The organism is Halomonas citrativorans (genome assembly GCF_014898005.1).
Classification (GTDB): Bacteria; Pseudomonadota; Gammaproteobacteria; order Pseudomonadales; family Halomonadaceae; genus Vreelandella; species Vreelandella citrativorans.
Genome location: NZ_JABUYX010000009.1, coordinates 1 through 57,671 on the forward strand (window position 1 = coordinate 1; position 57,671 = coordinate 57,671).

Here is a 57,671-nt window from a genome sequence, read left to right on the forward strand (position 1 = left end):
TGCTTGATGGATTGGTTAGGTTCTTGAAATCATAGCACTTTCAGCCGCTTTCTTTTATACCCTGTGAGAAATCCGGGTTAGCGTAACATTGCACTAGCACCAACAACGTCATTTTTATCAAAATTGCAATAGCATTAGGATATGGCATGCCCTCTTCAAGGACTCTGAAACTTACTCCCTGGCTGCCACTAGCGACCATTGGCCTTAGTCTAGGCTATGCCGCTACCGTGTTAACTCGCCTGCCCTGGTGGGCTCTCTTTCTCATCGCCGCTGGTTGGATCGGCACGGGGTTGAAGCTGAGCTGGGGTCGCCCAGCAAATGCTCGCTACCGAAAAGTATGGCCCTGGTCATTAGTGCCGCTAAGCTTGATGGGCGTGTACGTTTATTTAGCTGACAGCTTCGGCAATGTCGATTTAGGCGCTGTGTTTTTTCATTTACAGGCCGGTATCGCGGAGCACGGCGGTGCCAGCAAAATGGTGGTCGCGGTACTTTATACGCTGACTATGCTGGGCATTTTATGCTCCATTACGTGGCTTTCACGCCATGATCAGCGCTGGCGACTAGCCGAGCGCTATTTTGCGATTATTTTGCTGGCGACCAACCCGTTACTTTATGGTTTGGGTCAACGCAGCGTTGCCGTCGTGGCTGACGATAGAGAGTGGTTAAATCGACGTTATATGCCGCCCATGACCAACGAGCAGTCGCATACCCCTAATCTGTTAATCATGTACCTGGAGAGCCTTGAGCGTACCTATAGCAACGAGATTTTTGATGACGCTTATGCCGACTTGAATTCGCTGGGCGAACAGGGTCTGGTTTTCGAAGGTATCCGACAAATGGAAAACACCGGCTGGACCATGGCGGGAATGATCGCCAGTCAGTGTGGTGTTCCGCTAATGCCTGCCGGGCTTTTACACGATACACAGTTTGAGCCATTGAAAAAGGTGGTGCCAGGCGTTGACTGCCTGGGTGATATTTTAGCTGCTCAAGGGTATCAATTAAGCTATCTGGGGGGCGCTAGTACGCAGTTCGCGGGTAAAGGCCTTTTCTATCGCGGTCATCAGTTTAATAGCGTAAAGGGGAAAGAAGAGTTTTTACCCGACATGGAAGATCCAGAGTATTTAAATAGCTGGGGGCTTCATGACGACACGCTTTATAATTTTACCGCTGATGAAATACGCCGGTTAAATGAAGAGGATAGCGGCCCCTGGGCAGTGGTGAACCTTAACCTGGCAGCCCATGCGCCGAGCGGGTTTCCGTCCCAAACCTGCCAGGACCGCCAGGGCACATTTGATGGCCAGGATATTCTGTACTCAGTGGAGTGCTCGGCTCATGAAGCACGGGTATTTATTGAGCAGTTACAGCGCGAAGGGCTTTTGGATAATACGTTGGTAGTTGTACTCAGCGATCACCTCACCATGCGAGTCTCCGTATGGGATCAACTGACAGCCCTGGACCGCGATAACACGCTGATTATGCTCGGCGACTATATTGAGCCCCAGCGTATTCGCCGCGATGCCACAATGCTGGATGTGTTTCCAACGATATTAGAAGCGCTCGGCTTTACCTTGAACGATCACCGCGCAGGGCTGGGTGCTTCACTACTCAGTGAAAAACCCACGCTGGCTGAGGTGCATGGTATCGAAACACTCAACGAGCGCTTGCGTGAGGAAACCGCCCTGCAGCACCGCTTATGGGAAGGGCTAACGCCCCAACGCCGCGAAGCAGAAGATACCTCGGCAGATCAAGTGACAGAAACGCCAGCGGATCAGGCCGACGAAGTAAACATCACCCATTAATGATCAAGCCGCTGGCACGCTGCGGGTCGGCTTGCATCGCCTGATAGACCTGCTCTACCGCTAACTGATTAAGGCAGTTGGTATGTCCCAACGGGCAAACACGCTTAAAGCAGGGCGAGCAGTAGAGCCCCAAATAATGAGCGACAGCGTTGTTGGTCAAGGGCGGCGTATAGGCCGGTGACGAAGAGCCGTAAAGCGCATGAATGCGCACGCCGACGGCAGCGGCCACATGCATGAGACCTGAGTCGTTGGTTACCACTTGCCGACAGTCGGCCAACAGGTCTACCGCATCGGCTAACTGCGTTTTGCCGCATAAATTATGCGCATGGGGCAACCCTTTCACGATGCTCTCGCCTGCCGAATGATCTTTTGGCCCACCCAGCACCCGAATTTCAAAACCGTCGCTGATAAGTTGCGCGGCCAGGTTGTGAAAATAGGCCAGTGGCCACTGCTTGGCAGGCCCATATTCTGCGCCGGGCATCATGCCAATGGCGGGCCGCGATGACAGCGCATGAGCCAGGCGCAAATTAACCAGATTATCCCGGTCGATCATTAAACGCGGCCTGGGGATCGGAAAATCCCCGTTTAGCGCTTCATCACGAGGCAAACCCAGCGATACAAACCGCTTTACGGTCTGGTCCAGAACCTGCTTATCTAGCTTGCGGCGCTCTTTTAAAAGCCCATAGCGATGCTCGCCCAAAAAGCCCACCCGCTCAGGAATGCGAGCCATGAAGGGAACGAGGGCGGCTTTCCAGGAGCGTGGCAGCACAATGGCACGATCAAAGCGCCCTTTTAGCTGGCTGGCGAGTTCACGGCGATTAGCCAAACCAAACTCGCCGTGACCAACAGCCAAGGGGAGCACTTCGTCTACCTCCGGCATACGCTCTAAAATGGGTTGTGACCACGCGGGCGCAACCACCCCAATGGTCGCATCAGGCTGACGCGCTTTAAGCGTCATAAAGAGGCTTTGCGCCATGACCATATCGCCCACCCATGACGGGCCAACCACCAGCAGACGCTTGGCGGAATTAGCCATTTAGCCACTCCAGGTAAGCGCCAACCCCTTGGGCCACGGTTTTGAACTCAACATCGCAGCCGGCTTCACGCAAATGACTGATGTCAGCACGCGTGTAGCTTTGATAACGGCCTTTCAACTCCTCAGGAAAATCGATGTAATTGATCTCGCCTTTGCCATAGAAGTCGATGACTGCTTCGCCAATCGCTTTAAAGGGCTCTGCTCGGCCAGTTCCCAGGTTAAAAATGCCAGACGCTTGAGGGTTATCCAAAAACCATAGATTGACGTCGACGACATCGCCCACGTACACAAAATCCCGGCTCTGCATGCCAGCCTCATAACCACCATAGGCGCCAAACAGTTTCAGGGTTTCGCCGTTACGGATTTGAAGATGGTTATGGTAGGCGACACTTGCCATCTTGCCTTTATGCTGTTCACGAGGGCCGTAGACGTTGAAGTAACGGAAACCAACGACCTGGGTAGTCAGCGACTCCCAGCGTGAGCGCACATGTTGATCAAACAGCAGCTTGGAGTAACCGTAGACATTAAGCGGTTTTTCGTACTCGGGCGCCTCTTTAAAGACGTCACTGCCGCCATAGGTCGCTGCGGATGATGCGTAGAGGAAAGGGATACCGAATTTCTCACAATAATTCAGCAGTACCTTCGAGTACTCGAAGTTATTTTTCATCATGTACTGGCCGTCCCACTCAGTGGTATCGGAACACGCCCCTTCATGAAAAATCGCCTCGATGTTTGGCAAGTCGGTGATCTCACCGCGCAACGCGGCCTCTATCTTGGCAAGAAAGTCATCTTTATCCAGGTAATCGGCCAGCGTACAGTCGGCTAAATTGACAAATTTAGTGCCGTCGCGCAGGTCATCCACCACCATGACATCATTACGGCCGCGCGCATTCAGTGCTTTCACGATGTTTGCGCCAATAAAACCGGCACCGCCTGTTACAACGATCATTTTGCTCTCCTTAACCAAAAGCGGTTCTGTTGGCTTATGTGCCTATAACCCATCTGCCTAGGATTGTATACTTGACGGCTTATGAATTCATGGCCAACGGTGCTTTCTGCGATGAGTGTCTCGACAAACCAATCGACACCTGATGTGTCGACCTTCCAAGGCTTGATCCTTGCTCTGCAACAGTACTGGGCAGAACAGGGCTGCGTCATTCTCCAACCTCTTGATATGGAAGTTGGCGCGGGCACCTTTCATCCCGCTACTTTCCTGCGCTCAATCGGCCCGGAAAGCTGGAACGCGGCCTACGTTCAGCCTTCTCGCCGCCCAACCGATGGCCGCTATGGCGAAAACCCCAATCGCCTGCAGCACTACTACCAGTTTCAGGTCGTCATGAAGCCATCGCCAAGTAATCTGCAGGACCTTTATCTTGGCTCACTAAAGCGTTTAGGCCTGGACCCACTGATCCACGATGTGCGCTTTGTTGAGGATAACTGGGAATCGCCAACGCTGGGCGCTTGGGGCCTGGGTTGGGAAGTATGGCTCAATGGGATGGAAGTTACCCAGTTCACCTATTTCCAGCAAGCGGGCGGTATTGAGTGCTACCCCGTTACCGGTGAGCTGACCTATGGTCTTGAGCGGATTGCCATGTATCTGCAAAACGTTGACAGCGTTTACGACCTGGTATGGGCGATTGCCCCGGACGGTAGCCAAGTCACCTATGGCGATGTGTATCTACAGAACGAGCGTGAGCAATCGACCTATAACTTCGAGCATGCCGACGTCGATCAACTGTTTGCCTCCTTCGATCACCAGGAGCGTGAGTGTACCAAGCTGCTGACCGCCAACCTGCCCTTACCTGCTTATGAGCAGGTACTCAAGGCATCACACACCTTTAACCTTCTGGATGCCCGTCACGCTATTTCGGTAACCGAGCGTCAGCGCTTTATTCTGCGCGTACGCACCATGGCGCGGGATGTTGCCCATACCTACTTTGAGTCGCGTAAAGCAGCAGGTTTCCCCATGGCTCCAGAAGCGCTTCGCCGCGAACTACTTGCCGATCAGGGAGATGCATAATGGCTGTTGATACGCTTTTATTAGAACTGGGCGCCGAAGAGCTGCCACCCGCGGCGCTGGATGCACTCTCTGACGCATTTGCCGCGGGGATTGAAAAAGGCCTGCAAGAGGCCGAGATTCCTTTCCAGCACGTGACCGCTTACGCCACGCCTCGCCGTTTAGCCGTCAAGGTCAGCGAGCTTGCCGATAAACAGCCTGACCGCGAAGTAGAGCGTCGTGGGCCGGCGCTGGCCGCCGCCTTTAAAGACGGTGTTGCAAGCAAAGCAGCCGAAGGCTTCGCTCGTTCCTGTGGTGTTAGCGTCGATGAGCTAATTCACTTGGAAACAGACAAAGGCACCTGGCTTGGCTACCGCGAACAGCAGCAGGGTGAGAGCCTTCAAGCACTTCTGCCCGAGATTCTGCGTAAAGCCATTCAGGGCCTGCCTGTACCTAAAAATATGCGCTGGGGGGCATCACGTATTGAGTTCTCCCGCCCGGTACACTGGTTGGTCGCACTTTACGGCAGCGATGTCATTGCCGCAGAAGTGCTGGGATTACAGGCTAGCCGCACCACCTATGGCCACCGCTTCCACGCCCCCAATGCGATTCAGCTTGAGCACGCCGATGATTATCTGGCCACGCTCGAAAACGCTTACGTATTGGCGGACCGCAAGCTGCGTCGCGAACGCATTCGCGAGCAAGTACTAGCCGAAGCGGAAGTACAGGACGCCAATGCCGTTATCGACGAAACCCTGCTCGTTGAGGTCAGTGGTTTGGTGGAGTGGCCGGTCGCACTTACCGGCAGTTTCGATGAGCGCTTTTTGGAGGTCCCGGCGGAGTGTTTGATCTCCTCCATGAAGGCCAATCAAAAGTACTTCCACCTGCTGGATGACCAGGGCAAGCTCAAACCGCTGTTTATCACTATCTCCAATATCGATAGCGCTGATCCACAACAGGTAATTTCGGGTAACGAAAAAGTCATTCGTCCGCGCCTGGCGGATGCCGCCTTCTTCTACGATACCGACCGTAAGCAGAGCCTGGCTTCGCGCATTCCGCAACTTGAAAGCGTAGTGTTTCAGCAGCAGTTGGGAACACTGGCCGACAAAGCACGTCGTACCACCGCTATTGCCACTTTCATTGCTGAGAAGATCAACGGTGACGTTGCCAATGCACAGCGTGCTGTGGCACTTGCCAAGTGTGACCTTGTCACCGAAATGGTGCTCGAGTTCCCTGAGTTACAGGGCATTATGGGTCGCTACTACGCCGAGCAGGACGGCGAGCCTGCGGATGTTGCTCAAGCGATTGAAGAGCAGTACCTGCCACGCTTTGCCAGCGATGCTATTCCGCAAAGCCTGACCGGGCAAACGCTGGCCTTGGCGGATCGCCTGGACACCCTGGTAGGTATCTTTGGTATTGGTCAGCGTCCAACCGGCGCAAAAGATCCCTTCGCCCTGCGCCGCGCCTCAATTGGCGTGTTGAATATCCTGATCAAGGGCGAGCTGAATCTTGATCTGCGCGAGCTTTTAGATGCCGCCGCTCAGCAGCATCAGGGGCTGCCCAAGGCTGAGGGGCTGGTAGAGGACGTGCTGACCTATATGCTGGATCGCTTCCGCGCCTGGGGTCAGGAAGAAGGCATTAGCGCCGAGATGTACCTGGCGGTGCGTGCACGCCCGGTCACCAACCCGCTCGATTTCGCTCGCCGGCTGCGCGCGGTGAAAGCCTTTGCTCAACGTGAAGAGGCAGCTGCGTTAGCCACCGCTAACAAGCGCGTGACCAATATTCTGAGCAAGCAGGATCACAACGGCAACCTTCAGGTTGACCCGAGCCTGCTGCAAGAGGAAGCCGAGCAGGTACTATTCAAGGCAGTCACCAGCCGCCAGGAGCAGGTAGCCCCGCTGTTTGGTACCGGTGATTATCAGCAAGCGCTGGATGTACTGGCGACGCTTCGTGAACCCGTTGATGCATTTTTTGATCAGGTGATGGTCATGGCGGATGATGAAGCAGTGCGCAATAACCGTCTTGCTCTTTTGGCGAGCCTTCAGGCACTGTTCCTGGAAGTTGCTGATATTTCGCTGCTCCCCCAATAACGCTCTCTCGACCGTCTGCCGGTCGCTTTTATGCCACCGGCAGCACGCTTATCACTCCTTCCCCTACCTGCCTTTTAGCGCGCTCATTTCTGGCTGTGACGTATAATCGTGATGCTCCTCTTTGAAGGTCTCTTCACGCGCTGCTGGTTTGTTTCACGTGAAACACCGTGAAAAAATAATCGATTTTTACTAAAATAAAGTTTTCCTGATGCGTTAATTCCCCTTTATAGACGTAATGCGTGTTATTGCTTGGGTGCATAAGCACTCTGGAGTTGCCCTGTGTACGATCTCTTTCTACTGGACTCATTTCCCCAGCAACAGGCTAGCATGGCTTCCCATACGCTGAATGGCCAAAAGGTGTGGTTAAACCGTGCCGCCAAACGGAACTCGCAGCTTGCCTATGCGCCGCTCAAGTTATTGGCTGCATGGTTTAATATTGAAGCGTTAAAGCCGGTCCCCAACCTGGGCGGCGAGCAAAGTATTTTCACCGAGGCCCAACGGATTAGAGCCTTAAGTGAAGCAGGTATCTCCGTTCCCGTCATCCTGGCCGAAAATCCTCAAGCCCTTCTTTTAGCGGATGCAGGGTCGCCTGAACAACCCGCGGTGACACTGCTGGAAAAGCTCAAAAAGGCGAGCAGTGTTGAGGAAGTGGATAAAGCGCTTAGTCAAAGCATTCAGGCACTCAACGCGGTTCATGAGCGCAATTGCTACCTGAGTGAAGCGTTCGCACGCAATATCCTTATCACCCACGACCAAACTGTCTTTATCGATTTTGAAACGGATCCAGGTAAAGTACATACCCCAATCAACTGCATGGTGCGCGATTGGTACTGCTTTATCTTTTCACTCTATGGCAAACTCTCTAAATCACCGATGCAAATCGAACGTTTAACCCCTGCGCTGATTGATGGATTGCACAGCGCCCGGCAGGAAGTTCGAGAGCAGTTTAAAAAAACGCTGCCCAAACTACTCCGCTTGCAAAAAATCCCATTTAAATACCTGGGTAGTGATGGCCGCAAAATTAGCGTCACGTTGCAGGCGTTGGCGATGCTTAATCAGCGTCTTTAATGGAACGCGCAATGCCTATCTCCCCCGAGCAGCTGGTTATTCTTGATCGTGACGGCGTCATTAATCAGGATTCTGACGCCTATATAAAGTCACTCGAAGAGTGGCTGCCCTACCCTTCTTCCATCCATGCTATCGCTAAATTATCCCAAGCCGGTTACACCGTTGCGATAGCCACGAATCAGTCGGGCATTGGCCGCGGTTATTACGATGCAGGCGTTCTCGGTCAAATGCATGACCGTCTCAATGCGTTGGTCAATGCCGCAGGAGGAACCATTGCGCATATCGCTTATTGCCCGCATGGTCCCGCCGATGACTGCGAGTGCCGCAAACCCTTACCGGGCTTGCTGCACGATATTCAGCGTGCACTAAGTTTATCGAGCTTATCCGGCAGTTGGATGGTGGGTGATAGCCTGCGCGACCTGCAAGCGGGCGAAGCATGTGGCTGTCAGTCGGTATTAGTAAAAACTGGCAAAGGCGAGAAAACACTGGCCAAGGGCGTAGGCCTGGAAAATGCCCACGTTTATACAGATTTAGCCGAGTTTGTCGATTGGCTGTTATCCCGTTCATCCGGCTGAATTTTATAGCTCAAAAAAATGCCGCTGGCTTTAAGCCAGCGGCATTTTTCATTTCAAACAATGTTTCACGTGAAACATGTTATGCGAGCTTCGCTCGGTGCCTTATACGTCCAGATTAGCGACCAAGGCATTGCTTTCGATAAAGTTACGCCGTGGCTCTACATCATCACCCATCAAGGTGTTAAACATCATATCGGCGGCGACGGCGTCTTCAACCGTAACACGCAGCATACGGCGGCTATCCGGGTCCATGGTGGTTTCCCAAAGCTGATCTGGGTTCATTTCGCCCAGCCCTTTATAGCGCTGTACCGAAAGGCCACGCTGACCTTCCTGCATTAGCCACTGCAACACCTCGGAGAAGTGAGCCACAGGCTTCTGACGCTCGCCACGGGAAATAAAGGCGCCCTCTTCAAGCAGCCCATTAAGGGTATCACCCAGCGCTGAAATAGCCCGATAATCCGCACTTTCAAAGAAGTCCAGGCCCCAGTCGTACTCGGTAGTCACGCCATGCGCAATAAGCGACACGGTAGGCAATAACAAGCCACGCTCCTCATCTTCTTTCAGATAGAAGGTGTAACGCGGCCCGCCTTCATAGGCCACCATGTCATCCATGACTTTTTGCAGTTCAGCAATCCAGTTTTCCATGGTGACACGATCTTTAAGACTCGCCTCGCCCTGCAATCCTGTGACATGGATGATCTGCTTCAATACTTCAATCGGGTAAACGCGCGCCAGGCGATCGATACGCTTCATCACGTTGCGATACTGGTTTACCAGGGCTTCCAGCTGCGAACCGGAGATACCCGGCGCGTCCGCATTCACATATAGGCCTGCGCCATCCAGCGCTGTCGTGGTCAAGTAATCGACCATGGCCTGCTCATCTTTAAGATAGAGCTCTTGCTTGCCTCGCTTGATCTTATAGAGCGGCGGCTGGGCAATAAAAATATGGCCGCGCTCAATCAGCTCCGGCATTTGCCGGAAGAAGAAGGTCAGTAGCAAGGTACGAATATGCGAACCGTCGACATCCGCATCGGTCATGATGATGATGGAGTGATAACGGAGTTTATCGGGGTTAAACTCTTCGCGGCCGATACCACAGCCTAGCGCGGTGATGAGCGTACCCACTTCAGCTGACGAAAGCATTTTGTCAAAACGCGCTTTTTCGACGTTCAGGATTTTACCTTTAAGCGGCAAAATGGCCTGAGTGCGGCGGTCACGCCCCTGCTTGGCACTGCCACCGGCCGAGTCGCCCTCCACCAGGTAGAGTTCTGACTGGCTGGGGTCTTTCTCCTGGCAATCAGCAAGTTTGCCCGGCAGACCTGCAATATCCAGCGCGCCTTTACGCCGCGTCATGTCCCGGGCCTTACGTGCCGCTTCACGCGCACGCGCCGCATCCAGCATTTTATTAACGATTGCTTTGGCTTCGTTAGGCTTTTCAATCAGGTAGTCAGAAAACAGGCGACCCATTTCCTGCTCAACGGCTGTTTTCACTTCACTGGACACCAGCTTGTCCTTGGTTTGTGAAGAGAATTTCGGGTCAGGCACTTTGACAGAAACAATCGCCGTTAAGCCTTCACGAGCATCATCACCCGCCGTACTTACCTTGGCTTTTTTGAGCAGGCCTTCCGCTTCGATGTAGTTATTCATCGTGCGCGTCAGTGCTGCCCGGAAGCCGGCCAAGTGAGTGCCGCCATCACGCTGAGGGATATTATTGGTATAGCAGAAGATGCTTTCCGTAAAGACGTCGCTCCACTGCATTGCCACTTCGACTTCAACACCGTCCTCCCGCGAGGCGGTAAAGTGGAAAACAGGGTTCAGAACCGTTTTATTGGAGTTGAGGTGATCAACAAAGGCTTTCAAGCCGCCTTCGTAATGAAACAGCTCTTCCTTACCGCTGCGATCATCCATTAGCCGAATGGCAACGCCAGAGTTCAGAAACGACAGCTCACGCAGGCGTTTGGCCAAAATATCGTAATGGAATTCAATATTAGCAAAGGTGTTCTGGGAAGGGCGGAAATGAACACGTGATCCGGTTTTTTCCGTTTTACCCACCACGCTAAGCGGTGCCTGAGGCACGCCATGGTGATAAATCTGCTCAAACACTTCGCCCTGGCGCCAGATGGTTAAGCGTAGCTCTTCAGAAAGCGCATTAACCACGGAAACACCCACACCGTGAAGACCGCCAGATACTTTATAAGAGTTATCGTCAAACTTACCGCCCGCGTGCAACACGGTCATGATGACTTCTGCGGCAGAGACGCCCTCCTCTTCGTGCAGCTCGGTAGGAATACCGCGACCATTATCGCTAACGGTTACCGACTCATCGGCATGAATAACCACGCGAATTTCACTACAATGGCCCGCCAAAGCCTCATCGATGGAGTTATCCACCAACTCGAAGACCATGTGGTGCAACCCGGTGCCGTCGTCGGTATCACCGATGTACATACCAGGACGTTTGCGTACTGCATCCAGTCCTTTGAGCACCTTGATGCTTGATGAATCGTAAGCCTGTTCGCTCATTGACCACTCCGTCGTGAAGTCTGTCTTGTCCCGTATCGTCTACCCATCTTGTACCAACTGGCCAAGCCCTTGCGGGTCATGTTTCACGTGAAACATGCTAACCAGGGTTTTAGATTGCCACATAGGTTGTAATGCGGCGGGGTCGACGCTGGTAATAAATGCCTGACACTGCATCTCTTCAAGCAACTGACAGAAACGCTGTTGGTGTTGCACATCCAGCTCTGCTGGCAAATCATCAATTAAATAAATGCAGTGACGCTGTGCCGTTCTTTCCAGAAACCGCCCCTGGGCAAGCTTGAGTGCGCTTACCACTAGCTTTTGCTGGCCTCTGGAAAGTACTTCAACAGCAGGCTGTTTATTAAGCCTGATACGCAAATCGGCACGCTGAGGGCCTTGTTGGGTAAACCCCATTTGCTGATCGGTGACTCGGTTATCCTGAAGCACATCAGCAAGCGTTTTCTGTTTGTCCCATCCTCGAGCGTAGTTAAGTTTTAAGCCAGGTAACGGAAGAAGTACATTCAGAGTTTCTTCAAAGACAGGGAGAAACTCACTAAACCATTCAAACCGCAACCTATCGACTACCTCGCCCCATAGCGCCAATTCTTGCTCCCAGGCCGCCATTTCCTGTGGGTCTATTCTACCACGCCTGAGTAATGCGTTCCGATGTTTCACTGCTCGGCGTGTACGCTTCCATGCTTCCAGAAAGTGATGTTTCACGTGAAACACTCCCCAGTCAAGAAACTCGCGCCGTCCGGCTGGGGACCCTTCAAGAAGCCTAAAAGCGTCAGGATTGATTAGTTGCAAAGGCATCGCCTCGACCAGCTCGGCCAAGCGTACCCCCTTATCCCCACGCAAACGCAGCTCTAGTTCACGCTGAGCCCGTAACCGGCGCACCCCTATGGAAATCTCTGGTTCCCCTTCCAGGCGCCCGTAGAGCGTCATATGTGCCACATCAGATTGGATGGCATGCTTTAGCTGACGGGTACGAAACGAGCGCCCCATCCCCAAAACATGAATGCCTTCCAGCAGGCTGGTTTTGCCACTTCCGTTCAGCCCAGTGATGATATTGATCCCCCGAGAAGGATGCATATCCAGCGGCGCTAAATTCCGTAACCCTTGGAAGTTAAGCTGACTCAAGCTCATGTAAACACTCGGGTAAAAGGCGTAACCAACCCTCAAGAGAAAGCGGCGCCCCTGCTACCAGAAGCGCCGCCCCGTTTGGCATTTATGAAACGCTATATTACAACCGCATGGGCATAACAACATACAGCGCATCGCCACCACCCGGCTCTTCAAGCAGCGCACTGCTATTAGGGTCGGCCAGCGTTATTTGCACTCTGTCTTCATTTAGTACGCTAAGCACGTCAACCAAATAGCCCACGTTGAAGCCGACTTCCATCGCAGAGCCGTTATATTCGACGGCCACGTTCTCTTCGGCTTCTTCCTGTTCAGGGTTATTCGCCATGACCTTAAGGTTGCCCTCTTCCAGGTATAAGCGCACACCTCGATACTTCTCATTGGAGAGAATCGCCGTACGTGACAGCACCTGACGCAACTCGGCGCGTTCAGCAATGAGCACCTTATCGCCATTGCGTGGTACGACGCGCTCATAGTCAGGGAACTTCCCGTCAATCAGCTTGGACGTAAAGGTGAAGTCACCGGTATGAGCACGCACATGGGTTGAACCCAACGTCAGGCTTACCGGCTCATCGCTATCATCCAACAGGCGCGAAAGCTCAAGAATACCCTTACGAGGTACAATCAGCTTCTGCGGCTGGCTAACCGCGACATCAACAGGACGTGAACACATCGCCAAGCGGTGGCCGTCTGTCGCCACCGTGCGTAGCAAGTTACTTTGAATTTCCAACAGCATGCCATTGAGATAGTAGCGAACATCCTGCTGCGCCATGGCAAATGATGTGGTTTCAATAAGATGCTTTAACGTGCCCCGTGGAACGCTTAACTCCTGACTGCTATCGGCATCTTCAATATTGGGGAATTCAGCCACCGGTAATGTCGAGAGCGTAAAGCGTGAACGACCGCTGCGCAGCACCGCTCGGCCATCTTCAACGGTCAGTTGGATATCGGACTGATCAGGCAGCGATTTACAAATATCCATCAGCTTACGAGCAGGCACGGTTGCCGCCCCTGGCTGGTCAACCTGGCTTGCGACAGTACGCCCGATGAGTTCAACCTCAAGGTCCGTACCGGTTAGTGCGACCTGGTCACCTTCGACCTGAATCAGCACATTAGACAGTACAGGTAGCGTTTGGCGCCGTTCTACCACGCCTGCCACCAGAGTCAGCGGACGCAGCAATGCCTCTCGGGAAATGGAAAATTTCATCAACACTCCGGTTTATATCCTGAAAACCTGCAGACGGCAGGCCAATCCCATGGATGATTTAGCTGGTTAAAAGGCGCAACAGATTTTTGTAATCTTCGCGAATATCCGCGCTCTCCTCTTGCAAGGCTTTCACCTTGCGGCAAGCGTGAAGTACCGTTGTATGATCACGGCCACCAAACGCATCGCCAATTTCCGGCAAACTATGATTGGTCAATTCCTTGGCTAGCGCCATGGCCACCTGCCGGGGGCGAGCGACTGAGCGCGAGCGTCGCTTGGATAATAAATCTGCCACCTTGATTTTGTAATACTCGGCGACTGTGCGCTGGATATTATCTACACCCACCTGCTTATCTTGTAGCGCGAGTAAATCTTTTAGCGACTCACGAATAAAGTCCTGGGTAATCGGCTTACCCATAAAGTGTGAGTCAGCAATCACTTTTTTCAGTGCCCCTTCCAATTCACGTACGTTCGAGCGAATTTTTTGAGCAATAAAGAAGGCCGCATCATGAGGTAAATCAACTTTGGCCTGGTCGGCTTTTTTCATCAAGATGGCTACGCGGGTTTCAAGTTCGGGCGGCTCAATAGCCACCGTCAAGCCCCATCCAAAGCGCGATTTCAGGCGCTCCTCAACACCACTGATCTCCTTTGGATAACGATCAGAGGTGAGAATCATTTGCTGGCCGCCTTCCAAAAGCGCATTAAAGGTATGGAAAAACTCCTCTTGGGAGCGCTCCTTGCCAGCAAAAAATTGAATATCATCAATGAGTAACGCATCAACACTGCGATAAAAGCGTTTGAAGTCGTTGATCGCATTAAGCTGAAGTGCCTTGACCATATCGGCAACAAAACGCTCAGAATGCAGATACACCACCCGGGCATTTTCCCGGCGGCCAGCCAGCGCATTGCCTACGGCGTGCATCAAGTGCGTTTTACCCAGACCTACCCCACCGTATAGAAATAGTGGGTTATAGGCACCACCCGGATTTTCTGAAACCTGCCGAGACGCCGCACGCGCCAGTTGGTTGGATTTACCTTCCACGAAGGTATCAAACGTAAAATTGGGGTTCAGCCCACTGCCGTGCTTAAGACTACCTTCGACCTGGACCTGACGCTCGTTAGTCCGCCGGCGCGGCGTTTCTTCACGCTCACGCAGCTGATCAATTTCACGCTCATCGGCAATATCACCGCGCGGGGGCGTATGCACTGAAGGCGCCGAGGTTGAAGCGGAAACAGGATTACCCAAATCACGCGGCTGGGGGACTGCCGCTACTGGACGACGGCTACCTACGGTCAGGCTTACTTTGGGTGGTTTAGACGGCGCAAGCTCGCGGATCAGCTCACTGATTCGCTTGGCATACTTGTCACTCACCCAATCGCGCACAAAGCGATTAGGCGCCAGTAAGCGCAACTCATTGGACTCTCCTTCTTCTGCCTGCAAGGGACGTATCCAGGTATTGAATTGCTGAGAATTCAATTCGTCCTGCAGGTAGTCCAGGCACTGTTGCCAAAGCGCGAGTGACACTCATCTCACCATCAGTTGAAAACGGCCGACCATTGTAGCGCTCTAAAGCTTGGTTATCCACACGGGTTTGGCTAACAATTATGCCTGTGGACAACTTATCGTAAGCACGTGGGACAACCCGCTGATGGAGTGGGGACAGATCCGTTTTTAGCGTTTTCCCACATCTCTACACACATCAAAACAACAGTTTATAGACCGCTTATACGACACTTATGCACATTGTTTTTATGATTTTATCATATTGATTAACCTATTTATTATTCACTTATCCACAAATAGTATCCCTACTATTAATAACAACAAGATTTAAAAACCTTATTAGTAATAATAGCTGTTTTGATTTTCGCGTAAAAAAGCCGGCAGGCCCCATGCCCACTGCCTTTTTGTTGGTTTTTATGCAAGGAAAAATTGCACCCGGCGCGGGAAGCCTCTACAATTTCCGGTCTTGAATTGAAACTCCCCGGCTAGTTTCCTCACTGGGCCGGGTCTTTTGGATTCACATCCGTCCTAAACCACGTGGGAATTACGAGTTATGAAACGCACTTTTCAACCCAGCGTTCTCAAACGCAAGCGCATGCATGGCTTCCGTGCTCGCATGGCAACCAAAAACGGCCGTGCCGTTATCTCTCGCCGCCGTGCGAAAGGCCGCAAGCGTCTGAGCGCCTGATCTCGGATTGCGTGTGCCGCCTCAAGGCTTTCCCCGGCGTTTGCGTCTTTTAAACGCTGGGGATTTTAGTCACGTGTTTGAACAAGCTGACCTTAAAGTTCATGGCAAAGGTATGATGGCGTTAGCGCGCATGACTACCCGAGGGCATCCTCGCATTGGACTAATTGTCAGCAAGAAAAATGCAAAGCGCGCTGTAGATCGCAACCGCTTTAAGCGTCTAGTCCGAGAGTCCGCCAGGCTTCGCCAGGATCACCTTCCCTCCATGGATATTGTGATATTAGCCAAGCGCGGTGTGCAGGATATCGACAATGAAACGCTTAGTCGGCAGTTGCATGGTATGTGGAAACGCCTTCAGCGTGACGCGCAAACGCTATCAATTGCACCACCGCTTGATGGCGTAACACGTGACACTTGACGACACACCTCGCCGCTCGACCTCGGCCTGCCGCTTGGCAGGCTTTCGTGTGTCATGGGTCGAGTAAATGACACTGCGCCATTAGCATGTTCATCACCCAGCGGGCAGAACCCTCATGGACGTAAAACGACTTCTCTTACTGATTCCAATGGCAGTACTTGCCTATCTACTGGTGATCCAGTGGAATCAGGATTATGGGCCGACAGATTACGACTCGACGCCTGAAATTACGCAAAGCAGTAGTGACGCCCCCTCAGCCAATGCTGAAAGCAGTAACGACCTGACGGTTCCGTCAACGTCGGCACCCAACAGTGCGGTAGACGACGGGCTGGCAAGCAATACTGAAAGCGAAACATCTAGCCGTGACTTTATTGCAGTGGCTACCGATGTTCTCGACGTGCGCATTGACCCGCACGGCGGCGACATTATTTATGCTGCGTTACCTCAGCATAAAATGACGCTGGATACTGAACGCAACTATGTGTTGCTCTCGGATAATTCAACGCGTAGCTATGTTGCACGTTCCGGCCTACAGCTGGATGGGCAAGCAAGTCGTATTGAATTTACCCCGGAAAGCAATGCCTATCGTCTGGCAGATGATGATGACCAGCTGGTCGTTGATTTACGGGCAGACGTTAACGGCGTTGATATTATCAAGCGTCTTACATTCGAACGTGGAAATTACGCGGTCAATGTTGATTACTATATTGCCAATAATACCGATGCGCCGGTAAGTGCTCGTTTTATTGGCCAATTAGCGCGTGATAACAGCCCTGACCCGTCAAGCGGCGTTGCCATGGGTATGAACTCCTATATTGGGGCAGCGTACTCAACGCCAGACGAACGTTATGAAAAGATCGATTTTGAAGACATTCAAAACCGTAACTTTGAAAATCGTGAAGCCCAGGGCGGCTGGATTGCGCTTATCCAGCACTACTTTGTTTCTGCCTGGGCACCGCCCCAAGACCAACAAAACCTTTACTACGTCACCACTGACTCAAGTGACCGTAACGTGGTGGCGTTTGCAGGCCCCACCAGCAACATTGCGGCGGAAGGTGAAGCGACACTGGGCGCCACGCTCTACATGGGTCCCAAGGTTCAGGATCACCTTGAGCAAGTGGCACCCAACCTGCGCCTGACCGTTGACTATGGCTGGTTATGGTTTATTGCCAACCCGCTGTTCTGGTTGCTGGATAAGATCCACGACATCGTGGGCAACTGGGGCTGGTCAATTGTTCTGCTGACGGTTGTGGTTAAGCTGGTGCTCTTCCCGCTGTCTGCCAAGGCTTATAAGTCAATGGCACGCATGCGGAAACTGGGCCCGGAAATGCAGCGTCTTAAAGAGACCTATGGCGATGATCGTCAGAAAATGTCTCAAGAGATGATGAAATTCTACCAAAAGGAGAAGATCAATCCTTTAGGTGGCTGCTTACCCATCGTCATACAGATGCCGGTGTTTATCGCGCTTTACTGGATGTTGCTGGAGTCGGTAGAGCTGCGCCATGCGCCGTTTATCTTCTGGATTCACGATCTATCGGTGAAGGATCCTTACTTCATCCTGCCAATACTGATGGGTATATCCATGTATGTTCAGCAGCTGCTGAACCCAACACCTCCGGACCCCATGCAGGCGAAGATCATGAAGATGCTGCCGATTATCTTCACCTTCTTCTTCCTGTGGTTCCCGGCGGGTCTGGTCATCTACTGGGTAACCAACAACATCATTTCGGTCGCGCAACAGTACTTTATTACGCGTAGTATCGAAAAAGACCCCAGTGTGGGTAAAGGAATGCGAACCAAGTAATCCTTGTTAACCACGCTCCCAGACCCCCGCCCTCGTGCGGGGGTCTGGCGTTTTAGAGACGACAAATTCACAATGTACGCATCCATTAATGAGGCGCGCCATGGCTGAACGACTTTATACCCAGGATACGATTACTGCTCTGGCGACACCGCCTGGGCGTGGCGGCGTAGGGATTATTCGCGTCTCAGGGCCTGCCTGTCGCGATATTGCAGCGTCCATACTCGGCCACTGCCCGGCGCCTCGGCATGCCTATCACGGCCCCTTTAAGGGCGCTGATAGCATTATTGACGAAGGCATCGCCCTGCTGTTCAACGGCCCTCACTCCTTTACTGGCGAAGATGTGCTGGAGCTACAGGGGCACGGTGGCCCCATTATCATGGACATGCTGCTTGAGCGTTGTGTGGCCTTGGGCGCGCGGTTGGCGCGGCCTGGTGAGTTCTCCGAGCGGGCCTTTCTCAATGACAAGCTCGACCTTGCCCAAGCCGAAGCGATTGCCGACTTGATTGATGCCACCTCGCGTTCAGCGGCGGAAAATGCCGTGCGCTCACTGCAGGGCGAGTTTTCTACCCGCGTCTCCCATCTGGTTGAGCGGCTTATCGAGCTGCGTGTCTATGTAGAAGCCGCCATCGACTTCCCTGAAGAGGAGATCGACTTCCTGGCGGATGGTCATGTCGCCCAGCGTTTGGAAAGTGTTCAGCAAGCACTCAGCGACGTGCGCAAAGCCGCCGGCCAAGGGGCGCTGTTACGCGAAGGCATGAACGTGGTCATTGCCGGTCGCCCCAATGCGGGTAAGTCCAGCCTGCTTAACGCGTTGACCGAACAAGAGACCGCCATTGTGACCGATATTGCAGGCACCACGCGGGACGTGCTGCGTGAGCACATCCATATTGATGGCATGCCGCTGCACATTATTGATACAGCGGGCTTGCGTGATACCCCGGACGCCGTTGAAAAAATCGGTGTCGCCCGCGCCTGGGCCGAGATTGAGAAAGCCGACCGGGTACTGCTGTTGGTGGACGCCTCTACCACCGAGGCGACCGACCCCATGATGATCTGGCCCGAGTTTGTTGCCCGCCTTCCCGATCAAAGCCGTTTAACGTTGGTACGTAACAAAATCGATACCAGCGCTGAGCAGGCTGGAATTGATTTATCCACAGCCACGCCCACGCTTCGCCTTTCGGCCAAAACCGGTGCGGGTGTGGATAACCTAAAAAACCATTTGAAAACCGTGATGGGCTTTGCGGCGACCACCGAAGGACGCTTCTCCGCACGTCGGCGTCACCTGGATGCCCTCGACCGGGCAATGGCAGCGCTTGATACCGGCCGTGCCCAATTGGATGGCTACGGCGCTGGAGAACTGCTGGCCGAAGACCTTCGCGACGCGCAGCAAGCGCTGAGTGAAATTACCGGCGAGTTTAGCGCTGATGACTTGCTGGGCGAGATTTTTGGCAGTTTCTGCATCGGCAAGTAATACGCTCACTTTATGGATCAGCGGGGCGGCGCTGTTGTGCCACCGTAATCCTAACGTCAAATGGTTTAGAATAGTGGTGGTACTGGAGCGTGTTAAAACCACGCTAGAGATCATCTAGCGAGCGGCTTTCACTCAACGTTTTTGTGCCTGGCTACTCCTCAACCCACCACTGCGCCTCAACGCGGCTTTCACTTCCAAGGCAACGGGTTACCTCTGCCATTGCGGTCTTCAGGCGCTCATCAAGCCCCCAGGGCGGGTTAACGACCAACATACCGCTACCGTACATACCGTGCGTTTGCTCACCCGGCGCACGCAGCAAAAGCTCGCTGCGCCATATTTTGCGAATACCGCTTGCCTTTAGCCCGTCCAATAACGCGTGATGATGCCCGGCGGGTAGCAGGGGGTACCAAATCAGTAGTATGGCGTGGCGCGCCTTTTCAAGCGTGTATATTGCCGTATCAACCACTTCCTGGTACTCCGCTTTACGCTCAAAACTAGGGTCAATCAGTACACAGAGCCGCGGGGTAGACACCGGCAGCATGGCCGTTAAACCCGCTAAACCATCGCCATAAATACGTTTTGCCTGAGGAGGAAGCGACTGCGTGTTCAAGTGCTCATGCTCACCCGGATGAAGCTCAAAAAGGCGCAGCTTATCGTGCTCGCGCAATGATTGGCTTAGCCACCACGGGGAGCCGGGATAGTGCGTTAACGCACGAGTACTGGGCTGAACGCTGGTGACAGCATTTAACCAATCACAGAGTAACGGGTCGGTGAGTACCTCGCGTTCGTGCCATAGCGGCCAAATGCCCTCACGGTACTCCTGAAGCCGCTGCGTCTCTTTGGTGGCTAACGGATATAGCCCTCTTCCCGCATGCGTATCTATATATGTAACAGGTGTTTTTTTACGTAATAAATAATCAACGACGGTGTAGAGCGTCAAGTGTTTGTGTACATCGGCAAAATTACCGGCGTGATAGGCGTGTTGATAAGACAGCATGGTAACTCGCAGATAAGTGAACGAAAAAAGCCCGCTATGGGATCATAGCGGGCTTTAAACGGTAATGCGCGGGGGAGTTATGTCTTACTTAACCCTGGCCGTTACCGATTGGCGTCAGGGTGATTTCAACCCGGCGGTTTTGCGCCCGGCCCTGCTCGGTATCGTTGCTGGCAACCGGCTGGTTAGCGCCGTATCCCATGGTGTTAAGACGCGAGGAGGATACCCCGTTTTGACTTAAGTAGTTGCCCACTGACTGAGCTCGGCGCTCTGAGAGACGCTGGTTGTAGCTGGCATCCCCGGTGCTGTCGGTGAAGCCGGCAATATTAACCCGCGTATCGGTATACTGCTTGAGCACGTTAGCCACTTCATTAAGCGCACTGCGCGCATCGCCGGTTAGATCTGAGGAGTCAAACCCGAACGTCACGCTGCTGGGCATATTCAGTACGATGTCGTCGCCGCGACGGTCGATTTCAATGCGCGAGCCCTCCAGGTTCTGGCGAAGCTGCTGTTCCTGACGGTCCATGTAAGCGCCAATACCGGCACCCGCAGCAGCGCCCACGGCAGCACCAATCAAGGCACGGTCACGACGGCTGGTACTTCCGCTACCCGAAAGTGCACCCGCAGCAGCGCCTACCGCCGCGCCAATCCCTGTTCCCATGCCAGTCGATGAACGTTGTGTCTGGCCACCATAAGGGTCAGAGGTGGCACAGCCCGCCACTAAGATCGCAGCAGCCAACGGGGTCAGTAGTCGAGAAATACGCATCACTCACTCCTTGTATATTTTTGCGCTTGAATTATTCGTCGCTGATAAAGGCCAGCAACTCATTCAAGAATAATAGACCTTGAGGCGATGCACGCAGCTTTTCGGGCATTTCCATCAAAAGTCCTTTTTTGGCGGCCGTGTGTAAACGTGCCAGCAGTGCTTCCTGCGGCTGGCCGGTATGCGCCGACCAGGCATGCATGGCAACCCCTTCGGTTAAGCGAAGCGCATTCATGGAAAACTCAAGCGGCAGCTCGTCCGCCGCGATAGGCTGCTTGCCCGCCACAAAACCGCGTGGGTCATTATCACGCCGTAAGTAAGCATCCGGCTGGCGCGTTTTCCAGCGCCGTTCAATATGCCACTGCCCTTGCGGGTCAATCGTCGTCAGTTTGCCGTGTGCCCCGGCGCCAATGCCCAGATAGTCGCCAAACTGCCAATAGTTGAGATTATGCCGGCTCTGCTTACCAGGTTTTGCATAGGCTGAAATTTCGTAGCGTTCAAAGCCCGCCTGCTCCAATCGCTGATGGCCAAGCTCCTGAATATCCCAAAGCGCCTCCTCTTCAGGCAGAACAGGTGGCTGTGAATGAAACGCGGTATTCGGCTCAAGGGTTAGCTGATACCAGGAGAGATGATCCGGTGACAGCGCAAGCGCCTGGTCAATATCATCAAGCGCCAGGGAGGGCGTCTGGCCAGGCAAGCCATGCATCAGGTCGATATTAATATTATCAAACCCCGCCGCACGCGCCTGGCCTACCGCAGTAATAGCCTCTTCACCGCCGTGAATACGCCCCAAAGCCTTCAACTGAGCGGGCTGAAAGCTTTGAATACCCAACGAGAGACGATTGATGCCCGCCTCGCGGTAGCCCGTAAAGCGTGCCTGCTCGGTGGTACCAGGATTCGCCTCCATGGTGATTTCTATATTGGGCGCGAAGGGTAAGCGTTGGCGTATTCCATTAAACAGCCGTTCAAAGAACGCGGGTGACATCAGGCTTGGCGTACCGCCACCAATAAAGATGGTCTGAATCTGACGCTCAGCGGCTAACGCCAGGTCGCCATCCAGATCATGAAGCAGTGCTTTTAAATAAGCCGCTTCGGGTAAATCACCGTTAGGTTCATGAGAGTTGAAGTCACAATAAGGGCACTTGCGTACGCACCAGGGCGTATGAATATAGAGCGATAACGGAGGTAATGGCTTAGCCATGTGCCACCTTAAGTATATCAACCAACCCTTGAAGCGCCCGCCCACGGTGGCTTAGCCGATTTTTTAAGTCACTGGGTAATTCCGCCACGCTCATGCCCTGGTCGGGTAGCCAGAACAGCGGGTCATAGCCAAAGCCACCCTCTCCGCGTGGATAAGCAAGTAACTCCCCTTCCCAGCTGTGCTGAACAATAACCGGTACCGGATCAGCAGGATGGCGCAAATACACCAGCACGCACCAGTAGCGCCCGGTGCGCTGACCTTCTGCACAGTCATTAAGCGCTGCCAATAGTTTTTCATTGTTACGCTGATCGCTTTTCGGCTCACCAGCGTAGCGTGCGGAGTAAATCCCCGGCGCCCCTGAAAGCGCATCAACCTCAAGGCCGGAGTCATCAGCAAGCGCCGGTAAGCCGCTAACCCGGCTCGCCTCACGCGCTTTTAAAAGGGCATTTTCAACAAAGGTTAACCCCGTTTCTTCGACATCATATACGCCAAAATCTGCCTGTGGGCGAACATCCAGCCCCAGTGGGGCCAGCAGTTGATTGAATTCTTTAAGTTTTCCCGCATTGCCGCTTGCTAGAACAAGGGTATTTACCGTGACCATCACATTTTCTCCAAACGTCAGTCTGTAAGTGTACGCCTAACAAAATCATACTATGGCTAGCAAAATGTTACCAAATGTACATAATGATTTGATTAACAAACAACGTCGCTTTATTTATTACATCATTAAAAACATATATTTATATTAAATCCACCGTTTTACACCTTAAAGGGGGCGAGTTGTTTTAAAAAAATACTAGTAACAAAACTTTACGAAACTACACTTATAGACAACACTTATTTCGTCGTTAGCTCACTCCTCCTTACCAAAGGGCTTAACATGAAAAGGGAACCGTCCTCCGACTTGGTGTATATCCTGACCGAGCAGAGTCCTCAATCTCAGCTTTTTGCTGAATACTTAAATAAACGCACCGGCTATCAGGTGAGCATTTACTCGCGTCATTCGGCCCTGTCTGCGGATACATCAGGAAAGCTACTGCTTCTCATCGATAGCGATCACATCACTAGTGATGCACTACCTGAATGGCAGGACCAGCTACCTGAAGCGCTATCAAAAGCGACGCTTGCCGCGTTCAATATTCGCAACATGAACCATGCGTTAGAGGCACTTTCCTGTGCTCATTTAAAAGGCGTTTTTTATCGTGAACAGAGCCTGGAGATTATCTGCAAAGGCGTTCACGCCTTGCTCGATGGTGAGCTATGGATGTCGCGTGAATTAATGGCTCGGCTAATTCTTTTTTATCGTAAATCACAGAACAACGCGTTTAGACCTACTTGCGGACTAACAAACCGAGAAATTGAAATTATTTCGTTACTAAAAGCAGGCTCTTCTAATCAACAAATTGCTGATCGACTATTTGTTAGTGAGCATACGGTTAAGTCACATCTTTATAACATCTTTCGCAAGATAAATGTGCATAACCGTATACAGGCTTTGAACTGGATTCATCAAAATCTGGGCCCTATTCTTCCGGCTATTGATAAACCCCGTGGGCTCAAAAACTAATAGTACAACTAGCTTGAGGTTATATCGTGATGTTATTTCGTCGTTGTTTAACACCACTCTGCGTACTTCTACTGTTTTCTTTATCGCCACTAATGGCCAGTGAAACACTCTCCCAGGAAGAGGTTGAGCGATTAAACGAGCAAAAAGAAATTGATTCTATTAATCAATTATCGAGTCCCGATGGGCCTGAAATAGAAAGTGTTAAAAACGCCAGCAGCGAGCTGACCGGGGTGATGGTAGACCGCACGATTACCATGGCAGGGAAGACATTTTACCGAGCCTTTAGCCAGCGCGCTATGGACAACCTGATTATTGGCAATGCCACCATCACAATCCAGGAACGACCTGATGCTCGCTGGGGCAGCCAAATATGGGTGATGGATGGAAATCGTATGTATTTTCGCACACAGCTTTCTCCAAGAATCAATGAAGCGGGTCGCGCCGCAGGAGAAGCCGTACAAATCGTCGAAGAAGCGCTGCTACGCCAATAAATAGCGTCAGCGTTAACTTCCGACAAAGACCTGGGAAGAGAGGAGATACGTTAATGAACGCTATAAAAACCACCCAACACACGTTGCTGGCCATCGCGCTGGGCACGCTGATAGCGTCAGCGGCCTCTGCAGGTGAATTGGTTTATCGCCCCCTGAACCCCTCTTTTGGTGGTGACCCCTTTATGGGCAGCTATCTATTGAGTAAAGCTCAATCGCAAGATACCAATAAAGACCCGGACTCAAGAAGCATAGAACCCATTTCCTCCACCGAACGGCTTATTCAAAACCTGGAGAGTCGTTTGATCTCTCAACTTATTTCAGATGTTGGCGCCGGCGATGTCGGTGAAGGATCTTTTGACAGCGGTGAATTTAGTGTGGTTGTACGCGATGAAGGCGGGCAATTGATTGTACGCGTGATTGATAAAGTGACCGGTGATGTGACGAATATCAGTGTTGGTGGCTTGTTTAACCCTTAACCATTGAGCCTGCCCCCGTCACGAAACTTAATAACCAAAAACCAATAAGGCCTTAAAAGCCTCTCCCATATCCTAGATGCTGTCAGGGGAACATCATGAAATTCATTGCTTCACTTATAATGCTTGCGCTGCTCAGCGGATGTGCGGGCATGGTCGCAAACTCTGAAAATTTAGAAGGCGCTGAGGCTACGCTTACGCCCCGAGGGGTAACCTATCAGGATCTCATTTCCTTGCCACCACCTGCCGGCAAAATTTTTGTATCGGTGTATGATTTTAGAGATCAAACCGGGCAATATCGGCCTGCCCCAGCCAGCACGTTTTCAACAGCGGTTACCCAAGGTGCAGCGGCAATGCTAACCGGTGCGCTGGCCGACTCGGGCTGGTTTATCCCCCTTGAGCGGGTGGGATTACAAAACCTGCTTACTGAGCGGCGCATCATTCGTGCAGAATTTGAGCGCTTTGGCCAACCCGATTCGCTTCCTTCACTACGCGCGGCCTCGGTAATGCTGGAAGGCGGCATTATTGCGTATGAATCCAACGTGCGAACAGGGGGAGCTGGCGCTGAGTACTTTGGTATCGGTGCCTCAGGACAGTATCAGGTTGACCAGGTAACGGTTAACTTGCGAGCCGTCGAGATATCGACAGGTGAAGTACTCGCTAACGTCACTACAACAAAAACCATCTACTCCAAAGAGTTAAGAGCGGGTATCTATCGATTTATTGATTTCCGACGCTTATTAGAAGCTGAAGCAGGCATTACCACAAATGAACCTGTTCAATTAGCGGTCATGTCGGCCATTGAATCTGCCGTTATTCATTTAGTAGCTCGTGGCGTTGAGAATAGCCTTTGGAACCTCTCAAACGGCGTAAACTTCCGGGAAACTATTTTATCTGACTACTTAACTGCGCCGACTCCAGCACTATAAAAAACGTTCTCCATAAAGGCTATCCCCGTAAAAACGGTCTCCATAAAGACTGTCTCCTATGACTGGAAGGTTCAGCGCAATCGGCTTAGCTTACGCTAAGCCGATTTTTTTATAGCTAAAACAACCTGCTATTTAAACGTATGAGAAAGTTAATCAATAATGCATAGAAAAGCACTAACAAACACATCGCTTAAATAACAAAAAGATGGATGGCAGAAAATTTAAAAAAGCCCAAACTCAATGTACCAGGATAAAATCATACCAACATTGAGAGCTTAAAAAAATGATCCGCACACTAACTAGCATTCATTATCTCTCAGCGTTACTTCAAAAAGTAAACGTTAATACTGTTTTGTTAATGACGGTACTTTTATTCGTTACAGGGCATGCTAGTGCGGACACAAACCGTATTGAGCAATATTTTAATCAGGTTGACCCACACGCCTACCAGGGTAACTACAGCATTATTTCTCAGATAGGTAATAACAACAGGGCAACGGTTAAACAATCTTACTCTGCTGCTTACCAGGCCGGTAACTTCTCGCATATCAGCCAATACGGTAATAAGAACACGGCCTCAATCACTCAAGTTGGTGCTAGAAATTACGGCGTTATTCTTCAAGACGGTAATTATCACAACACCCAAATAAGCCAGTCCGGGAGCCAGCAAGAACAGGCAACGTATGTTTCCCAGACAGGATTAAGAAGCGATATACACGTTTCACAATCGGGGAGTGGCTATCGCAGCATAGGCATAGAACAGCAAGCATTCTCTGGCTATACACGACCAGTCACCGTCGAAACCTACTGAGCAATACTTCTGTTGTCTCAGTAACAACCAAAGCAAGCATAACAGGATGGGGAAACATCATGAAAATCCAAATCACAACGATCGCTGCCGCCGTTGCCTTTGCTATGAGCACGGCTGCTTTCGCACAGTTTGCAGGCAGTGACTCAACTATTTACCAGGATGGTGATCGCAATACCAACGCTATCACCCAGTGGGGCACGCAAACCTCACGTGTGTATCAAGAAGGTCGTGGTAACGCCACTACCGTTTCACAAGATGATATTTCAGGAGTGGCAACAACGCTGCCTGGCCAGAACAACTCGGATATTGACCAGGTTGGTGGCGGAAACTCGGCAGGCGTTACTCAATTAGGTGCGAGGAACAGCTCAACCGTATACCAGGAGGGCATTAGTAACGATGCAGCCGTTGACCAGGACGGTTCTAAAAACGTTTCTGTGACAACGCAAACTGGTATTTCCAATAACGTCAGTGCGACTCAGAATGGCCGTCTTAACGATAGCTATGCCTACCAGCAAGGTTACAACAATGAAGCGACCGTTGATCAGGAAGGTTTTGCAAATATTTCTGTGACAACGCAAACTGGCCTTTCCAATGACGTCAGTGTGGCTCAGGATGGCCTATTTAACGATAGCTATGCCTACCAGCAGGGGTACGGCAATGAAGCGACCATTACTCAGGAAGGTTTTGAGAACAAGTCCGTCGTTGAAGAAATCGGCAGCTTCAATGAAGCAACCATTACTCAGATTGGCAACGATAACGATAGCTACGCTCACCTAAACGGTCATCATAATGTGGCCAACGTTAGCCAGAATGGTAACTCACTTGAAAGCACCATTTTAGCCAGTGGCAACAACAATACTCATGATGTCATGCAGTCTGGCCGTGGACATGACTCCTATATCAATACCCAAGGCAACGGTAACGTGCATAACGTTACCCAAAGCGGTGCTTTCTGGGGCGGTGCTCATACCTCTAGCATCGTGACTTATGGCCATGGCAACCTTAATACAGTAAGCCAAGGCCATTAAGCATAGGGCGTACGCATACAAACCGTCCCACCCGGGGCGGTTTTTTAATATTTATAGAAAATACCTTAAAACGGGTTAACGAACCCCGACCGTTACCGTTGACCCTAGTCCTTGGGTAGATGAGCGCGAGCGGTTGCCGCCTTTCTGAATATCCACATCCAGGCGCTGGCTATCACTTAATAATGTCACCGTACCCTCAAGCGACGACCCGATAAACGTATACTCTTTGGGCACCGTAGCGTGCTCTTCAATATGCTCGATAGTTTGACCATCGTGAGTGATGCGCCAATGTGCGGAGAACTCAGCACCAGGCGTTCCTCCCATCGCAATATGGATCTGGCTCATGCTCTGCTCCTCAGAGGCAAAGGTACTAACGGAGAGTCCCATAGCAAACACCGCTATGAAAACCTTTGGAAGAGTCGATAATTGTTGTTGCATGATAGCGACCTCACTAACGATAAAGCCGCTCGGCATGAGCGGCTTTATAGTTTAGCAGAGCAACACCTTTCCGTTACATTGAGTTACATAATACTAAAGGCTTTTTCTGCAGCATCCAGCGTAAATTGGATATCCTCAGGCGTATGAGCGCTCGACATAAAGCCTGCCTCAAACGCTGAAGGTGCCAGGTAAACACCGTGATCCAGCATCGCGCCAAAGAAGCGGCGAAACGCCTCGGGGTCACATGCGGTTGCCTGGGCGAAGTTATCCACACGGCGTTGAGAGGTGAAAAACAGCCCAAACATGCCCCCCGCTGATTGCGTCATCATGGAGACACCGGCGGCATTAGCGCGTTCTTTCAGGCCGCTGCAAAGTGTTTCAACCCGTTGAGAAAGCGCATCATGGAAGCCAGGGACCTGGAGTTTAGTCAATAACGCAACACCGGCCGCCATCGCCAAGGGGTTACCTGACAGCGTACCTGCCTGATAAACCGGCCCCATGGGGGAGATATTTTGCATAATCTCGCGCTTACCGCCAAACGCACCGACTGGCATACCACCACCAACAATCTTACCCAAGCACGTTAAATCAGGCGTAATGCCGTAATGCGCCTGAGCCCCGCCCAGCGCAACGCGGAATCCGGTCATGACTTCATCGAAAATCAGAATGCTTTCATGCTCGTTACACACCCGGCGCAGCGTTTCCAAAAAGCCCGGCTGGGGAGGAATACAGTTCATGTTACCTGCAACAGGTTCAACAATAATGCAGGCAATCTGGTCACCGATTTCAGCAAAGCACGCCTCAACGCCTTCAATATCGTTATAGGAGAGCGTAATGGTGTGCTCGGCAAGTGACGCGGGAACACCTGGCGAGCTAGGTTCGCCATGGGTGAGCGCGCCAGAGCCCGCTTTTACCAGCAACGAATCTGAATGGCCGTGATAGTTACCTTCAAACTTAACGATCTTGTCGCGCCCGGTGGTGCCGCGTGCCAAGCGGATCGCCGACATGGTGGCTTCCGTACCGGAGCTGGTCATGCGCACCATTTCCATGGTGGGGATCATTTCGCAGATCAGGTCTGCCATGGTGGTTTCCACCGCGGTCGGGGTACCAAACGAGAGACCGTTGTCCAAACGAGCACGTACCGCTGCCAACACATCCTGGTCCGCATGACCGGTAATCATTGGGCCCCAGGAACCTACATAGTCCACGTAGCGGTTGCCTTCCACATCAAACAGATAAGCGCCCTGGGCGCGCTCCATAAATACCGGCGGACGGTGCAGGCCTTTAAACGCACGTACCGGCGAATTTACGCCACCTGGAATATGGCGGCTAGCAAGCTCAAACAGTTCAGCAGATGTGGTCATGGCGTCCTCAATATCAATGGCGTAGCGCGAATAAAATCAAAAGCGAACCGGCCGTGGCAAGCGATTAGGTAAACACTGCCCGCTAGGCGGCTGATACCCATGAGACAGACTCTCCCAGGTAAAGTGCTGGGCCTGTTCACAGGCCGTCGGCAAACGCTCACCGGCGGCAAGGCGTGCCGCAATGGCAGATGCCAAGGTGCAGCCTGAACCGTGAAACCGTTCCGGCAGACGTGGCCACTGCCATTGGCGCGTGGTATCCGGCGAGTGCAGTGTATTAACAACCTGCTGCTCGTTACCTGGAACAGGCTCATCGGTCGCGGTTACTAAAATAGCCTGGCAACCCTGGGATAAAAGTGCGACGGCGCGCGCCGTATCATCCAGGGGGCCGTCAATCTCTGGAGTGAGCTGCTTAAGCTCATAACGGTTGGGCGTTAAGATATCCACAAGCGGTAGCAGGCGAGCCGCATAGAGGCGTTGCAATTGGGGTGTGGATAACTCAGTACCGCCACCGGCTTTAAGTACTGGGTCGGCCACAACCGGGATGCCTGGGAAACGGCGAATAATCTGCTCGGCTGCTCTTAGCGTTGCTTCATCTGCCAACAGGCCCAGCTTGATCGCAGCAACCTGCATCCCGCTAAGCGCCTCTGCCATTTGGCGCATCAACGCGGGGTCGGCCGGAACGACATGGCTCACGTTATGGCAGTTTTGCACCGTTAACGCGGTGGGAATCGTCACTGCCCAACCGCCACAGGCGGCAATGGCTTCGCTATCTGCCACTAAACCCGCTCCGCCCGTCGGGTCATGGCCCGCCAGTACTAAAACAACCGGTGAAAGAGGTTGGCGCATCAAAAAGGTTTCACAACGGCAAGTAGAATAATCGCCACTAGCGCAATCACCGGCGCTTCGTTGAACCAGCGAAAGAACGTGTGGCTTTTCGTGCAGCGATCCTGGGCAAACTGTTTTAAATAAATCAGACAGACGTGATGATAGGCGATCAGCAGTACCACAAAGGTGAGTTTAACGTGCATCCAGCCTTGGCTGAACCAGCCGGGCACCAGATACAGCATCGCCCCGCCAAAGATAAGCACCAGTATCATGGAAGGCGTCATGATGCCGCGATAAAGCTTACGCTCCATGGTTTTGAAATAGGCGATAGCTTGATCGTCGCCTTTATCTCGTGCCATGGCGTGATACACATACAGCCGCGGCAAATAAAACAGGGCGGCAAACCAGGTCACCATGGTCATTAAATGCAGGGCCTTCAACCATAGATACATTGTCTCTCCTTATACGGGCGAATCATTCGCTTTCGGGTCAGTACGGGTATTTGGGTCAGCGTCGGTATTGGGGTCAGAATAGTAATAATAACGTTCAATGGCACCACGGGTGATGATACCTGAAATTCGCTGCCGCTTTGGCCGATAACCGTGCACTACATAAAGCGCGCCCAAGGCATCGTCTTGAAGCTTTACAAACGCCTCTGACAGGGTGGCCTGTAGGCCAATCGGCGCAAGTTCCAGGCGCTGGCCCGGAATTTCCAGTAAATCGACGGATTCATTATCGGGAGGAGCATCGCCATCAAGCGCTTCATCGTGCTCCAAAAGCCACCGCGCCAGCGCCGACGCTTTTAACGCCAGTACCGATTTTTCTTCATTTGAACGCTCAATAATCAGCCAGACAGGATTGGTTTCCAGTAGTTTACGTGCCTGCTCAAACGTCACCTTGCGCTCAGTACGTACCAGGCTTCGCTCCATCACCGCAGGCACCGACACGCGGGAAAGCGCCTGCATTAACGGCTGTTGAAGCGGGTGCAGCCCATAACGTACGGAACTAATAAAAAATCCTTCGCAGCCGGTAAGCTGGCGAGACGTCAGGCAGGCAACCACCACCACCAACATACCCGGCAACATGACATGCGGCGTATGAGTAAGCTCCAACAGCGCCATTAACGCCGCAAGCGGCGCTTGCAGCACCGCCCCCATCATGGCCGCCATGCCTAACATGGCGTAAATGCCTGGGTCTGACGCTTTATCAGGCCATAGCCAGCCACCCAAAATACCGCCCAGCGCGCCTGTCGCAGCACCAATCACCAGCGTGGGGCCAATAATCCCGATGGGTACGCTACCTGATACGGTCAGGGCGGTAATCAAAAGCTTGGCAATCATCAGCGCCAGCAACACGTTAATGTCCAATTGATTATTAAGCGCCGCCGCCACACTATCGTAGCCAATTCCCTGAACCTGCGGAAACCACCATGCCACCACCCCGGTCGCCACCCCCACACAAGCCAAACGAAGCCACAACGGCCATGCCTGCATGCGTTTGTTACGTGAAATATGAATAAATAGCCCCGCCAATAGCCCGACCACAAAGCCGAGTACGATGACCCACGGTAAATTCATGAGCGAGCCCAGCACGACCTCGGGGATACGAAAAGCCGGCTCATTGCCATACACCATCTGCGCAATGAGCGCCGCCATCGTAGAGGCTAAAATCACCGGCATAAAGCTCATCAGGGTATACTCCATCATGACGACTTCCATGGCGAAGATAACCCCGGCAACCGGTGTATTGAACGACGCAGAAATCCCCGCCGCCGTCCCACAGGCAACCAAAACGCGCAGGCTGTTATTGGGTAACCGAAGCTTGACTCCCAACCCGCTTGACGCGGCAGCGCCTAAATGAATAGCCGGGCCTTCCCTCCCAGCAGAGAGCCCACCAAGAACCGACACCACCCCCACCCACCATTGATTCAGCCAGTTTCGCATTGGGAAGCGGCCCTGGTGATAAGAGAGGCGCTCAATAACGTGCCCTACTCCCATCTTTTGGGCAGCGGCTTTTTGCCGATAAAGCAGCAGCCCCAGCACGCTAACGGCAATAATAGGCAGCAGTGAGCGCAGCCACGGAGGCAGTCCTTCAAATCCTTCCGGGTTTCCATCCGGCATATAAAACACCGCCCCCGCTTCGAGCAGTAGCCGGAAGGCGACCATCGCCGCCCCCGTAATGATCCCCGACACTAACCCCAATACGCACAGCTGAGGCAGCGCATCAACATGGGCCAACTGGCGTCGAAACCCCTCGAGGGTGAAATCTGATCGGGAAAAACGCGCCACGACGACCTTCCTTTACGCATGTAGTGTAGTTCTCTTGTGTATCATAGCCCGATACGCTTCGACAGCCTGCGCCAATCTGTTTAGGCTGTTAATTATTACCCTGTCTCGAATGTGCAACGTGTAAGGAGTCGTTTGTGATTAAGGTCGGAATTGTCGGCGGTACCGGTTATACCGGCGTTGAGCTACTGCGGTTACTCGCCCAGCATCCCCATGTCAGCGTTGAAGCCATTACCTCGCGCTCGGAAGCCGGCGTAAAGGTATGCGATATGTATCCCAACCTGCGCGGCCACTACGACACATTGACGTTCAGTGAGCCCGATGCAAAGCAGTTGGGCGATATGGATGCGGTATTTTTCGCCACTCCCCACGGTGTTGCCCACGCTTTGGCTGGCGAGCTTTTGGACAAAGGCACCCGCATTATCGACCTGTCGGCTGACTTCCGCCTGCGTGATGTCAAGGTATGGAGCCAGTGGTACGGCCAACCTCATGGTGCGCCTTCGCTACTTGAAGAAGCGGTCTATGGCCTGCCCGAGATGCACCGCGAAAAAATCAAAACGGCGCGTCTGGTGGCCGTGCCAGGCTGCTATCCAACCGCTGTGCAGCTAGGCTACCTGCCGCTGCTGGAAGCCGGGCTGGTTGATCCTCAACAGCTGATTGCCGACTGCAAGTCGGGTGTGACGGGGGCAGGCCGAGGGGCCAAGGTGCCTTCACTACTGGCAGAAGCCAGTGAGTCCTTCAAAGCTTACGGCGCCTCAGGGCATCGTCATTTGCCCGAAATCCGCCAGGGCCTTGGTGATATGCAGGCGCACCCGGTGGGGCTGACCTTCGTTCCTCATTTAACACCGATGATACGGGGCATTCACGCCACGCTCTATAGTCAGCTCACCACCTCGGTGGATGACCTTCAGGCGCTGTTTGAAAAACGTTATGCAAGCGAACCCTTTGTTGATGTGATGCCTGCGGGTAGCCATCCTGAAACGCGCAGCGTTAAAGGCACCAACACCTGCCGCCTGGCCGTGCATCGCCCAGAGAACAGCAATACAGTCGTCGTGTTATCGGTCATTGATAACCTGGTGAAAGGCGCCTCGGGCCAAGCCATTCAAAACCTCAATCTGATGTTTGGGTTCGAGGAGAGCATGGGCTTGACCGCTCCTGCCTTGATGCCATAAGCCACGTACAAAATCCCGGCAATAGTTGACCCTTTTGCTGGGAATTATCCATAATCATCTTCCAATGCTGATTATTCGTTCTTAAAGCTCGCGGGAGGTACCCATGAGCGGTGCAGAAGCTTTTGTTCCAACCCCTTTAATGCTGTCCGATAGCGCACGTAAACGTATCCGTGCCCTAATGGATGAAGAAAATAACCCTGCGCTAAAACTGCGCGTCTATGTCACCGGCGGTGGCTGTTCAGGTTTTCAGTACGGCTTCGATTTTGCCGACACGGTCGCCGAAGACGATACGCTCATTGAATTTGGCACGGCGACCCTGGTGGTCGACCCTCTCTCCTACCAGTATCTGGTTGGATCGACGGTGGATTACGAAGAAGGCCTCGCTGGCGCACGCTTTCGCATTCAAAACCCCAATGCCACCACCACCTGCGGCTGCGGCGCCTCTTTTATGGTGTAGGCGCTTATAACGCTAGCAAAGCGTTGGTACCCATGACTTGACGCCTTGGTGGTTTCTCGCCAAGGTTAAAAGGTCAACAATTGCTCTAACGCGGTGTGAAAAGAACGTCGTCTCTTCTTTTCACCGCTTCAGCGCTATAAAACATGGGGAAACCAATGAAAACCATACTAACGACAACTGCTATCGCTTCCTCCATCGCTCTGGGTTTAAGCGGCGCCTCTGTCGCCATGGCCCAAACGCCTTCTGTTAATGTCGCAACCGACCCAAGCTTTGTTCCTTTTGAAATGATGGATTCAGAAACCGGCGAGATGATCGGTTTCGATATGGATATTATCAACGCCGTTGCCGAGCGTGCCGGTTTTGAGGTCAACCTCACCACCATGGAATTTTCGGGCATTATTCCCGCTGTGCAAACCGGCAGTCAGGAAATTGCCATCGCAGGCACGACCATCACCGAAGAGCGTGCGCAGGTCGTTGACTTCTCTGACCCCTACTACGATTCCGGTCTACAGATTATCGTTCGTGCCAACAACGAAGACATCTCTTCATTGGAAGACCTCCAGGGCTTGACCATCGGTACCAAGATCGGCTCGACAAGCTACGACTTCCTCCAGCAAGAGCTGGGGGAAGGCGCTGACATCACGCCCTATCCAGGCACCGCCGACATGTACATGGCTCTGCTGGGCCGCAACGTAGACGCCGTGCTGTATGACGCTCCTAACGTTGCTTACTTCTCCCAAACCCGTGGCGAAGGACGTACCAAAGTGGTGGGGCCGCTTTATGAAGGCCAGCAGTATGGCATTGTGTTCCATAAGGGCAGCGAATGGGTAGAACCCACCAATGAAGCCTTAGCCGCCATGCGCGAAGACGGCACTTACGACGAAATCTACAAAAAATGGTTCGGTGAAGCCACCAGCGAGTAACCCAGCGGCGCTATAGAGTTAACAGCTAATTTATCACAGGGCCGGGCGGCTACCCTCCCGGCCCTGTGACGTTATACGTCGCGTGTTTTTTTGGAGATAAGACGTGGATTTCGACTTTCATTTCGACTGGGCAGCCGCGTTTGCGTCGATCCCTTACCTGCTGCCGGGTATTCCCTGGACGCTGCTGATTTCATTTGGCGGTCTAGCAATCGGCTTTTTTATTGGTATTTTCTTTGGCCTGCTGCGTATTAGTCCGATCCGCTGGCTACGCTGGGTGGCCCTTTGCTACATAGAAGTGTTTCGTGGTACGCCTATTCTCGTGCAGGTACTGTTTATTTTCTACGGCCTGCCCCAGCTACTGGGCAGTCCTATCAATGCGCTGGTCGCAGGCATTGCCGCTATTGCGGTTAACTCGGGTGCGTATATTTCTGAAATCGTGCGGGGCGGCGTGCAGTCCATTGAGCGCGGCCAGCGTGAAGCATCCCTCTCGTTAGGGCTTTCGCGCGCTCAGGCCTTTCGCTATGTGATTTGGCCCCAGGCGCTGCGTCGTATGATTCCTCCGCTTGGCAATCAGGCCATTATCAGCATTAAAGATACCTCACTATTTTCAGTCATTGGGGTCAGCGAGCTGGTACGCCAGGGGCAAATCTATATCGCGACAACCTTCACCGCCCTGGAGGTCTACTTTATGGTTGCGGTGATGTATTTAGCGATTACCTGGACCCTCTCTATTCTTCTGCGCCTGCTGGAGCGTAGAGGCATCGCAGGCTGATAAGGAAACGTACAATGACCGATACCGTGTCACCCACAACGCCCTCCATTGTGCGTATGCAAAAGCTGAATAAACATTTTGGCAACCTGCACGTACTCAATGAGATCGACCTTGAAATTATCCCCGGTGAAGTCGTCGTCATTATTGGCGCAAGCGGGTCAGGTAAATCCACGCTGATTCGCTGCATCAATGGGCTGGAAGAGTTTCAGTCGGGCATGCTGGAAGTAGATGGCAATACGCTAACGCCTAACGGCAAGAGCAGCAAGGCACTACAAACCATCCGTACAGAAGTCGGTATGGTGTTTCAGCAGTTCAATCTATTTCCCCACCTTAGCGTGATCGATAACATCACCTTGGCCCCCATGAAGGTGCGTGGCTGGAACCGCGACGATGCAGTGGCAACCGCAAAACGCCTGCTGGATAGGGTCGGAATTGCCGACCAGGCCGATAAGTACCCCAGTCAGCTCTCAGGTGGTCAGCAGCAGCGTGTTGCCCTCGCCCGTGCCTTGGCCATGGAGCCTCGGCTTATGCTGTTTGATGAGCCTACCTCAGCGCTTGATCCCGAAATGATTGGTGAAGTGCTGGACGCCATGCGTGAGCTGGCGAAAGAGGGCATGACCATGGTGATTGTCACGCATGAAATGGGCTTTGCCCGTGAAGTAGCCGATCGCGTGATTTTTATCCATAAAGGGGTTATTGCTGAGCAAGGAGCGCCACAACAGCTCTTCGATTCGCCTCAGCATGAACGCACTCAATCGTTTCTTGCCCGGGTGCTTAAACACTAATCTTTAGCACTCACCTTAAGCACGAATACCGGCAAAAAATACCCGCTTTAACGCATTTTTTATGGCCTGTCCTTGCGACAGGCCATTTTTGTGCCCTGTGGATAATTTTTTTATTTTAAAACGCTACAACATGCCACAGCGCCCATGAGGAGCGCCTTTAAGGTGGACACGCAATGCTTTTTAGATGTGTTCACAGCTGCGGTAACAACGTCGGTATGAGTAGGTGGATAAGCCGTGTTTTTATAGCGCTGTGGGTAAGTAGCGGTTCCATCCACAGGGCCTACACCGTTTCTACGCAGCTAATACGCTGCTTAACCACGTAAAGGTCAACATTTTAAGCATTTGAATTTTATAAACTTAATAGAGTTATACACAGAAACTGTCCACACTAATAATTACAGCATTAACAGAACTTCTCTTATTTTATTTATATATTGTTATTAATAGAGAGTAACTGAGCAGACGAGGTGTGGAAAAACCTGACGGTTACCCACAGGGGGTTTATACTGGCGGGCTTGTTTAACTACGCCGACACGTCTGAAACTGACGAAACGGCCACATCATTCGTGCCAACTGGCACAAGACGAGGTGTCTCTTGAATTACCCCGACCGCTTTGACGTGATTGTCATCGGCGGTGGCCATGCGGGAACTGAAGCCGCACTGGCCTCTGCTCGTATGGGCTGTCAGACCCTACTGCTCACGCACAACATCGAGACCTTGGGTCAGATGTCGTGCAACCCTGCCATTGGCGGCATTGGCAAAAGCCATCTGGTGAAAGAGATCGATGCGCTAGGCGGGGCGATGGGGCTTGCCACGGATTTAGGCGGCATCCAGTTCCGGGTGTTAAACGCTCGAAAAGGGCCGGCAGTACGTGCCACACGTGCTCAAGCAGACCGCGTTCGCTACAAAGCAGCGATCCGCGGCATGCTGGAAAACCAGCCAAATTTAACGATTTTCCAGCAGGCAGCTGGCGATCTGATTGTGGATAACGATACGGTTCGTGGCGTCGTAACGGAGACTGGTATTCGTTTTTATGCCGAGTCCGTTGTGCTGTCGACGGGTACGTTTTTAGGTGGTGTGATTCACATCGGCCTGGATCAAAGTCGCGGCGGTCGAGCAGGTGATCCACCCTCGAATGCCTTGGCTGAGCGTCTGCGTGCCCTGCCGTTTCGGGTTGACCGGCTCAAAACCGGCACGCCACCGCGCATTGATGCTAAAAGCGTGGATTTCACCCAGCTTGAAGAACAGCCTGGCGATACGCCAACACCGGTCATGTCCTACCTTGGTTCGCGGGGTATGCACCCTCAGCAAGTCAGCTGTCATATTGCGCACACCAATGAGCGCACGCATGAGCTGATTTTGGCGAATCTTGATCGTTCACCGATGTACTCCGGCGTGATCGAAGGCGTGGGTCCGCGCTACTGCCCATCAATTGAAGACAAGGTTCATCGCTTTGCCGATAAATCGAGCCATCAGGTCTTTATTGAGCCGGAAGGCCTGGATACCCATGAGCTATATCCCAACGGTATCTCGACCTCGCTGCCCTTTGATGTGCAACTGCAGGTAGTGCGCTCGATTAAAGGTCTGGAGAACGCGCATATCACGCGGCCAGGCTATGCCATTGAGTATGATTTCTTCGATCCGCGGGATTTAAAACACTCACTGGAAACCAAATTTATCCACAACCTGTTTTTTGCCGGGCAGATCAATGGCACAACAGGTTACGAGGAAGCCGGGGCCCAAGGCCTGTTGGCCGGGCTCAACGCCGCGCGGCGTGCCATGCAGCAGGATGCCTGGTACCCACGTCGTGATGAGGCCTATCTTGGCGTGCTGGTGGACGACCTGATCACAATGGGCACCAAAGAGCCTTACCGTATGTTTACCTCCAGGGCGGAATACCGGTTATTGCTGCGTGAAGATAACGCCGACTTGCGACTGACTGAAAAAGGCCGTGAGTTAGGCCTGGTGAATGATCAGCGCTGGGAAGCATTTAGTAAAAAGCGCGAAGCCATTGCGCTGGAGACCGCGCGTTTAGCCAGTGTATGGATTCAGCCAAGCAGCCCGGCTGCGGCAAAAATTGCTGAAAAAACCGGCAAACCGCTCTCCCGCGAGTATCGGTTGAGCGATCTGCTCAAGCGCCCGGAGCTAAATTATGCGGACCTTGCTGAACTGCCGGGGCTGGAAAGCGGCGTTATCAATGATGAAGCCGTTGCCGAACAGGTACAGATCCAGTCGAAGTACGAAGGCTATATCGAACGTCAACAGTATGAAATTGATAAGCTTAAGCGCCATGAAGCAATGCCACTTCCCGCCGACCTGGATTACCAGCGGGTGGAAGGGCTCTCCAATGAGATTCGCCAGAAGCTGACCAACGTACGGCCTGAAACACTGGCCCAAGCGGCGCGTATTTCAGGCGTAACACCGGCCGCAGTGTCTATTTTGCTGGTGCATCTTAAAAAGCGTCGTCTGATCGCCTCGCCCGAGGTGGCTAACGGATGAGCGGTTTAACTGTATTGGTGAGTAGCTTGCCTGCGAGTGTCGCTGCACGACTGGATAATGGATTAGCGCAGCTCGGTTTAACGGTAACGGCAAGCCAGCGTGAACAGTTGCTTGGGTTTGTCGCCCTATTGCACAAGTGGAACAAGGCTTATAACCTCACGGCAGTTCGCGATATTGATGATATGGTGGCACGTCACATACTGGATAGTGCGGCTGTCGCGCCTTATGTGCATGGCCCTAGATTGCTGGATGTGGGTGCGGGGCCAGGTCTGCCAGGTATCGTGCTGGCCATCCTTGATCCGGCGCTGTCCGTTACGCTTTTGGATAGTAATGGTAAAAAAGTCCGTTTTCAGCGCCAGGCTATCATGGAGCTTGGGCTAAAAAACGTGGTTGCAAGCCAGGCGCGGGTGGAGACGTTTAGTGACCAGCCGTTTGATCAGGTAATTTCACGCGCGTTCGCAAGCCTGGTGGACTTTGTCACCCTAACGCGTGAACTACCCACAGCGAACGGACAGTGGTTGGCCATGAAAGGCCCTGGCGCTGACGATGAGTTGCGTGAACTGCCCAGCGGTATTCGATTGCAAACACGTCACCTGCTAAACGTACCCTTCGATACGGCCGAGCGACAGCTATTGATTCTGAACGTTGATTCTGAACCCCAGGAAGGAGTTGAGTAAGTGAGCCAGATCATTGCCCTGACCAATCAAAAAGGCGGCGTGGGCAAGACCACCTCAGCCGTTAACCTGGCGGCTAGCCTTGCTGCTCTTGATCGTCGAGTGCTGCTGGTGGACCTTGATCCTCAAGGGCACGCCAGCATGGGCAGTGGTATTGATAAACACGAACTCGATAAAAGCGTCCTGGATGTACTGCTCGGCGATGCCACCGCCGCCGATACCATCGTACGCGACCTGCCGGTCAACTATGATGTTCTCCCCGGTAACGGTGACTTGACCGCAGCGGAAGTCGAATTGCTGGATCTTGATAAGCGCGAAAGCTGCCTGACCACGGCGCTTGGCTCGGTTGCTGAGAAGTACGATGTGGTGCTGATTGACTGCCCACCTTCACTCAATATGCTGACCGTTAATGCGCTGACGGCAGCGGATAGCGTGCTTATTCCGCTGCAGTGCGAGTTTTACGCGCTGGAAGGACTGTCGGCGCTGTTGGATACTGTTGAACAGATCAAGCAAAGCGTTAATCCTGATTTGGCGATTGCGGGTATTCTGCGCACCATGTACGACAAGCGCACCAGCCTAACGCGGGAAGTGGACAAGCAACTGCGAGACTTCTTTGGCGATGCGCTGATCAAGACGACGATCCCGCGCAACGTCAAAGTGGCTGAAGCGCCAAGCCACGGAATACCCGTGACGCAATATGCCCGCTTTTCACGCGGCAGCCAGGCGTACCGCGTACTGGCAAAAGAGATGATTCGTCGGTTATCGCTATAACGTATTGATTAGTACGAGGGAAAGCGAATGACGCGTAAACGCGCGCTAGGACGTGGCCTGGATGCCCTAATTGGTGCGGGCGCTCGTCGCCGTGACAGCCTGGAACTTACTGGTAGCTCTTCATTGGAAGCTCATGATGAGGCGTCATCCGCGATGGTGGCCTCGGATGCGGCTTCTGAGCGTTTGGAGCGCCTTCCGCTTGGTCAGTTAACCCGTGGCAAGTATCAGCCGCGGCGTGATATTCAGCCAGAAGCGCTTGAAGAACTTGCCGATTCTATTCGTGCCCAGGGCGTAATGCAGCCTATTGTGGTACGCCCTATTGGCGAAGATCGCTATGAAATTATTGCTGGTGAGCGGCGCTGGCGTGCAGCGCAGCTGGCCGAGCTTGACGTTATCCCCGCGGTTATTCGTGAGGTAAGCGACGAAGTTGCCTTGGCACTGGCGCTGATTGAAAATATTCAGCGTGAAAACCTCAATGCCATCGAAGAAGCGATGGCGCTTAAACGGCTGGGTGATGAGTTTGAATTAACCCAGCAGCAGATTGCTGACGCGGTCGGTAAATCCCGCACTCAGGTCGCCAACTTACTGCGCTTGCTGGCACTGGACCCTGAAGTCCAAACGCTGCTAGAGCGAGGTGACCTTGATATGGGCCATGCGCGTGCGTTGCTATCACTTAACAGCGTTCAGCAGCGCCAAGTGGCTCATGAAGTGGTGAATAACGATCTCACCGTGCGGTCCACCGAAGCGTTGGTTAAAAAGGTACAGGCCAGCCAAAGCGTTGAAAAAACGCCGAGCCAGCCAAGTAAAACAGCGGATGTCTCGCGTCTGGAGACGCAGCTAGGCGAACTGCTTGGTGCCCCCGTTTCAATTGACCATGGCAACCGGGGGAAAGGCAAAGTGACCATCCGCTATACAAGCCTTGATGAACTCGACGGAATACTGGCGCATATTAAATAGGCTGCTTATTAATTAAATAGCAGGCTTATTAAGAAAACGTTAAAAAGTAGCTAATTTTCACCCTTTGGTCGCAAGTTGTCTCCTAAACACGTTAAATACGAGCAACTTTGGTTGAAGGTGTGATAGCGCTTCCCTATAATCGCGCAAGATTTGTGCAGGTTGCTTATCAACAGCCTAAGCAACCATTCGCTGGCAGGGTGCTGGGCAATGGTAGAACGTGTTGAAACCCAGCGCAGGAAGGCGTATGTCATCCGGCTTTTTACCGCACAGCTAATCGTGACGGTAGTCGGTATGTTGATGGTCTACCCTGTAGCGCGCATGCCGGGCGTTTTCTCCGTGGTAACAGGTGCGCTGGTGGCCTTGCTACCCCATGCTTTTTTTATACAGCGAATGGGTATATTGCACAGTAAGCGAACATCGCGTAGCGCTGTTCATTTGTTTCGTGCCGAAGCAGGCAAGTTTGGTTTGACGGTGGCACTGTTTAGCGCAGTGTTCGTTGTAGTGCCCCCCTCAAACCCCGCTTTCTTTTTTAGTGCTTATGTGGCGATTGTTCTGATGCATGGGCTAACGCCGTTGTTTATGCGCAGACATCGCACACTTGATTGAGGTGATATCTCTATGGCCGCAGGAAACGAAGTCTCGACGACTTATTATATCCAGCACCACTTGCAGAACCTGACCTTTGGGCATCACCCGGTGAATGGTTGGTCGCTGGCGCATTCCGCTCAAGAAGCGAGCGAAATGGGCTTCTGGGCGATCCATCTGGATACCATGGGCTGGTCAATCGCTATGGGGGTACTGTTTCTCTGGGTATTCCGTAAGGCGGGAAAAGCGGCGACCACTGGCGTGCCAGGCGGTCTGCAAAACGCGGTTGAAATGGTGGTCGAGTTTATCGATAACCTGACGCGCTCAACGTTCCATGGACGCAACCCTCATATCGTACCGCTGGCCATTACGCTATTCATCTGGATACTGCTGATGAATAGCCTCAAGATTATTCCGGTTGACTACTTCCCGGTACTGTTTAGCAAGCTCGGTGTGGAGTACATGAAAATTGTACCTACCACCGACGTAAATGCCACGCTAGGCATGGCGTTGGGCGTATTTGGCCTGATTTTGTACTACAACTTCAAAGTGAAAGGCGTTGGCGGTTTTGTCAAAGAGCTCTCCCTGACCCCGTTTAATCACTGGGCACTGATTCCTTTCAACCTGGTGCTGGAAATTGTATCGCTACTGGTCAAGCCGTTCAGTCTGGCCATGCGTCTTTTCGGTAACATGTTTGCCGGTGAAGTGATCTTCATTTTGATTGCCATGCTGCCGTTTTGGGCCATTTGGGTACTGGACGTGCCATGGGCAATTTTCCATATCCTGGTCGTCACGCTACAGGCCTTTATCTTTACCACGCTCACCATCGTTTATTTGAGCGCGGCGCACGAACACCACTAACCAAGCAAAGCTAACGCTTTCATTAACCCACAACCCTTAACCAAAACTTAAACTCAGGAGCAACATCATGGAAATGGTTTATCTTTCTGCTGCCATCATCATCGGTCTAGGCGCATTGGCTACTGGTATTGGCTTCGCTATTCTGGGCGGCAAACTGCTTGAGTCTACTGCACGTCAGCCGGAGCTGGGTGACCAACTGCAAACCAAAACCTTCATCATGGCAGGTCTGTTGGACGCTGTACCGATGATCGGTGTTGGTATTGCGATGTACCTGATCTTCGTTGTTGCCGGTTAATGATTGCTTTACCGGGCGGTTAGCCGCTCGGTTTTGTTTCACTCCGGTCGCCACGAACTTGTCAGAGGTACATCCCTGTGAATATCAACATGACGCTTATCGGGCAGACGATCGCCTTCGCGATCTTTGTCTGGTTTTGCATAAAGTACGTGTGGCCTCCGATCAGCAACGCGCTTAACGAGCGTCAGAAAAAAATTGCTGATGGCTTGGATGCAGCCAGCCGTGCTACTCGTGATCTTGAGCTAGCTCAAGAGCGGGCAGAACAGACGCTGCGTGAGAGTAAGGAACAAGCTTCACAGATCCTTGAGCAAGCTAATAAGCGCTCTGCTCAGATGATCGAAGAAGCTCGCGAGCAGGCCCGCGCAGAAGGTGAACGTCTCATGACGGGCGCACGTTCTGAAATCGAGCTTGAAGTAAATCGCGCGAAAGAAGAGTTACGTGCCCAGGTGTCTCATCTGGCCATCATCGGCGCTGAGCGTGTATTGGAAGCTTCTGTCGATGAAAATGCGCATCGCGAGCTGCTTGATAAGCTGGCTGCCGAACTGTAAGGAGGTGAATTATGGCGGAATTACTTACCGTCGCTCGTCCTTACGCAAAGGCGGCGTTTGAACACGCGCGTGATAATGATGTGCTTGATAGCTGGTCACAGGCGCTGGGTTTTTTAGGCACTGTTGTGGCCGATAGCGACGCTCGACGTCTGCTGGATAGCCCCAAAATCGAGAATGCAAAGAAAGTTGCCCTTCTGGTTGAAATGCTTCCAGAAACGCTGGGTGATGCACTGTCTCGCTTTTTGGAGGCTGTGGCTGACCATGACCGTTTAATGGTGCTGCCTTTTATCGCTGAACAGTTTGAGCGCCTGCGCGCTGAACACGAGCAGCGTATAGAGGTAATGGTAACGTCAGCGTATAAGCTGACAGCCGCACAAAAGACCAAGCTATCCAACGCGCTCAAGAAACGTCTGAATCGCGAAATCTCCATTACTACTCAGGTAGATAAGTCGCTCATCGGTGGTGTCATCCTGCGTGCTGGCGATACCGTCATTGACGGGTCGGTACGTGGTCGACTGAACCGCCTTTCCGAAGCGCTAACCGCTTGAGTCTGAGGGACATGGCATGCAGCAATTGAATCCTTCCGAGATCAGCGACATCATCAAGCAGCGAATTGAGAAGCTTGACGTCGCATCTGAAGCTCGTAATCAGGGCACCATCGTAGGTGTTTCCGACGGTATCGTGAAAATTCACGGCCTCGAAGACGCTATGTTTGGTGAAATGATTGAATTTCCTAACAGCGTTTTTGGCATGGTACTTAACCTGGAGCGCGACTCCGTAGGTGCCGTTGTCCTGGGCGACTACCTGCTGCTTGAAGAAGGCATGACCGCGAAATGCACCGGTCGTATTCTTGAAGTACCGGTAGGCCCTGAGCTGATTGGCCGTGTTGTTGATGCGTTGGGTAACCCCATCGACGGCAAAGGCGATATCAACGCTAAAATGACCGACGCGGTAGAAAAAGTAGCGCCTGGCGTTATTACCCGTCAGTCGGTTGATGAGCCGATTCAAACCGGCTTGAAATCCATCGATGCCATGGTACCGATCGGTCGTGGTCAGCGTGAGCTGATTATCGGCGACCGTCAGATCGGTAAATCTGCCATTGCCATTGATGCGATCATCAACCAGAAAGGCAAAGGCGTTACCTGTGTCTACGTTGCCATTGGTCAGAAACAGTCGACCATCGCCAACGTTGTGCGCAAACTCGAAGAGCATGGCGCGATGGAACATACCATCGTCGTCGCTGCGGGCGCTGCCGATCCGGCTCCGATGCAGTTCCTCTCCGCGTATTCCGGTTGCACCATGGGTGAGTACTTCCGTGACCGTGGCGAAGACGCGATGATCGTTTATGACGATCTTTCCAAGCAGGCAGTGGCGTACCGTCAAGTATCCCTGCTGCTGCGTCGTCCGCCAGGCCGTGAAGCCTACCCCGGTGACGTGTTCTATCTCCACTCGCGTCTGCTTGAGCGTGCGGCACGTGTCAACGTCGACTACGTTGAGAAGTTCACCAACGGTGAAGTGAAGGGCAAAACCGGTTCCTTGACCGCACTGCCGATCATCGAAACCCAGGGTGGCGACGTTTCTGCGTTCGTTCCGACCAACGTGATCTCGATCACCGACGGTCAGATCTTCCTGGAAACCAACCTGTTTAACTCCGGTATTCGTCCGTCGATTAACGCAGGTTTGTCCGTATCGCGCGTGGGCGGTGCTGCCCAGACCAAGATCATCAAAAAGTTAGGTGGTGGTGTTCGTCTGGCCTTGGCTCAGTACCGTGAACTGGCTGCGTTCTCGCAGTTCGCTTCTGACCTTGACGAAGCGACCCGCAAGCAGCTTGAGCACGGTCAGCGCGTTACTGAACTGATGAAGCAGAAACAGTATTCGCCGATGTCGGTTGCAGAAATGGCGCTGTCTCTCTACGCCGCTAACGAAGGTCACATGGATGATGTGAGCGTCGATAAAGTGTTGGACTTCGAACGTGCGCTGCACGATTACATGAAGTCTGAGCACGGCGACCTGCTCGACAAAATCAACCAGACCGGCGACTACAACGGCGAGATTCAAGACGGCTTGAAGTCGGGTCTCGAGAAGTTCAAGGCGACTCAGAGCTGGTAATGTCCGGCCCGCCTGCGGGCGGGCTTGCCTACTTTCTGAGAGTCACGAACGAAAGGTAGATCGCTATGGCAGCTGCAAAAGAGATACGCACCCAGATCGGGAGCATCAAAAATACGCAGAAGATCACCAGTGCCATGGAAATGGTAGCTGCGTCGAAAATGCGTAAAGCACAAGATCTGATGAAGGCTGGCCAGCCGTATGCCAAGCAGATTCGCAACGTCGTAGGCCACATTGCTGACGCTAACCCCGAATATCGCCACGATTACATGATCGAGCGTAACGAGGTAAATCGCGTAGGCTACATTGTGGTGTCTACCGACCGCGGTTTGTGCGGCGGCTTAAACGTCAACCTGTTCAAGGCCGTGGTGAAAGATGCCCGCGTCTGGAGTCAGGAAGGCGCTGAGCTGGACTTCTGTGCCCTTGGCGCGAAAGGCAGTGCTTTCTTCCGTAACTATGGCGGCAACTTGATTGCCGCCAAGAGCGGATTAGGCGAAGCACCCACGGTCGAGGGTCTGATCGGTAGTATCAAGGTCATGCTCGAAGCGTACGATGAAGGACGTCTTGACCGCCTGTACGTGGTGTATAACGAATTTGTTAACACCATGACGCAACGGCCGGTTGTGCGTCAGCTTCTTCCTCTGTCGCCTGATATGGGCGAAGACGCTAAACATGACGAAGAAAACGCCCGTCCCGAAAGCTGGGACTACCTGTATGAACCGGATGCCAAGGCGTTGCTAGACAGCCTGTTGGTTCGATTCATCGAATCGCAGGTGTATCAGGCGGTAGTCGAAAACGGTGCGTGCGAACAGGCCGCCCGAATGATCGCTATGAAGAGTGCCACTGATAACGCGGGCAACCTGATCGACGATCTGGAGATGGTTTACAACAAGGCCCGTCAGGCCGCCATCACCCAGGAAATTTCTGAGATCGTCGGCGGCGCTTCAGCCGTATAACGCCTAGGGAGCTGCCCAATAAAGCAGCTCCTGGCAGACAGGTTTCATTTGCAGGTTTTTGAGAGGAACCAAGATGAGCGGACGTATCGTACAAATCATCGGCGCGGTGATTGACGTAGAGTTTCCGCGGGACTCTGTGCCCAAGGTCTACGACGCGCTGAAGGTCTCTGACAAAGAGACTGTCCTCGAAGTCCAGCAGCAGCTGGGCGACGGCGTGGTACGCACCATTGCCATGGGCTCCACTGAGGGCTTAAAGCGTGGCTTGGACGTAGCCAACACAGGTGCCGCGATTTCCGTACCGGTAGGTAAGGAAACGCTGGGTCGTATCATGAACGTACTCGGCGAGCCGATTGATGAAGCGGGTGATATCGGTGAGCAAGAGCGTATGCCGATCCACCGTAAAGCACCCAGCTATGCCGACCAGGCAGCCTCTAACGAGCTGCTGGAAACCGGTATCAAGGTTATCGACCTGGTCTGCCCGTTTGCCAAGGGTGGTAAGGTTGGCTTGTTCGGCGGTGCGGGTGTTGGTAAAACCGTTAACATGATGGAGCTTATCCGCAACATCGCCACCGAGCACAGCGGCTACTCTGTATTCGCCGGTGTGGGTGAGCGTACGCGTGAGGGTAACGACTTCTATCACGAAATGACCGAATCCAACGTTATCGATAAGGTATCGCTGGTTTACGGCCAGATGAACGAGCCGCCCGGTAACCGTTTGCGCGTCGCGCTGACCGGTCTGACCATCGCTGAAAAATTCCGTGATGAAGGCCGCGACGTTCTACTGTTCGTCGATAACATTTACCGTTACACCCTGGCCGGTACAGAAGTATCTGCACTGCTTGGCCGTATGCCGTCTGCGGTAGGTTATCAGCCGACGCTAGCCGAAGAGATGGGCGTTCTGCAGGAACGTATCACCTCGACGAAATCGGGCTCAATCACCTCCGTACAAGCGGTATACGTACCGGCGGATGACTTGACCGATCCGTCTCCGGCAACCACCTTCTCACACTTGGACGCGACCGTTGTACTGGCCCGCTCCATTGCTGAGCTAGGTATCTACCCGGCCATTGACCCGTTGGACTCTACGTCGCGTCAGTTGGATCCGCTGGTGGTAGGTGATGAGCATTATGCGGTTGCTCGTGGCGTGCAGAACGTTCTGCAGCGTTACAAGGAACTGAAGGATATTATCGCCATTCTGGGTATGGATGAGCTGTCTGATGAAGACAAGCTGGCCGTTTCTCGGGCGCGTAAAATTCAGCGTTTCTTGTCGCAGCCGTTCTTCGTTGCTGAGGTATTCACTGGCTCACCCGGTAAGTATGTTTCTCTGAAAGATACTATCCGTGGCTTCCAGGGCATCCTCGATGGCGAGTATGACGATATGCCGGAACAGGCCTTCTACATGGTTGGCTCCATCGACGAAGCGGTCGAAAAAGCCAACCAGATGAAGAAGTAATCCCGTCCATTAGGGGGATTCGCTATGGCGAATAGCTTCATTTGCAATATCGTCAGCGCAGAAGCATCTATCTTCTCAGGCAGTGTTGAGCAGGTAGTCGCTTCCGGGATGATGGGTGACCTGGGTATTTTGCCAGGTCACGCCCCGTTACTGACAGAGCTTCAGCCGGGCCCGATTCGTGTCATTCACGACAATGGCAAGGAAGAGAACTTCTTTGTCTCGGGTGGCTTTATGGAAGTTCAGCCGGATGTCGTTACGATTCTGGCAGACGCCGCAGCACGTGCCAGCGACCTCAATGAGGCCGCTGCCGAAGAAGCGCGTCAGGAAGCGCTGAAAGCCTTTAATGAGAAGTCATCGGAGCTGGATTATACCCGTGCCTCCGCTGAACTTGCCGAAGCCGTTGCACAGCTGCGTACGATCCAGCAGCTGCGCAAAAAGGCGGGTAAAGGCTAACACTACGCGGTAAGCGTGAATAAAACGCCCCTTGAACCCGTTAGGGTTTAAGGGGCGTTTTTTTTGTCTGGTACACTTGTCATAAGCATTTAGTAGCATAATGCTTGTCAGCACTGACTCGTCTGCAGAGAAGGAGAACGCGATGTCATTGAACGATGAAATCTTGCAGGAATTAAAAACCGAGCTGCTGGACGAGCTGGTCAAAGAGGAACCGAAAAAAGAGCTATTATCCGAACGCTTGGCCGAAATTCGTTCGGCAGATATTGGTGAGGTGCTTGAAGAGCTTATCGAGGAGGACGAAGAGCTGTCCGCAGCGCTTTCAGTGCTCGATATACTTTCTACAGAACGCGCCGCTAATGTGCTTGGCTACCTGCCAGGTGAAAGCCAGCTGGAAGTCGTGGGTGAGCTAAAGGACACCCAGGTACTTAAGCTGTTGGAAGAGATGGGCTCTGACGAGCGGGTGGATCTGTTCAATCTTCTGGATGAAGATCGCCGAGAAGCGCTGCTAAGGCGCATGGCACATCAGGAGCGGGAAGATCTCAAGCGGCTGGCAGGCTACGAAGAAGGTACTGCAGGCGCCATTATGACCTCTGACTATGTAGCGATAGCCAGTGGCATGACGGTGTCTCAGGCGATGATGCGCGTACGCCAGACCGCTCCAGATGCCGAGACGGTCTATCAGCTCTATATCCTGGACAACGATGGTAGGCTGATTGGCACGATGTCCCTGCGTCAGTTGATGATTGCCAGGCCCGGCGCGTTGGTTGATGACATCATGATCAAGGATGTGATCAGCACCGCTGTGGACGAAGCGCAGGAAGAAGTGGCTCGTATCGTGGCTCGTTATGATCTTCTGGCACTGCCGGTGATTGATGCCGACAATCGTATGGTGGGTATCGTTACTCACGATGATGCGATGGACGTGGCGGAGTCGGAAGCCACCGAAGATATCCACAAGGGGATGTCGATTGGCCAGTTGGAAGATGGCGTTAGCCGTGTATCGCTGTGGAGCCTGTACCGTAAACGGGTGACGTGGCTGGTAGTACTGGTCTTTGCCAACCTGTTTTCCGGCGCGGGTATTGCTCACTTTGAAGGTATTATTGCCGCCCAAGTGGCGCTGGTATTCTTTCTGCCCTTGTTGATTGGTAGTGGCGGTAACGCAGGCGCTCAGGCGGCAACGCTGATGGTTCGCGGTATGGCAACCGGTGATGTAGGCGTTAAGGACTGGAGTAAAATGCTCGGCCGTGAGCTGTTGGTAGCTGGCTCCCTGGGGCTGACCATGGCCATCGCCGTCGCTCCCATCGGGATACTGCGTGCAGGCAACGAAGTCGCTATTATCGTCTCCCTCAGTATGGTCACTATCGTACTGTTTGGCAGCCTGTTGGGCATGTGCCTGCCGTTTGTACTGGAGCGCTTCAAGGTCGACCCGGCAGCTGCCTCTGCGCCGCTGGTCACCACCTTGATTGATGCCACCGGGGTATTGATTTACTTCTCTATTGCAACGGCAATTCTTACTAGCTTATAGCGACTAGTCATTTGTAGCGTACAGCCGGCTAACGCTGCACCCAGCCACGGCGGATAAGTGGCGCGAACAGCCAGTGATAAAGGCGCTTGGCGACGTGCTCATAAATCGGTAGCACTAGCCAGGCGCGGTTGAAACCCACCAGCACGGCCATAACGGCTGACAAAAGGGCAGCGCCTGCCATGTCCTGGGGAAAGTGGACGCCCAAAAAAATTCTTGCCCAGCCGACGGGAATGGCCAAGAGCAGAAGAAGGCCGCCGATACGTCGGGTGTAGCTGTGCAGCATCAAGCTAAAGGCCATGGTCAGAATGATCGTTAGATGATTACTGGGGAAGGCTGGGGTTGGCGCATGGGCCATCAACGTGGTGCCTGCCGGTACCGCAAAGGGCCGGGGCATCGGCCATAGCATCCCAATGATGCCACTTATCGCTAAGGCCAGCAGCGTCGCTATCAGCGCCTCCAGCAGTGGCTGCTTGAGCTGTTCACTGCCGCGCAGCCAACCGACTACCAGTAGCGCAGGTAATAGCCACATCAATTCAACGGCGCATCCATGAGCAAACATGACCAGCCAGGCAGGGGTGTCAGCGGCGGCGTTGAGCCTTTCAAACAAGGTAAGGTTAAGCGCATTCATTACGTACTGAAACCATAAGGCCCGTCAGGTGGTTGAGTATTTGGCGTTTATCGAACGGCTAGCGCATCGCGCTACTGGCCGCTCGGGTGATAAACATGACTTCCACATGACCAAGCCACTCGATATCACTGGCGAGCGCTTTGAGCTGGCTAGCCAAACATTGCGGGGGCTGATGTACCGCATCGCCGATAATCAGCGATACGGACACTTTGTCATCCAGATAGTGCAGTTGAAGCTCGTTTAACGTACGCCACACCGGATGCGCATACCAGCGTTGATCAAGCGCGGCCTCAACTTCCGGGCGTAGTGGCAGGCCAGGCATTCGGCTGGGGTCCCCTTCTCCAGCGTCGTCTTCAGGGTCAACGTGGAAAATAACGTCGGTGAGTAGTGGAAACTCATGACGTAAACGGCGGCTGACCTCATTACCTATCTCATGGGCTTCTGAAACGGTGATTTTAGGCCCGACCACGACATGCAAATCCACCATTACCCAGCCTGCCGACTGGCGAGTACGAAGGTCATGCACGCTATCCACGCCCGGTACGCTACAGGCTACGTCGTGCATTTGGCGCTGGGTGTCTTCAGGCAGTGCGGTATCGACTAATTCCCGCGCAGACTCCCACAGTAAATCCCAGCCAACCTTGCCTACCAGCAGGCCAACCACAATGGCGGCAACGGCATCCAGCCAACCCAAGCCAAACTGAGCACCAATCAGTGCGACCAGCACCACCGCAGTAGAAAGGGCATCGCTACGGGAGTGCCAGGCGTTAGCCTCCAACAGCTTGGATTTTACCCGCTTGGCGACGCGCATGGTGTAGCGAAAAATCCACTCTTTACTGATCAGCGCAATAAACGTAATCACAATCGCCACGATGCCAGGCGCGGTGACTTCTGTGCCGCTAAACAAGCGCTCCAGGCTTGACCAGGCAATACCGCCTGCCACAAAGATCAGTACGCTACCCAACAGCAGCGTGGTGAGTGTTTCGATGCGCCCGTGACCATAGTGATGGTCGTTGTCGGGCTCCTGACGCCCGTAATGAATGGCGGCCAGTACAAAACCATCGGTGATTAAGTCGGAGAGCGAGTGGATGCCATCGGCAATCAGTGCGGCAGAGCCCACCCAAAAACCGACCACCACTTTGACAATACTAAGCACACCATCCAACCAGGCACCGATATAGGTGACGCGCTTGGCTTCCTGATTATCTAGCTCGTGGTTGGGAACCACTGGCGTTTCAACGGTCTGAGTCATGGAATACCTGACAAGGGAGCGCTTTCAATAAAGCATTATTGTAGCGCACTGCAATATGATCTCTTAAGCCCTTTGTTCTAAGCAGGCTAATACGCAATACAAAACGATGGCAGCCATGGCGGACAATCCCCTAATGGAGGTGTATCCTTATGCGCCATTGTCATTCAACCACCCTTTTGATGTATAGGATGACCCATGGAGTGGCTCCAAATAGTGGTACTTGCCGCTGTGCAAGGGATAACGGAATTTTTACCTGTCTCAAGCTCGGCGCACTTGATTTTAGTACCCGTATTAACCTCTTGGGAGGACCAAGGGCTTGCTTTTGATGTCGCGCTCCACTTGGGCAGTTTAAGCGCAGTAGTGGTCTATTTCCGGCATGAAATTTGGCAAATGATAGCGAGCAGCCTGGCAGCGCTGCGTGGCCGGGGGATCAATAAAGATGCCAAGCTCGCGATCTGGGTCACGCTTGCCACGCTGCCTGTGTGTATCATCGGTTTTCTGCTTCGTGATGTTATCTCGGTGTATATGCGCTCCACGGTTATCATCGCGCTCAGCCTGATTGGCTTTGGCCTGTTACTGGGGTACGCCGACTGGAAAAAACGCGGTACCCGCAGTGAATACCAAATGCAGCTAAAAGATGTGCTGATCATTGGCGGCGCCCAAGCGTTGGCGCTCATTCCGGGCACATCACGTTCAGGGATTACCATCACCGCCGCCCTTCTGGTAGGTATGAGTCGTGAAGGGGCTGCGCGGTTCTCCTTTTTACTTTCCATCCCGGTAATCGTATTAGCCGGTGGGTTAGAAGCCGTTGAACTTTTACATCAGCCCCAGTCAGTCGATTGGCTATCCATGGCGGCCGGAACGCTATTGTCCGGTGTTATTGCGTACCTGTGTATTCACTATTTCCTCGTTATTATTAAAAAAATGGGGATGCAGCCTTTTGTTGTTTATCGCGTACTGTTCGGTGCGTGGCTCCTCTGGTTTTTTTACATGTAGAGTAAGCTCATGACCCTATTTATGCCTGAATCAACACGGTTAACAGTAAAAGCGGTATGTATTATGTCGCTGTTACTGTTGGTTGGCTGTTCGGAAAAAGATCGTCCTTTGGAGTCGCCTGTCCGTTTAGAGGGCGGCATCTTTGGCACGTTTTATCAGGTAACCATTAGTGACCCGCTAACCCAGGAGCAAGCCAGCCATCTGGAAGCCGGTTTTTTGGAAGAGCTTGAACGTGTCGATGTGTCCATGTCGACGTATAAAGATGACTCTGAACTAAGCCTGTTTAACCAGGCGCCGCTGAATGAGTGGCAGCCACTTTCCAACGAGCTAATTGAAGTACTGGCGATAAGCCGCTCGGTGTCTGAACAAAGTAACGGCGCGTTTGATACGACCGTTGGTGGTCTGGTCAATTTATGGAGTTTTGGTCCTGAGGCTCGCCCGCAAGAAGCCCCTTCGGAGCACCAGTTGGCCGAGCGCTTGGCCGAAGTGGGCTTTGATGCTGTAGCGATCGATACTCAGGCCATGCAGGCGCGCCGTGAGCGTGACGTTTATGTGGATCTTTCCGGTGTCGCCAAGGGACATGCAACCGACCGCGTGGCAGCGTACCTAAACCAGCAAGGGATTCAGGGTTATTTAATCAACCTGGGGGGAGATATGCTGGCGCACGGCTATCGTGATGATCAAGAGACGCCTTGGCGCGTAGGCATTGAAACGCCGCAAAGCAGCGCGCCACAAGCACAGCATATTGTGCCTCTTCACGATATGTCGGTAGCGACCTCTGGGGATTATCGCAATTACTTTGAGGCTGATGGGCAGCGCTTTTCACATACCATTGATCCACGTACCGGGCGGCCTGTCTCGCATAATCTTGCATCGGTATCGGTTTTCCATCCATCCAACGCCTGGGCCGATGCCTGGGCCACCGCGTTATTGGTAGAAGACAGCGATACCGGTATGGAAGTGGCCGTTGCGCAGAATCTGAGTGTATTAATGCTGATCCGCGATGGCGACCAGTGGCAGAGTATTGCAAGCCCTGCTTTTGTTGATGAGTTTGGCGAAGAACTCATCAATGAAAGCGGTATTGGTCAGTGGGCGTCTCCTAACGTGCGTCACGCAGAAGAAGGGTAATGAGAATGCAAAAAGCGCTAGATGTAGTGATTCTCGCAGCGGGTAAAGGCACGCGGATGCGCTCACACATGCCGAAGGTGCTTCACTCCTTGGCGGGAAAACCCATGGTGTCGCACGTGCTGGAAACCGCGGCGAGCCTAAGCCCTGCACGCACGCAGGTCGTCATTGGTCACGGCGCTGAGCAGCTGCGTCACGCATTGGCGGATGAAAACGTCACGTTTGCCGTGCAAGAAGAGCAGAAAGGCACGGGGCATGCCGCCGCTCAAGCATTGAATGAACTGGGTGACGGCATTGTTTTGATACTGTATGGCGACGTACCGCTCATTCAAAGTGAAACGCTGACAGCGCTGTTGGCCCATGTGAACGAACAACAGATGGGATTGCTGACGGTTACGCTGGACGACCCCACTGGCTATGGCCGTATTGTGCGCAATGCGGCGGGCGATGCGGTGGCGATTGTAGAGCAAAAAGATGCCAATGACGCCGAGCGTGCCATCACCGAATGCAACACCGGCATCATGGCGATGACCAGTGCCCAGTTGGCGCGTTGGTTGCCTAAGCTTTCCGATGACAATGCTCAGGGTGAATACTACCTGACCGATGTGATCGAAATGGCGGCTAAAGAGGGGGTTAAAGTTTGCACCGAGCAGCCAGCTCACGCCGTTGAAGTAGAAGGGGTTAATAATCGTGCCCAAATGGCGCGGTTAGAACGCGTTTACCAAGCGCGCCAAGCGGACCTGTTAATGGAGCAGGGCGTGGCACTGGCTGATCCTACAAGGATCGACGTGCGCGGAAGCCTCTCCTGTGGTCACGACGTGTTTATTGACGTGGGCTGCATTTTTGAAGGTGACGTGACGCTGGGTGATGGCGTTAGTGTAGGGCCTTACTGCGTGATCAAAAACAGCGCCATCGGTGCTGAAAGTAGCATTGATAGCCACACTGTTATTGACCAAACGAAGATGGCTGGCCATAACCAGGTGGGGCCTTATGCGCGTCTGCGCCCCGGTACGCGCATGGCGGTTAATGCCAAGGTGGGCAATTTTGTAGAAACCAAAAACGCCGAGGTAGGCGAGGGTAGCAAAATTAACCACTTAAGCTATGTTGGCGATGCCCGCTTGGGGCGTAACGTTAATATTGGTGCGGGCACAATTACGTGCAACTATGACGGCGTTAACAAGCATCACACTGAGATCGGCGATCATGCCTTTATTGGCTCTAACAGCGCACTGGTAGCCCCGGTTAGTGTGGGGGCAGGTGCAACCATAGGCGCTGGATCCACCATAGCAAAAGATGTCCGTGAGCGGGCCTTAGCGGTGACGCGAGGCAAGCAGCTGGAAAAGGCCGATTGGGTGCGTCCTACTAAAGCTGGCAAGTAAACGCGTGGTACATCGCTACTTTAATTTATCCTGGGAGAACGGTTTATGTGTGGCATCGTCGCTGCTGTAGCGCAACGTAACGTGCAAGACATACTGTTGGAAGGGCTTAAGCGCTTGGAGTATCGCGGTTACGATTCAGCGGGCATGACGGTGTTGAACGATCATAACCAGCTTACTCGTCATCGCGCAGTGGGTAAGGTCGTAGCCCTTGAGAACGAGCTGAATAGTGCACCGCTGCCGGGAGCGTCAGGGATTGCTCACACGCGCTGGGCAACTCACGGAAAGCCTTCAAAAGCCAATGCCCACCCGCACCATAGCGGTGACTACGTCAGCGTGGTGCATAACGGCATTATTGAAAACTACGAATATATAAAAGAGACGCTGCAGGCAAGTGGCTATACGTTTAGCTCGGAAACCGACACCGAAGTCATTACGCATTTGCTAGCGGACAAGTTGCAGAGTGGTCTCAGCTTGTTTGAGGCAACCCAGCAAATTGTGAATGGTCTGGGCGGGGCGTATGCGCTGGGCGTTATGAGTGTCAAGGAGCCGGGCATAGTAGTAGGTGCACGTCAGGGAAGCCCGCTGGTGGTAGGTGTGGGTATGGGGGAAGCGTTTTTAGCCTCAGACCCGCTTGCCTTGCTACAAGTAACGGATCGCTTTATTTATCTGGAAGAAGGCGATGTGGTCGAGTTAAGCGAAAAGGGGACTATCCGGATTGTCGATAAAGATGGCAGCTCAGTAACACGGTCGGTACACGTTTTTGAGCATGGCGATGGTGTTGCCAGCAAAGGCAACTATCGCCACTACATGCTTAAAGAAATCTTCGAGCAGCCCACCGTGATTGAGGCGGCCCTGGAAGGGCGTTTGAGCGCGGACAGTGTGTTGGTCGAGAGCTTTGGCCCCGATGCTCAGGCACTATTCCAGAAAACCCGCCAGGTCCATATCATTGCCTGTGGCACCAGTTATCACGCGGCGATGGTGGCCCGCTACTGGCTCGAACGTTATGCAGGCGTGCCGGTACAGGTTGAGGTGGCCTCCGAGTATCGTTATCGCCACCCGGTCGTACCTTCCGATACGCTGTTCGTAACGCTCTCCCAGTCGGGTGAAACCGCTGACACGCTGGCGGCACTACGTTTTGCCAAGACTCTGAACTATGTCGGCTCGCTGGCTATTTGCAACGTACCGGGAAGCTCCCTGGTGCGTGAATCAGATATGACCCTGATGACCCGTGCAGGCCCGGAAATTGGCGTTGCCTCCACAAAAGCGTTTACCACTCAGTTGGTGGCACTATTGCTTCTAACGCTTGCGATGAGCAAAGCGAAGGGGCAGGAAGAGCATGCAGGTATTGTGAAGGCGCTGCATTCGCTTGCTGATATTTGCCAACAAGTACTGGCCCTGGACAGCCAGGTTGAGCAGCTCTCCCAGGCGTTTGCTGAAAAGCACCATGCGCTGTTCCTGGGCCGTGGTGCGCACTACCCGATTGCACTGGAAGGCGCGCTTAAGCTTAAGGAAATCTCCTATATTCACGCAGAAGCGTACCCAGCCGGTGAGCTTAAACACGGCCCGCTGGCGCTGGTAGATAGCGAGATGCCGGTGATATCCGTCGCACCCAATGACGACCTGTTGGAAAAGCTAAAATCCAACCTGCAGGAAGTCCGTGCCAGGGGCGGCCAGCTGTTTGTATTTGCCGATGAGAACGTGGGTATCAAGCCGCATGACAATATCCGAGTCATTGAGCTGCCGCATATTCACGAAGCCTTGGCACCGCTTTTATATACGCTTCCTCTCCAGCTTTTGAGCTACCACGTCGCAGTGCTTAAAGGTACCGATGTCGATCAGCCGCGTAACCTGGCGAAAAGCGTGACTGTGGAGTAGACCACTGCCGTCTGGTATCAAGCGGTTCGTTGAATGCTCTTACGGCAATACCCTAAAGGTTGGATGAAGTGTCCAACCTTTAGGGGTGAGAATGGTTCGCTGGTTAGCATGACGTTCAGTGTGATCCGCCTATTACTCTACGTT

Annotated in this window: 55 protein-coding genes; 38 read left to right on the forward strand and 17 right to left on the reverse strand. The window is 52.9% G+C overall.

Features of this window, described 5'->3' with window-relative positions; translation table 11 throughout:
- The first annotated feature begins 146 nt into the window (after positions 1-146).
- Positions 147-1,799, forward strand: a complete 1,653-nt coding sequence (locus INT20_RS10410) for a sulfatase-like hydrolase/transferase (RefSeq protein WP_193056888.1) — start codon at positions 147-149, stop codon at positions 1,797-1,799.
- Here INT20_RS10410 and waaF read toward each other — a convergent pair.
- Positions 1,789-2,835, reverse strand: coding sequence for a lipopolysaccharide heptosyltransferase II (gene waaF, locus INT20_RS10415; protein ID WP_193056889.1), 1,047 nt, complete (start codon positions 2,833-2,835; stop codon positions 1,789-1,791). The two genes, INT20_RS10410 and waaF, sit on opposite strands and share 11 nt — an antisense overlap.
- Complete coding sequence (gene rfaD, locus INT20_RS10420) at positions 2,828-3,784, reverse strand: ADP-glyceromanno-heptose 6-epimerase (RefSeq protein WP_192526754.1); 957 nt, start codon at positions 3,782-3,784, stop codon at positions 2,828-2,830. The genes waaF and rfaD overlap by 8 nt, the downstream gene beginning before the upstream one ends.
- Before the next feature lie 111 nt (positions 3,785-3,895).
- Here rfaD and glyQ point away from each other — a divergent pair, with 111 nt between their 5' ends.
- From glyQ to gmhB, 4 genes are all read left to right on the forward strand, one after another.
- Entirely contained in the window at positions 3,896-4,855 is a 960-nt protein-coding gene (glyQ, locus tag INT20_RS10425) for a glycine--tRNA ligase subunit alpha (protein ID WP_192526755.1), read from the forward strand.
- Positions 4,855-6,921: a glycine--tRNA ligase subunit beta gene (gene glyS / locus INT20_RS10430; RefSeq protein WP_193056891.1), complete on the forward strand. Its 2,067-nt coding sequence runs from the start codon at positions 4,855-4,857 to the stop codon at positions 6,919-6,921. The genes glyQ and glyS overlap by 1 nt, the downstream gene beginning before the upstream one ends.
- Before the next feature lie 279 nt (positions 6,922-7,200).
- On the forward strand, positions 7,201-7,989 hold the full coding sequence (locus INT20_RS10435; protein WP_192526757.1) for a BUD32 family EKC/KEOPS complex subunit: 789 nt from the start codon (positions 7,201-7,203) through the stop codon (positions 7,987-7,989).
- A gap of 11 nt (positions 7,990-8,000) precedes the next feature.
- Positions 8,001-8,564: a D-glycero-beta-D-manno-heptose 1,7-bisphosphate 7-phosphatase gene (gene gmhB, locus INT20_RS10440; protein ID WP_193053430.1), complete on the forward strand. Its 564-nt coding sequence runs from the start codon at positions 8,001-8,003 to the stop codon at positions 8,562-8,564.
- 102 nt (positions 8,565-8,666) lie between these two features.
- Here gmhB and gyrB read toward each other — a convergent pair whose 3' ends face one another.
- The 4 genes from gyrB to dnaA all read right to left on the reverse strand — a co-directional run bounded on the left by gyrB (position 8,667) and on the right by dnaA (position 14,953).
- Positions 8,667-11,087: a DNA topoisomerase (ATP-hydrolyzing) subunit B gene (gene gyrB, locus INT20_RS10445; RefSeq protein ID WP_193056893.1), complete on the reverse strand. Its 2,421-nt coding sequence runs from the start codon at positions 11,085-11,087 to the stop codon at positions 8,667-8,669.
- A gap of 39 nt (positions 11,088-11,126) precedes the next feature.
- Positions 11,127-12,230 (reverse strand): DNA replication/repair protein RecF, encoded by a 1,104-nt coding sequence (gene recF / locus INT20_RS10450; protein ID WP_192526759.1) that lies wholly within the window; start codon positions 12,228-12,230, stop codon positions 11,127-11,129.
- Positions 12,231-12,327: 97 nt separating this feature from the next.
- Positions 12,328-13,431: a DNA polymerase III subunit beta gene (dnaN, locus tag INT20_RS10455; protein ID WP_087106978.1), complete on the reverse strand. Its 1,104-nt coding sequence runs from the start codon at positions 13,429-13,431 to the stop codon at positions 12,328-12,330.
- A gap of 58 nt (positions 13,432-13,489) precedes the next feature.
- Positions 13,490-14,953 (reverse strand): chromosomal replication initiator protein DnaA, encoded by a 1,464-nt coding sequence (gene dnaA / locus INT20_RS10460; RefSeq protein ID WP_192526760.1) that lies wholly within the window; start codon positions 14,951-14,953, stop codon positions 13,490-13,492.
- Between the two features lie 532 nt (positions 14,954-15,485).
- Here dnaA and rpmH point away from each other — a divergent pair.
- The 4 genes from rpmH to mnmE all read left to right on the forward strand — a co-directional run bounded on the left by rpmH (position 15,486) and on the right by mnmE (position 19,310).
- Positions 15,486-15,620, forward strand: a complete 135-nt coding sequence (rpmH, locus tag INT20_RS10465) for a 50S ribosomal protein L34 (RefSeq protein ID WP_172118745.1) — start codon at positions 15,486-15,488, stop codon at positions 15,618-15,620.
- Positions 15,621-15,633: 13 nt separating this feature from the next.
- Complete coding sequence (gene rnpA, locus INT20_RS10470) at positions 15,634-16,035, forward strand: ribonuclease P protein component (protein ID WP_193056894.1); 402 nt, start codon at positions 15,634-15,636, stop codon at positions 16,033-16,035.
- A 115-nt stretch (positions 16,036-16,150) separates the two neighbouring features.
- The gene (gene yidC, locus INT20_RS10475; RefSeq protein ID WP_172118743.1) at positions 16,151-17,839 is read left to right on the forward strand and encodes a membrane protein insertase YidC; all 1,689 of its coding nucleotides are present in this window, start codon (positions 16,151-16,153) and stop codon (positions 17,837-17,839) included.
- A 100-nt stretch (positions 17,840-17,939) separates the two neighbouring features.
- Positions 17,940-19,310 carry a tRNA uridine-5-carboxymethylaminomethyl(34) synthesis GTPase MnmE gene (gene mnmE / locus INT20_RS10480; RefSeq protein WP_172118742.1) on the forward strand — a complete coding sequence of 457 codons (1,371 nt, stop codon included), beginning with the start codon at positions 17,940-17,942 and terminating at the stop codon, positions 19,308-19,310.
- A gap of 151 nt (positions 19,311-19,461) precedes the next feature.
- On the opposite strand, the gene INT20_RS10485 is transcribed toward mnmE, so the two are convergent.
- The 4 genes from INT20_RS10485 to rdgB all read right to left on the reverse strand — a co-directional run bounded on the left by INT20_RS10485 (position 19,462) and on the right by rdgB (position 22,869).
- Entirely contained in the window at positions 19,462-20,307 is an 846-nt protein-coding gene (locus INT20_RS10485; protein WP_193056896.1) for a 23S rRNA (adenine(2030)-N(6))-methyltransferase RlmJ, read from the reverse strand.
- 88 nt (positions 20,308-20,395) lie between these two features.
- A complete protein-coding gene (locus INT20_RS10490; RefSeq protein WP_192526767.1) occupies positions 20,396-21,070 on the reverse strand; it encodes an OmpA family protein in 675 nt (224 codons plus the stop codon).
- Between the two features lie 31 nt (positions 21,071-21,101).
- Positions 21,102-22,268: a radical SAM family heme chaperone HemW gene (hemW, locus tag INT20_RS10495; RefSeq protein WP_193056897.1), complete on the reverse strand. Its 1,167-nt coding sequence runs from the start codon at positions 22,266-22,268 to the stop codon at positions 21,102-21,104.
- A complete protein-coding gene (rdgB, locus tag INT20_RS10500) occupies positions 22,261-22,869 on the reverse strand; it encodes an RdgB/HAM1 family non-canonical purine NTP pyrophosphatase (RefSeq protein WP_193056898.1) in 609 nt (202 codons plus the stop codon). Before rdgB ends, hemW begins: the two co-directional genes overlap by 8 nt.
- A 279-nt stretch (positions 22,870-23,148) precedes the next feature.
- Between rdgB and INT20_RS10505 the strand changes: the two genes are divergently transcribed.
- The 6 genes from INT20_RS10505 (at position 23,149) to INT20_RS10530 (ending at position 27,567) form a co-directional block, all read left to right on the forward strand.
- On the forward strand, positions 23,149-23,835 hold the full coding sequence (locus INT20_RS10505) for a LuxR C-terminal-related transcriptional regulator (RefSeq protein WP_193056899.1): 687 nt from the start codon (positions 23,149-23,151) through the stop codon (positions 23,833-23,835).
- A 29-nt stretch (positions 23,836-23,864) separates the two neighbouring features.
- Positions 23,865-24,326 (forward strand): CsgE family curli-type amyloid fiber assembly protein, encoded by a 462-nt coding sequence (locus INT20_RS10510; protein WP_193056900.1) that lies wholly within the window; start codon positions 23,865-23,867, stop codon positions 24,324-24,326.
- A gap of 53 nt (positions 24,327-24,379) precedes the next feature.
- Entirely contained in the window at positions 24,380-24,802 is a 423-nt protein-coding gene (locus INT20_RS10515) for a curli assembly protein CsgF (protein ID WP_193056901.1), read from the forward strand.
- 95 nt (positions 24,803-24,897) lie between these two features.
- Positions 24,898-25,728: a CsgG/HfaB family protein gene (locus tag INT20_RS10520; protein ID WP_193056902.1), complete on the forward strand. Its 831-nt coding sequence runs from the start codon at positions 24,898-24,900 to the stop codon at positions 25,726-25,728.
- 283 nt (positions 25,729-26,011) lie between these two features.
- Positions 26,012-26,539, forward strand: coding sequence for a hypothetical protein (locus tag INT20_RS10525; RefSeq protein ID WP_193056903.1), 528 nt, complete (start codon positions 26,012-26,014; stop codon positions 26,537-26,539).
- A gap of 59 nt (positions 26,540-26,598) precedes the next feature.
- Positions 26,599-27,567 carry a curlin subunit CsgB gene (locus INT20_RS10530; RefSeq protein ID WP_193056904.1) on the forward strand — a complete coding sequence of 323 codons (969 nt, stop codon included), beginning with the start codon at positions 26,599-26,601 and terminating at the stop codon, positions 27,565-27,567.
- A 75-nt stretch (positions 27,568-27,642) separates the two neighbouring features.
- Here INT20_RS10530 and INT20_RS10535 read toward each other — a convergent pair whose 3' ends face one another.
- From INT20_RS10535 to INT20_RS10555, 5 genes are all read right to left on the reverse strand, one after another.
- The gene (locus tag INT20_RS10535; protein WP_226912126.1) at positions 27,643-27,912 is read right to left on the reverse strand and encodes a hypothetical protein; all 270 of its coding nucleotides are present in this window, start codon (positions 27,910-27,912) and stop codon (positions 27,643-27,645) included.
- Positions 27,913-28,088: 176 nt separating this feature from the next.
- The gene (gene hemL, locus INT20_RS10540) at positions 28,089-29,369 is read right to left on the reverse strand and encodes a glutamate-1-semialdehyde 2,1-aminomutase (protein WP_193056906.1); all 1,281 of its coding nucleotides are present in this window, start codon (positions 29,367-29,369) and stop codon (positions 28,089-28,091) included.
- 36 nt (positions 29,370-29,405) lie between these two features.
- Positions 29,406-30,215 (reverse strand): bifunctional hydroxymethylpyrimidine kinase/phosphomethylpyrimidine kinase, encoded by an 810-nt coding sequence (gene thiD / locus INT20_RS10545; RefSeq protein WP_172118734.1) that lies wholly within the window; start codon positions 30,213-30,215, stop codon positions 29,406-29,408.
- The gene (hemJ, locus tag INT20_RS10550) at positions 30,215-30,646 is read right to left on the reverse strand and encodes a protoporphyrinogen oxidase HemJ (RefSeq protein ID WP_087107012.1); all 432 of its coding nucleotides are present in this window, start codon (positions 30,644-30,646) and stop codon (positions 30,215-30,217) included. Before hemJ ends, thiD begins: the two co-directional genes overlap by 1 nt.
- 9 nt (positions 30,647-30,655) lie before the next feature.
- Complete coding sequence (locus tag INT20_RS10555; protein ID WP_172118733.1) at positions 30,656-32,482, reverse strand: chloride channel protein; 1,827 nt, start codon at positions 32,480-32,482, stop codon at positions 30,656-30,658.
- Positions 32,483-32,616: 134 nt separating this feature from the next.
- Between INT20_RS10555 and argC the strand changes: the two genes are divergently transcribed.
- The 19 genes from argC to mgtE all read left to right on the forward strand — a co-directional run bounded on the left by argC (position 32,617) and on the right by mgtE (position 50,272).
- Complete coding sequence (gene argC / locus INT20_RS10560) at positions 32,617-33,651, forward strand: N-acetyl-gamma-glutamyl-phosphate reductase (protein WP_193056907.1); 1,035 nt, start codon at positions 32,617-32,619, stop codon at positions 33,649-33,651.
- Positions 33,652-33,754: 103 nt separating this feature from the next.
- Positions 33,755-34,108 carry an iron-sulfur cluster insertion protein ErpA gene (gene erpA, locus INT20_RS10565; protein ID WP_172118731.1) on the forward strand — a complete coding sequence of 118 codons (354 nt, stop codon included), beginning with the start codon at positions 33,755-33,757 and terminating at the stop codon, positions 34,106-34,108.
- Between the two features lie 155 nt (positions 34,109-34,263).
- Positions 34,264-35,031 (forward strand): transporter substrate-binding domain-containing protein, encoded by a 768-nt coding sequence (locus INT20_RS10570; RefSeq protein ID WP_172118730.1) that lies wholly within the window; start codon positions 34,264-34,266, stop codon positions 35,029-35,031.
- 103 nt (positions 35,032-35,134) lie between these two features.
- A complete protein-coding gene (locus INT20_RS10575; protein WP_172118729.1) occupies positions 35,135-35,803 on the forward strand; it encodes an amino acid ABC transporter permease in 669 nt (222 codons plus the stop codon).
- 14 nt (positions 35,804-35,817) lie between these two features.
- Positions 35,818-36,588, forward strand: coding sequence for an amino acid ABC transporter ATP-binding protein (locus INT20_RS10580; RefSeq protein ID WP_172118728.1), 771 nt, complete (start codon positions 35,818-35,820; stop codon positions 36,586-36,588).
- 595 nt (positions 36,589-37,183) lie between these two features.
- Positions 37,184-39,088 (forward strand): tRNA uridine-5-carboxymethylaminomethyl(34) synthesis enzyme MnmG, encoded by a 1,905-nt coding sequence (mnmG, locus tag INT20_RS10585; protein ID WP_193056908.1) that lies wholly within the window; start codon positions 37,184-37,186, stop codon positions 39,086-39,088.
- A complete protein-coding gene (rsmG, locus tag INT20_RS10590; protein WP_193056909.1) occupies positions 39,085-39,765 on the forward strand; it encodes a 16S rRNA (guanine(527)-N(7))-methyltransferase RsmG in 681 nt (226 codons plus the stop codon). Before mnmG ends, rsmG begins: the two co-directional genes overlap by 4 nt.
- Positions 39,766-40,533, forward strand: coding sequence for a ParA family protein (locus tag INT20_RS10595; protein WP_172118725.1), 768 nt, complete (start codon positions 39,766-39,768; stop codon positions 40,531-40,533).
- 27 nt (positions 40,534-40,560) lie between these two features.
- Entirely contained in the window at positions 40,561-41,490 is a 930-nt protein-coding gene (locus INT20_RS10600; RefSeq protein ID WP_193056910.1) for a ParB/RepB/Spo0J family partition protein, read from the forward strand.
- A gap of 207 nt (positions 41,491-41,697) precedes the next feature.
- The gene (locus INT20_RS10605; protein ID WP_193056911.1) at positions 41,698-42,096 is read left to right on the forward strand and encodes an ATP synthase subunit I; all 399 of its coding nucleotides are present in this window, start codon (positions 41,698-41,700) and stop codon (positions 42,094-42,096) included.
- A gap of 12 nt (positions 42,097-42,108) precedes the next feature.
- Entirely contained in the window at positions 42,109-42,936 is an 828-nt protein-coding gene (gene atpB / locus INT20_RS10610; RefSeq protein WP_172118722.1) for a F0F1 ATP synthase subunit A, read from the forward strand.
- A gap of 67 nt (positions 42,937-43,003) precedes the next feature.
- Positions 43,004-43,231, forward strand: coding sequence for a F0F1 ATP synthase subunit C (atpE, locus tag INT20_RS10615; protein ID WP_018918432.1), 228 nt, complete (start codon positions 43,004-43,006; stop codon positions 43,229-43,231).
- 77 nt (positions 43,232-43,308) lie between these two features.
- Positions 43,309-43,779 (forward strand): F0F1 ATP synthase subunit B, encoded by a 471-nt coding sequence (locus INT20_RS10620; RefSeq protein WP_193056912.1) that lies wholly within the window; start codon positions 43,309-43,311, stop codon positions 43,777-43,779.
- Between the two features lie 11 nt (positions 43,780-43,790).
- Entirely contained in the window at positions 43,791-44,327 is a 537-nt protein-coding gene (locus tag INT20_RS10625; RefSeq protein ID WP_193056913.1) for a F0F1 ATP synthase subunit delta, read from the forward strand.
- 16 nt (positions 44,328-44,343) lie between these two features.
- Positions 44,344-45,888: a F0F1 ATP synthase subunit alpha gene (atpA, locus tag INT20_RS10630; RefSeq protein ID WP_172118719.1), complete on the forward strand. Its 1,545-nt coding sequence runs from the start codon at positions 44,344-44,346 to the stop codon at positions 45,886-45,888.
- A 65-nt stretch (positions 45,889-45,953) separates the two neighbouring features.
- Complete coding sequence (atpG, locus tag INT20_RS10635) at positions 45,954-46,841, forward strand: F0F1 ATP synthase subunit gamma (RefSeq protein WP_172118718.1); 888 nt, start codon at positions 45,954-45,956, stop codon at positions 46,839-46,841.
- A 73-nt stretch (positions 46,842-46,914) separates the two neighbouring features.
- Positions 46,915-48,294, forward strand: coding sequence for a F0F1 ATP synthase subunit beta (gene atpD, locus INT20_RS10640; protein WP_193056914.1), 1,380 nt, complete (start codon positions 46,915-46,917; stop codon positions 48,292-48,294).
- 24 nt (positions 48,295-48,318) lie between these two features.
- A complete protein-coding gene (locus INT20_RS10645) occupies positions 48,319-48,747 on the forward strand; it encodes a F0F1 ATP synthase subunit epsilon (RefSeq protein ID WP_193056915.1) in 429 nt (142 codons plus the stop codon).
- Positions 48,748-48,889: 142 nt separating this feature from the next.
- Positions 48,890-50,272: a magnesium transporter gene (gene mgtE / locus INT20_RS10650; protein ID WP_193056916.1), complete on the forward strand. Its 1,383-nt coding sequence runs from the start codon at positions 48,890-48,892 to the stop codon at positions 50,270-50,272.
- Positions 50,273-50,300: 28 nt separating this feature from the next.
- Here mgtE and INT20_RS10655 read toward each other — a convergent pair whose 3' ends face one another.
- Both INT20_RS10655 and INT20_RS10660 read right to left on the reverse strand, forming a co-directional pair.
- Positions 50,301-50,900 carry an undecaprenyl-diphosphatase gene (locus tag INT20_RS10655; protein WP_193056917.1) on the reverse strand — a complete coding sequence of 200 codons (600 nt, stop codon included), beginning with the start codon at positions 50,898-50,900 and terminating at the stop codon, positions 50,301-50,303.
- Positions 50,901-50,958: 58 nt separating this feature from the next.
- Positions 50,959-52,152, reverse strand: a complete 1,194-nt coding sequence (locus INT20_RS10660; RefSeq protein WP_172118714.1) for a cation diffusion facilitator family transporter — start codon at positions 52,150-52,152, stop codon at positions 50,959-50,961.
- Between the two features lie 195 nt (positions 52,153-52,347).
- On the opposite strand from INT20_RS10660, the gene INT20_RS10665 reads away from it, so the two are divergent.
- Genes INT20_RS10665 through glmS form a run of 4 tightly spaced genes read left to right on the forward strand, consistent with a single transcriptional unit; the run spans position 52,348 to position 57,527 of the window.
- Complete coding sequence (locus INT20_RS10665) at positions 52,348-53,148, forward strand: undecaprenyl-diphosphate phosphatase (RefSeq protein WP_193056918.1); 801 nt, start codon at positions 52,348-52,350, stop codon at positions 53,146-53,148.
- 9 nt (positions 53,149-53,157) lie between these two features.
- Positions 53,158-54,276 (forward strand): FAD:protein FMN transferase, encoded by a 1,119-nt coding sequence (locus INT20_RS10670; protein WP_226912127.1) that lies wholly within the window; start codon positions 53,158-53,160, stop codon positions 54,274-54,276.
- 5 nt (positions 54,277-54,281) lie between these two features.
- On the forward strand, positions 54,282-55,652 hold the full coding sequence (gene glmU, locus INT20_RS10675) for a bifunctional UDP-N-acetylglucosamine diphosphorylase/glucosamine-1-phosphate N-acetyltransferase GlmU (protein ID WP_193056919.1): 1,371 nt from the start codon (positions 54,282-54,284) through the stop codon (positions 55,650-55,652).
- 45 nt (positions 55,653-55,697) lie between these two features.
- Complete coding sequence (glmS, locus tag INT20_RS10680) at positions 55,698-57,527, forward strand: glutamine--fructose-6-phosphate transaminase (isomerizing) (protein ID WP_193056920.1); 1,830 nt, start codon at positions 55,698-55,700, stop codon at positions 57,525-57,527.
- Positions 57,528-57,671 lie beyond the last annotated feature (144 nt).

Coding starts and splice junctions, on each gene's coding strand:
- INT20_RS10410 (WP_193056888.1), top strand. CDS start 147: ATGCCCTCTTCAAGGACTCTGAAACTTACTCCCTGGCTGCCACTAGCG.
- waaF (WP_193056889.1), bottom strand. CDS start 2,835: ATGGCTAATTCCGCCAAGCGTCTGCTGGTGGTTGGCCCGTCATGGGTG.
- rfaD (WP_192526754.1), bottom strand. CDS start 3,784: ATGATCGTTGTAACAGGCGGTGCCGGTTTTATTGGCGCAAACATCGTG.
- glyQ (WP_192526755.1), top strand. CDS start 3,896: ATGAGTGTCTCGACAAACCAATCGACACCTGATGTGTCGACCTTCCAA.
- glyS (WP_193056891.1), top strand. CDS start 4,855: ATGGCTGTTGATACGCTTTTATTAGAACTGGGCGCCGAAGAGCTGCCA.
- gmhB (WP_193053430.1), top strand. CDS start 8,001: ATGCCTATCTCCCCCGAGCAGCTGGTTATTCTTGATCGTGACGGCGTC.
- gyrB (WP_193056893.1), bottom strand. CDS start 11,087: ATGAGCGAACAGGCTTACGATTCATCAAGCATCAAGGTGCTCAAAGGA.
- recF (WP_192526759.1), bottom strand. CDS start 12,230: ATGAGCTTGAGTCAGCTTAACTTCCAAGGGTTACGGAATTTAGCGCCG.
- dnaN (WP_087106978.1), bottom strand. CDS start 13,431: ATGAAATTTTCCATTTCCCGAGAGGCATTGCTGCGTCCGCTGACTCTG.
- rpmH (WP_172118745.1), top strand. CDS start 15,486: ATGAAACGCACTTTTCAACCCAGCGTTCTCAAACGCAAGCGCATGCAT.
- yidC (WP_172118743.1), top strand. CDS start 16,151: ATGGACGTAAAACGACTTCTCTTACTGATTCCAATGGCAGTACTTGCC.
- mnmE (WP_172118742.1), top strand. CDS start 17,940: ATGGCTGAACGACTTTATACCCAGGATACGATTACTGCTCTGGCGACA.
- INT20_RS10485 (WP_193056896.1), bottom strand. CDS start 20,307: ATGCTGTCTTATCAACACGCCTATCACGCCGGTAATTTTGCCGATGTA.
- INT20_RS10490 (WP_192526767.1), bottom strand. CDS start 21,070: ATGCGTATTTCTCGACTACTGACCCCGTTGGCTGCTGCGATCTTAGTG.
- hemW (WP_193056897.1), bottom strand. CDS start 22,268: ATGGCTAAGCCATTACCTCCGTTATCGCTCTATATTCATACGCCCTGG.
- rdgB (WP_193056898.1), bottom strand. CDS start 22,869: ATGGTCACGGTAAATACCCTTGTTCTAGCAAGCGGCAATGCGGGAAAA.
- INT20_RS10505 (WP_193056899.1), top strand. CDS start 23,149: ATGAAAAGGGAACCGTCCTCCGACTTGGTGTATATCCTGACCGAGCAG.
- INT20_RS10510 (WP_193056900.1), top strand. CDS start 23,865: ATGTTATTTCGTCGTTGTTTAACACCACTCTGCGTACTTCTACTGTTT.
- INT20_RS10515 (WP_193056901.1), top strand. CDS start 24,380: ATGAACGCTATAAAAACCACCCAACACACGTTGCTGGCCATCGCGCTG.
- INT20_RS10520 (WP_193056902.1), top strand. CDS start 24,898: ATGAAATTCATTGCTTCACTTATAATGCTTGCGCTGCTCAGCGGATGT.
- INT20_RS10525 (WP_193056903.1), top strand. CDS start 26,012: ATGATCCGCACACTAACTAGCATTCATTATCTCTCAGCGTTACTTCAA.
- INT20_RS10530 (WP_193056904.1), top strand. CDS start 26,599: ATGAAAATCCAAATCACAACGATCGCTGCCGCCGTTGCCTTTGCTATG.
- INT20_RS10535 (WP_226912126.1), bottom strand. CDS start 27,912: ATGAGCCAGATCCATATTGCGATGGGAGGAACGCCTGGTGCTGAGTTC.
- hemL (WP_193056906.1), bottom strand. CDS start 29,369: ATGACCACATCTGCTGAACTGTTTGAGCTTGCTAGCCGCCATATTCCA.
- thiD (WP_172118734.1), bottom strand. CDS start 30,215: ATGCGCCAACCTCTTTCACCGGTTGTTTTAGTACTGGCGGGCCATGAC.
- hemJ (WP_087107012.1), bottom strand. CDS start 30,646: ATGTATCTATGGTTGAAGGCCCTGCATTTAATGACCATGGTGACCTGG.
- erpA (WP_172118731.1), top strand. CDS start 33,755: ATGAGCGGTGCAGAAGCTTTTGTTCCAACCCCTTTAATGCTGTCCGAT.
- INT20_RS10570 (WP_172118730.1), top strand. CDS start 34,264: ATGAAAACCATACTAACGACAACTGCTATCGCTTCCTCCATCGCTCTG.
- INT20_RS10580 (WP_172118728.1), top strand. CDS start 35,818: ATGACCGATACCGTGTCACCCACAACGCCCTCCATTGTGCGTATGCAA.
- rsmG (WP_193056909.1), top strand. CDS start 39,085: ATGAGCGGTTTAACTGTATTGGTGAGTAGCTTGCCTGCGAGTGTCGCT.
- INT20_RS10600 (WP_193056910.1), top strand. CDS start 40,561: ATGACGCGTAAACGCGCGCTAGGACGTGGCCTGGATGCCCTAATTGGT.
- INT20_RS10605 (WP_193056911.1), top strand. CDS start 41,698: ATGGTAGAACGTGTTGAAACCCAGCGCAGGAAGGCGTATGTCATCCGG.
- atpB (WP_172118722.1), top strand. CDS start 42,109: ATGGCCGCAGGAAACGAAGTCTCGACGACTTATTATATCCAGCACCAC.
- atpE (WP_018918432.1), top strand. CDS start 43,004: ATGGAAATGGTTTATCTTTCTGCTGCCATCATCATCGGTCTAGGCGCA.
- INT20_RS10625 (WP_193056913.1), top strand. CDS start 43,791: ATGGCGGAATTACTTACCGTCGCTCGTCCTTACGCAAAGGCGGCGTTT.
- atpA (WP_172118719.1), top strand. CDS start 44,344: ATGCAGCAATTGAATCCTTCCGAGATCAGCGACATCATCAAGCAGCGA.
- atpG (WP_172118718.1), top strand. CDS start 45,954: ATGGCAGCTGCAAAAGAGATACGCACCCAGATCGGGAGCATCAAAAAT.
- atpD (WP_193056914.1), top strand. CDS start 46,915: ATGAGCGGACGTATCGTACAAATCATCGGCGCGGTGATTGACGTAGAG.
- INT20_RS10645 (WP_193056915.1), top strand. CDS start 48,319: ATGGCGAATAGCTTCATTTGCAATATCGTCAGCGCAGAAGCATCTATC.
- mgtE (WP_193056916.1), top strand. CDS start 48,890: ATGTCATTGAACGATGAAATCTTGCAGGAATTAAAAACCGAGCTGCTG.
- INT20_RS10655 (WP_193056917.1), bottom strand. CDS start 50,900: ATGAATGCGCTTAACCTTACCTTGTTTGAAAGGCTCAACGCCGCCGCT.
- INT20_RS10660 (WP_172118714.1), bottom strand. CDS start 52,152: ATGACTCAGACCGTTGAAACGCCAGTGGTTCCCAACCACGAGCTAGAT.
- INT20_RS10665 (WP_193056918.1), top strand. CDS start 52,348: ATGGAGTGGCTCCAAATAGTGGTACTTGCCGCTGTGCAAGGGATAACG.
- INT20_RS10670 (WP_226912127.1), top strand. CDS start 53,158: ATGACCCTATTTATGCCTGAATCAACACGGTTAACAGTAAAAGCGGTA.
- glmU (WP_193056919.1), top strand. CDS start 54,282: ATGCAAAAAGCGCTAGATGTAGTGATTCTCGCAGCGGGTAAAGGCACG.
- glmS (WP_193056920.1), top strand. CDS start 55,698: ATGTGTGGCATCGTCGCTGCTGTAGCGCAACGTAACGTGCAAGACATA.